The organism is Pseudomonas sp. MF08875, from assembly GCF_059862525.1.
The window spans coordinates 112,696-168,384 of sequence record NZ_JCBCUW010000004.1; the positions used below are offsets into that span (position 1 = coordinate 112,696).

The following is a 55,689-nucleotide window of genomic DNA, read 5'->3' on the forward strand; positions in this document are numbered from 1 at the left end:
CGCAGTTGCAGATCCGATGGTCGAGCGCATCGTCCTGGACATCGACAGCCCAGGCGGCTCAGCCGTTGGCGCCTTTGAACTGGCCGCTGATATCCGCGCCATGGCCCAGCAAAAGCCCATCACCGGCATCGTCAACTTCATGGCCTACAGCGGCGGCTACTTGCTCGGTTCGGCGTGTAGCGAGCTGGTGGTTAGCCAGACCAGCGGGATCGGCTCCATCGGGGTTATCGCCAGCCATATGGATCGCTCCAAGATGGAGGAGGGTATGGGCGTCAAGGTTACCACTGTCTATGCCGGTGCCCACAAAAACGACATGAGCCCTCATGAGCCTTTGAGCGAACAGTCGTTGAAGTACTTGAACGATGTCGTGCAGGAGAGCTACCAGCTCTTTGTCGGTGCTGTTGCCGAGTATCGCGGGTTGTCGGCCCAGCAGGTTATGGCTACCGAGGCAGGCTTGTACCGAGGGCAGCAGGGCATCAGCGCTGGGTTAGCTGATCGCCTGCAAAGCCCGCAACAGGCTGTTGATGACCTGGCCCATTCCGTTGCGATGAGCCGTTCCACCCGCCAGCCGCCCGGCCGCCTAGCGGTTCGCGCAGCGGCACTGAATATGCAAACCCTGATCTGACCGCGTTCGCGGCAGTCAACGAAACCCGCCCTGTGCGGGTTTTTTCATGCCCAGGAGGCACCATGTCCCTTGTACTTCAAATGCGTAGCGAACGCGCCCAACTGGTTGCCCAGGTCCAGGCGCTGGCCAAGATCGAGGCGGGCGGTGAAAGCCTCAGCGCTGAGCAACTGGCCCAGTTCACCCAACTGGAAACCCAGATCAATGACTTGAGTGCCAAACTGGCACGGGCAGAGACGGCCGAGCGGGTGACAGCTGCGGCGGCCGTACCTGTCAGCGAAGGCGGCCAAGGCATCAACAGCCCGCCCACTCACATATCTGGGCCCCATGCGCCTCGGCTTGAACCGGGCGTTCGTATGGCGCAAATGGTTCGGCTGCTGGCGGCGGCCCAGGGGAATCAGCAGCAGGCTGCCCTGATGGCGCAGCAGGGTGGTTACTCCCCAGAGGTGGCGATGGCATTGAGCACGGTCACTGCGGGCGCTGGCGGCGTGCTGGTGCCGACGAACTTTTCGTCCGAAATCATCGAAGCGCTGCGGCCGATGTCGATTGTTCGAAAAATGGGTACCCGCAGCCTGCCATTGAACAATGGCAACCTGACCATGCCTCGCATCACGGGCAGCACCGTGGTCACCTACATCGGCACGGAAACCGATATCCCGATTACCGGTATGACCTTCGCGGACACAAAGCTGTCGGCGAAAAAAGCAGCAGCGATTGTGCCCATCTCCAATGACCTGATCGCCAATGCTGGGGTCAATCCTCGCATTGACAACATCGTGGTGAGTGATCTTGCCGTCTCGATGGGGCTTTCGGAGGATCTGCACTTTATCCGTTCGGACGGTAGCGGCTCGCTGCCCAAGGGTATGCGCTACTGGGCACAACCGTTCAATGTCCTGACGGCTCCGGGGGTTGCGGATCTCACGCTAGAAAAAATCGATCTGTTTTGCGGTGGGATGATGCTTCGCCTCGAAACCGCGAACGTGATGATGAAGGACTGTGGGTGGTTGATGCACCCGCGCACGTTGCGTTGGTTGCAAACACTGCGTGATGGCAACGGTAACAAAGCATACCCAGAAATTGAGCAAGGCAATTTCAAAGGCTATCCGGTTGGGTTGAGCAACCAGATTCCGGTAAACCTCGGTGCTAATGGCGATGAGAGCGAATTCTACTTCGTCAACTTTGCCGACATGATGATCGGCGAAGACATGGACCTGACGATCTCGTTCAGCAACGAAGCCTCCTACAAGGATTCGGACGGCACGATGGTCAGCGCGTTCCAGCGGGACCAGACCCTTGTCAAAGTTATCGCCAAGCATGACTTCGGGCCGCGGCATGTCGAATGCATCGTTGTTGCTGTCGCCGTCAAATGGGGCGCTGGCATGTAATCCCCTAGCCCCACTTCGGTGGGGCTTCGCATATCTGAGGTTCAAACGATGAACGATAAAGTGGTTGTACGGTTTCTAAAGGCCTGGCGCGGTTACTCGGCAGATGAGTTGGCCGGGTTCGACGAAGCTGTCGTCGAGGGGCTCAAGTCAAAGGGGTTCGCTGAAGTCTACGAAGGCGATGGTTCGCCGCCTAAGTCGAAGGCCAAGAAATCACCTGGTAAAAGTGGCAGGCAATCGACCCCGCTGGCGGGAACTGGCGACGGAGAGGGCTCTGGAGATGACGGCGGGGCTGGTGCCGGTACTGGCGACATCGACGAGAAGCCTTAAGTCGTGGCGCGTCGAATCGAGTACTTCGGCGATCCGGCCCTGACCCTGGAACAGGTGGCCCACCAGTGTCGGGTCGAGCCAGAAGACATGCAGCCGCAATTGATTGAGCAGATCATCATTCCCGGGGTTACCGCTCAGTGCGAAACCAAGACCGGTGCTGCGATCCGTGGCGGGCTCTATGAAGAGGATTGGCCTGTGCACTATGCCTCGGGCCATGCCTTGGACGTTGGCCAGGCCAACGAAATCGTTTCTGTACAGGCGCAGCAGCCGGATGGATCTTGGCTACTGGCATCGGATGCGGTGGCGCTCCAGCAAGGTCAGCGGGAAAGCTTTCTGCACTTCCCCGCGGGGCGGCCCTCGGGCGCGCTGCGTATTCGCTACAAGGCCGGGGCCGACCTTGATGCCTATCCTTCTGTGCGCAACTGGCTGCTGATGGCTGCTGCGACGATCTATCGGCATCCGGAGATGTTTGTGGTAGGGCAGGGCCTGGCCGAGTTGCCATCGACCTTTCTCGATCATCTGATCGCGGACATCACCGTTCCGCCGAGGTTCTGATTATGGCCATGCGTGAACCCAGTGCCGGCGAACTCGACCGGCGTATCACGATCAGGTTGAGAACCGATATCCCGGCACGGGATCAAGGCCTGGACTCAATCTTTACCGAGCAGAAACAACGCTGGGCAAGGATCGAACCGGTCGGAACAGCCGTGTATGCGGCAGGTGCTCAGACCGATGTGAAGATCACTCATCGCGCGATCCTTTATTACCTCAAGGGAATGAGCGATGCCCACGAGATCGTTCATGGAACCACGATCTACAGAGTTCTCAGGGTGGCGGATATGAACGGTACTCGTCGTTACACCTTGCTGGAGGTCGAGGAACTGGGCTCAGCGCAGGCCAGGGGGGGAATCTATGGCTAACTCAGCCTCAGTCGAAAGCTATCTGCACTTTGAAGGTTTCGATAACTTCCAGCGCGATGCCTTCGACAAGCGCCAGATCCGGGCCGGCATGCGCAAGGTGGGCATGCTGGTTCGGCAAAAAGCCCAGATGAACCTGGCGCTGGGCAAAGGCCAGGAGGGCTACCCGATCAATCGCACGGGCGCCACGCTTGAGTCCATCAGCTTCAAGGTGTCCCGCGCGGGCTTTCTGGTGCGCATCTCTCCGACCAAGACGGCCACCATGGCCGAGTTCTACCCGGCGTACCTGCACTACGGCGTCAAGCAAGGCCGCAGGCTCGGCAAACTTGCGCCCGGTGCGGGCAAGGGCAAGTCGAACCGTCGCGCCAAAGGGGCCCGTGCGGCGGCGCTGGCCGAGCGGGCGGCGGGGGAATGGCGGATCAAGCCGCGTGGCAACTACATGGCTGACGCCTTGCAGGATTCGTCCTCGCAGGTCGAGTCCATCTTGAAGGCTGCTTTCGCAAATGCGCTGGGGTGACTGAGCAAACCGCTTTGGGATAGGCTCTGTGTCTCGATAACAGGGAGTTACCTATGAAAGCGTTAACTGTACTTGCTTCCACGGCGACGTTGGTTATGGCAATGAATGCCCATGCAACTGAGACTGTCCAAGAAGCGCCGAGTGCTGCAATTGACCGTATTACTCTGCTCTACATGAACCACAAAATTTATCCGAGCGGTGCGGTAGTGTGCGATCCGAAAGTTGTGGGCGCCCGTTCTGTTGTTGGATGCTGGAACTTAACCAGTAGTGGAAAGAGTGCGCCCAATATCTGGCTTTATGAAGCTGGTAACTTTAAGTCGTTGAATGGAAGTGCCCGTCAATTGGCTGAGGGCAAATTCTCTAACGAGTCTGGTGTCTCTGCGATGAAACTTCCCTTGCCGGCTGATATCGATGTCGGCGCTGTAGTAGAAAGTTTTAAATAGAACTAAGTGTCTTTGTCAAAAAACCTCGCGCTGCGGGGTTTTTTTATCTCTGGAGTTCAGCAATGAAACTGAGTCCCATCGTTGCGCAGATGCGTGCGCGATGTCCGACATTTGCTGGCCGGGTGGCGGGTGGCATTGATTGGGAGGCCGTTGAGAAAAGTGCCCACCTGACATTGCCGGCTGCTTACGTCATCGCTTCTGCCGATATCGCCGAGCCCAGCAGGGCGCAAAACGCGGTGCTGCAAGACATCACGGACCAGTTCAGCGTCGTGGTGGTGCTGGTTCCGGAGGATGAGCGAGGCCAGGAGGCCAACGACCTGCTGCACGATGTTCGGGCTGAACTCTGGCGTGCGTTGGTGGGCTGGCGGCCCTCGGTTGAATACACCCGCTTGGAGTACGGCAAGGGCGCGCTGCTGCACATCAGCCGCTCCCGCGTGGTGTACCAGTTCAACTTCATCGCGCAGTTCCAGCTCGGCCGCAACAACGCCAGCGACCCCGCCGAAACCTGGCACGAGTTGGAACTCGACGGCCTTACTCCCTTTACCGGTGCAACCTTCAACATGGATTGCATCGACCCCGCGGACCCCAACCTGCAACGACCCGGCCCGGACGGGCGCATTGAAGCCAAATTTTCAGGAGACGTTCAACCATGACCCAGCGCATCACTGTGGTGCCGGCCTTTGGCCGCGTTGTGCCTGACCCGCAGGCGGGCGACTTGTTGCCGGCCGAGGGCCGGGTGGTTCAAGACAGTGCCTGGTGGCGCCGCCGCCTGGCCGATGGCGATGTCTCGGCCGAGCCGGCGCCGCCCGTTGTGGCCCCGATTGAAGAACCCGCATCCACCAAGGCCGTGAAACCGGCGAAACCCGAGGAGCCTAAATAATGGCCATTGGATTCAGCAACATCCCGGCCGATATCCGTGTGCCGCTGTTTTATGCGGAGATGGATAACTCGGCCGCCAACAGCGCGTCCTCGACGCTGCGGCGTTTGATCGTCGGGCAGGTTAACGATGCCTCGACCAGCCTGGAGGTTGGCTCCCTGGTGCTGGTGTCCAGCCTGGCGGTGGCCAAGGCTATTGGTGGCCAGGGCTCGATGCTGGCCTCGATGTACGACACCTGGCGCAAGACGGATGCCATCGGCGAGATCTGGTGCCTACCGGTACGCAACACCACCGGCACCGTGGCCACGGCAACCGTGACCATCACTGGCACCGCCACCGAGGCCGGGTTGTTAAACCTGTACATCGGCGGTGTGCGGGTGCAGTCCAGCGTGCAGTCCGCCGCCACGCCCACCCAGGTGGCGTCGGCCTTGGCGGTGAAGATCAACGCCACGCCAGACCTGCCGGTCACCGCGGTGGCGGCGGTCGGGGTCGTGACCCTGACCTGCAAGTGGAAGGGCGACAGCGGCAACGACATCAACCTGCAACTCAATCGCCTGGGCAAGAGTAATGGCGAGCTGACCCCGGCGGGCGTGACGGTGGTGCTGACCAAGATGGCCGGCGGCGTCGGCACCCCGGATCAGGTGGCGGCGCTGGCGGCCTTGGGCGATGAGCCGTTCGAGTTCATCTGCGTGCCTTGGTCCGACACCACCACCCTCGATGCCTGGAAGGCGGCAATGGATGACAACGTGGGCCGTTGGAGCTGGGCCAAGCAGTTGTTCGGCCACGTCTACAGCGCCAAGCGCGGCACCGTGGGCACCCTGGTGGCGGCGGGCCAACTGCGCAACGATCAGCACGTTACCGTGCAGGGCGTGGAGTTGGGCGTGCCGCAGCCCGTGTGGGTGCAGGCGGCGGCCCTGGCGGCGCGCACGGCGGTGTTCATCTCGGCCGATGCCAGCCGGCCCACCCAAAGCGGCAGCCTGCCGGGCCTGGATCCGGCGGCCGCCAGCGAGCGGTTCACCCTGACCGAACGCCAGTCGCTGCTGAGCTATGGCATTGCCACGGCGTACTTCGAGGGCGGTTCGGTGCGTATCCAACGCTCGATCACTACCTACCAGAAGAACCCCTACGGCCAGGCGGACAACTCGTACCTGGACAGCGAAACCATGCACCAGTCGGCGTTTATCATTCGTCGCCTGCAAAGCGTCATCACCAGCAAGTACGGCCGCCACAAGCTGGCCAGCGACGGCACCAACTTCGGCGCTGGGCAGCCGATTGTGACGCCCAACGTCATTCGCGGCGAACTGATCGCGCAGTACGCCATGCTGGAGCAACAGGGCCACGTGGAAAACGCCGAGCTGTTCGCTCAGCACCTGGTGGTGGAGCGCGACAGCCAGGATCCGAGCCGGGTCAACGTGCTGTTCCCGCCGGACTACATCAACGGCCTGCGCATCTTCGCGCTGCTCAACCAGTTCCGCTTGCAGTACGACGCTGCGGCGTAACGCTGCCTCGATCATCCAGCCCGCCCTGAGCGGGCTTTTTCATTCTGGAGAGCAACCTCATGGGGCAAAAAGTAGCGGGTACCGCCTACGTCAAAGTGGACGGCGCGCAACTGACCATCACCGGTGGCTGCGAAGCGCCGCTGATGGACGTCAAGCGGGAGACTGTGGTGCCCGGTTTCTACAAGGAAGAACGGCTACCGGCATACCTGAAGGTGACGGCGGTGCACACCCCGGACTTCCCGTTGAAACAGTTAATCAACGGCACCGACATGACTATCACCTGCGAATTCCTGAACGGTAAAACCTACGTTCTCGCGGGTGCCTACCTGGTCGATGAGCCTTCCTCGAAAGGGGACGACGGCACCATCGAACTGCAATTCGACGGCATTAAAGGAACCTGGCAATGACCGATATCGTGAAGCTGCATGCGCCCATCGATGCCCATGGTGAGTCTGTATCTGAACTGACCCTGCGCCGCCCGACCGTACAGGAAGTACGGGCGATCAAGGCGCTGCCGTACAAGATCGACAAAAACGAAGAGATTAGCCTCGATATGGATGTCGCGGCCAAGTACATCGCGGTCTGCGCAGGCATTCCGCCATCGTCGGTCAACCAGTTGGATCTGGCCGACCTCAACTCCCTGAGTTGGGCAGTAGCGGGTTTTTTCATGTCTGCGGCACCGAGTCCGTCGAGCGGCTGATGGAACTTGTCTACGACCTTGCCTGGTTCTGGAAGGTCGATCCCGAACAGATGATGTCCCGGCCCTTGGATGTGCTGTTCGATTCTATGGCGCATGCCCAGCGCATTAACCAGCTCCAGCAGGTGCAGTGATGGCGGACAAGTTCCAGCTCAAGGCGTTAATCACCGGCGTTGACAAGCTGTCGCCGACACTGACGGGGATTCGCAAGAACGTCGCCGGCTTTCGCAAGCAGATGACCAGCTCCGGCTTGGGTAACATCGGGTTTACGGATGTGCTTCAGGGTGGGGCATTTGCCGCCCCATTCGTGGCCGGCGCAAAAGCAGCTATCGAGTTTGAGTCCTCGATGGCTGACGTGAAAAAAGTGGTCACGTTCGATACGCCAGAGCAGTTCAAGCAGATGGGGCGGGACGTTCTCGATCTATCAGAAAAGATGCCCATGGCGGCGAGCGGGATTGCTGCCATCGTGGCCGCCGGCGGGCAGGCTGGTTTTGCGCGGGGTGAGTTGAAACAGTTCGCTGAGGACGCTGTGAAGATGGGAATCGCGTTCGATCAGACCGCCGACCAGTCCGGCGACATGATGGCCAAGTGGCGAACGTCTTTCAAGATGACCCAGCCAGAGGTAGTCGCCCTGGCTGACAAGATCAACTACCTCAGCAACACTGGCCCCTCATCGGCGGCTCAGATCTCCGATATCGTCACTCGCATTGGTCCACTGGGAGCCATTGCGGGTCTTGCGTCCGGCCAGATCGCGGCGATGGGGGCGACACTGGCTGGGGTTGGCGTGCCTAGTGAGGTGGCAGCCACAGGCATGAAGAATTTCATGCTGGCCCTGACCAAGGGCAGTTCCGCCACGAAGCAGCAGACGCTGGCCTTTAAATCGCTGCGCCTGGACACCAAACAGTTGGCTGTGAGCATGCAGAAGGATGCTCAGGGCACGATTGAGGATGTCCTGGGGCGAATTGCCCAGGTAGAACCGGCGAAGCAGGCAGGGCTGCTCACTCAGCTTTTTGGGCAGGAGTCGGTTACAGCTATTGCCCCGCTCCTTACCAACCTCGACCTGCTGAAACAGAGCTTCAATGCCGTGGCGCAAGGTTCCGGTTTCGCGGGATCGATGCAGAAGGAGTACGACGCACGGTCGGCAACAACTGAAAACAACATGCGGTTACTGCAAAACCGGGTTACACGCCTGGGAATTGAAGTCGGCGGCTCTCTCCTTGGTCCGCTGAACGACGTCATGAAAGTCATCGGCCCGATCATCTCGCAGGTTGCTGCGTTGGCGGCTGCCCATCCTGGCGTTATCCGGGGTGTTCTCGGTGCTGGCATTGCGTTTGGTGTTCTTCGTGTTGCGGTTATGGGTGCAGTCGTTGCCACGAAGTTGCTCAGCGCCGTCATGGCGATGTCGCCGGTCGGGCTCATTGTCCGTGCGATTGCGTTGGCGGCGGGCTTGATGATTGCCAACTGGTCAACTGTTGCGCCGTACCTCCAAGGTGTCTGGGCCAAAATTCAGGGCCCGGCCATGGCAGTGTGGGAGTGGTTCAAATCCTTTGTAGCCTGGACGCCGCTGGGGCGGATCATCGAAAACTGGGAACCGCTCAAGGAATTCTTTGGCGCATTGTGGGAGGTGCTGGTGGCCCTGGCGGTGCCGACCCTCGACTTTATGAAGACGATGTTCGACTGGTCGCCGCTGGGCATCATCATCAAGAACTGGGAGCCCATCACCGCATGGTTCAAGGGGTTGTGGGAAAAACTGCGGCCGATCATCGAACCGATCCTGAGTTTCTTCGGTGCCGGCGAGGGCAGCAGTGAAGGGCCAGGGATCATTGAGTCGGCGACCGGCAAGGCCAGGGCGTTTTCCGAGTCACAACGCCAACGCAATGTGGCGGCGGGGCTAGGGCCGGAGGTGATGCCGGGTGACGGAAGCGGGGATCTGCTGCGCGAGAACGCGGCACAGAACGCCCGAAGTGGCCAGTTCTGGCGCAACACCACCCAGGGCGGCGCCTCGGCGGACAGCCTGTTGCGCCCGCCTGCACAGATGCCCGCCCCAGGCAGCCTGCTGATGCAGGCCGCGGCAAACAATAATCCCAAGCTGCAAGGCGAACTCAACATCAACCTGACCGGGGCGCCGCCAGGCACCCGGATCGACCAACCGAAAAGCAACCAGCCGGGCCTCTCCATCAAGCCCAGCGTTGGCTATCGCACCGTAGGCGCGCAAAAGGGATAACCCATGGACAAGAAGACATGGCGCGATGAGCTGTTGCCGGCCTCTTTCCGCGGCATCAGCTTTCTGATCGAGCAGGCTGGTGTGCCGATTGGGCAAAAGGGCCAGCTGCATGAGTTCCCCCAGCGTGACGAACCGTTCTGGGAGCCACTGGGCAAGCAGGCGCAGGTACACACCCTGACGGCGTGGATCATCGGTGACGATTGCTTTGAGCGCCGTGACAAGTTCTTGGAGGCGCTGGAAGCGCAAGGCTCGGGGGAGTTGGTGCACCCCTGGCTGGGGCGGATGCAGGTCAAGGTCGGCGATTGCAAAATGACCCACGGCCGGCGCGAGGGCGGTATGGTCAGCTTCGACCTGACGTTCTACCCGGACAAGCCGCGCAAGTTCCCCACCGGCCGGGTCAACACCCAGCAGCAGGTGGTCAAGGCCAAGGAAGGCCTGTTGGCGTCGGCCCTGAGCCGCTACAAGGCGGCGATGGCCATTGTCGACAAGGCGCGGCTGGGCATCATCGCGCTGCGCAACAGTCTGTCGGGGGTGTACGCCATCATCCAGCAGCAGTTCGCGCCGTTCGTGGCGGTGTTCACCAACCTGAGCGGATTTGTGCAGTCGCTGATAAATGCACCGGATGCCCTCAGTGCGTTGTTCTCCAGCTACTTCAGCGACTTCATCGGCCTGAGCTTTTCCAAGAGCAAGTCCAGTTCCAGCGGGGGCAGCAGCGCCAAGTCGGTGTATCGCTCGGCGGTGGCCACCGCCGCCCAGCAGGTCGAGGCAGTGACCAGCATCAACACCGTCAGCCCCATCGGCGGTGTGGATTCGGTGGCGGCAGCCCAGGCCACTGCCAACCTGGTGCAGGACGCGCTGCTGGTGCAGGTGGCCCAGGTCATCAGCGACATGCCGGTGGCCGTGCACCGGTGTCGGTCGAAGCCACACCCTCGGTGGAGCAGCAGGCCATCCAGCCGGTAGAGCGGCCCGAGGTGCCAGTAGCCGATGACGTGATCGAGCTGCGCGACGACCTCAACGAAGCGATCTGGGAGGCGTCTCTTAAGGCCGACCCGGTGCATTACCTGGCGCTCAACACGCTGCGCCAGGCGCTGTTCAAGCACCTGACCGCCGTGGCCGAGTCCGGCGTGCGCCTGGTGGACATCACTCCGGCGGAAACCCTGCCGGCTCTGGTGCTGGCCTACCGTCGCTTCGGCGACGCCACCCGTAGCGGCGAAGTGGTGCAGCGCAACCGCATCCGCCACCCCGGCTTCGTGCCGCCGCTACCGCTGAAAATCGCCCAGGAGTAACCATGCTCGACACTGCGAATGCCGTCAGCCTGACCGTTGACGGCCTGGATTATGGCGGCTGGAAGTCCGTCGAGATCTCCGCCGGCCTGGAACGTCAGGCCCGCGACTTCAACCTGAGCATCACCTGGCAATGGCCCGGGCAGCCCGTGGCGATCCCGATCCGCCAGGGTGCCAAGTGCCTGGTGCGCATCGGTGATGACCTGGTGCTCACCGGCTGGGTGTTTGCCTCGCCCATCAGCTACGACGACAAACAGATCACCCTGTCGATCACTGGCCGTTCCTTGACGGCCGACCTGGTGGACTGCGCCGCGGTGAACAAACCCGGGCAATGGAATGGCCAGGGCGTGCTGAGCATCGTCAAGGCCCTGGCCGCGCCCTACAACATCACCGTGCGCAGCGAAATCCCGGAAAGCGCCAAGCTGTCGGACCACACCATCAAGCCCGGGGAAACCGCGTTCGAGTCCATCGACCGCTTGCTGACCCTGTTTCGTGTGTTCTCCACCGACGACGCCCAGGGCCGGGTGCTGCTGGCCAAACCCGGCAGCGAAGGGCGGGCGGTGGATGCGTTGGAACTGGGCAAGAACCTCAAGGCCGCAGACGCGGCCCTGGATTTTTCCGGGGTGTTTTCCCAGTACCAGGTGCTTGGGCAAAAAAGCGGCACCGACGACGAGTTCGGTGCCAAGGCCTCCGAGGTGTCGGCCGTCCTCAATGACGATCGCACCACCCGCAAGCGGGTGCTGATTATCCAGGAGTCCGGGCAGATGACCGATGAACTGGCCGGGGCCCGGGCCAACTGGGAGCGCGGCACCCGCATGGGCAAGGCCCTGAGCACCACCTATACGGTGCAGGGCTGGCGGCAGAGCAATGGCGCGCTGTGGCGGCACAACATGCTGGTGCGGGTCATCGACCCGATCATCGGCTTTGACCGCGACATGCTGATCTCGGAGATCACCTACAGCCTGAGCGAGCAGGGCACCGTCACCAAGATGGTGGTCGGCCCGCCGGACGGCTTTGAACCGGAACCCCATGACCCGCACAAAGACCGGAAATTGAAGAAGGGCGGCAAGGCCGACAACTTCGAATACCTCATCCCTGCTGACTACGAGCCGAAAAAATGAGCCTGATGGATTTGTTAGTGCGCGGCGTTGTGGTGATGAGCAACGCCAAACAAAAGCTGCAAGCGCTGCAAGCGCGCCTCACCGCCGGCGAGGTCAAGGATGGCCTGGAACATCTGGAACCCTACGGCTTTACCAGCAACCCGCTGGCCGGCGCCGAGGTGCTGACGGCCTTTATCGGCGGCGACCGTTCCCACGGCGTGGTGATTGTCGCCAGTGACCGGCGCTACCGGATCAAGGAGATGGCGCCGGGGGAGGTGGCCCTCTACACCGATGAGGGTGACCGCATCCACTTCAAGCGCGGGCGCATCATCGATATCGAGACCAGCACCCTCAACATCAAGGCGCTGACCGCGGTGAACTTCGACACGCCGACCATCACCCAGACCGGGCAGATCGTGTCCCAGGGTGACCAGATCGCCAAGGGCATCAGCCAGGTCGGCCACGTGCACATCAACGTGCAGCCTGGCGGCGGCCAGAGCGGCGCGCCGGCCGGGGGCTGACGATGATTATTTCCCCCAGCCTTGAGGCCTCCCTGCTGCGGGCCGTGGTCATCAGCCTGTTTTCCTGGCGCCGCGCGGCCACCGACGACCCGTTTGATGACGCCGAACGCTACGGCTGGTGGGGTGACAGCTACCCCACCGTGGCCGATGACCGCATCGGCTCGCGCCTGTGGCTACTGCGCCGGGTCAAGCTCACCAGCGCCACCCAGCGCGATGCCGAGTTCTACGCCCATGAGGCCTTGCAGTGGCTGCTCGATGACGGCCAGGTTCTGGCAGTGGAGATCGCCACCGAGAAGGCGGACACCGATCGCCTGAACCTGAGCGTCACCCTCACCGTGCCCGGCGGCGCCCGCATGCACATCCACCCAACCCAACTGTGGCAGGTGATCTATGCCGTTTGAAACCCCGACACTGCCGGTGCTGGTGGGCCGCACCCAGAGCGACCTGGCCAGCGATGCGTTGCGCCGCTCCGACGCCCAGGTGCTGGCCCGCGCCTTGAGTGGCGCGGCCTTTGGCTTGTACGGTTACCTCGATTGGATCGCCGAGCAAGTGCTGCCGGACACCGCCGACGAAGACACCCTGGTGCGGGTCGCCGCGCTGCGTCTCAACCAGCCGCGCAAGGCGGCACAGCCAGCGGTGGGCACGGCCAGCTTCACCGCGGCGGCCGGCGCGGTGCTCGACGTCGATACGGTGCTGCAAGCCAGCGATGGCCGCACCTACCGGGTCACCGTGAACCTGACCGCCGCAACCGGTACCAATACTGCCAGCCTGGAAGCGGTCGAGGCGGGCGCCCTGGGCAACGCTGATGCCGGCTTGGCCCTCACTCTGGTGCAACCGGTCGAAGGCGTGGCGGGTACCTTCGTCGTCCTGGCTCCCGGCTTGCTCGGAGGCATTGCCGAAGAAAGCCTGGAATCCCTGCGCGCGCGGGTGATCCGTTCGTACCGGGTCATTCCCCATGGCGGCTCGGCCGACGACTACGAAACTTGGGCCTTGGAGGTGCCGGGTGTGACCCGGGCCTGGTGCCGGGGCAAGTACGTGGGCCCAGGTACAGTGGGGCTGTTCGTGATGCGCGATGGCGATGCCAACCCGGTACCGACGCCGGCGCAGTTGCTGGAGGTCAAGGCCCATATCGACCCGCTGCGGCCGGTCACCGCCGAGCTGTACGTGCTGGCTCCCACCACGGTGCCGGTGGTGTATCGCATCCGCCTGACCCCGGACACCACCGCAGTGCGCAGCGCCGTACAGGCACAGTTGGTTGACCTGCACAACCGCGAGGCGGGGCTGGGCGAAACCCTGCTGATTACCCACATCGCCGAGGCCATCAGCGGCGCCACGGGCGAAACCGACCACCAATTGGTGGCGCCGGTGGCCAATGTCACCGCCGAAACCAACCAGTTGCTGACCTTCGGGGGCATCCAATGGTTGACCTGAGAACCGCGGAGGAATACCGCGACCAACTGCGCGGTCTGCTACCCCCCGGCCCGGCCTGGGATCCGGAGCTGGTCCCGGAAATTGACCTGGTGCTGACCGGTGTAGCGGTGGAGTTCGCCCGCATCGAGGCCCGGGCCGTGGACCTGCTTAACGAGATGGACCCGGCCGGCGTCAGCGAGCTGGTCCCGGACTGGGAAAAGGTCATGGGCTTGCCCGATCCCTGCCTGGGGCTGAACCCGTCCTTCGAGGATCGCCGCCTGGCGGTGCGCCGCCGGCTGGTGGCGATCGGCGGCCAGACCCCGGCCTACTTCATCGAGGTCGCCGTGAGCCAGGGCTACCCCAACCCGACCGTCACCGAACACCGAGCGCCCCGTATGGGGCGTTCTCGTTTTGGCGTGGCGCGCTTCGGCACTTGGAATGCTCAGTTCATGTGGACCCTCAACACCGGTGGCCGCCAGCGGGCCGGGCGACGCTTCGGCGTCAGCTACTGGGGCGAGCGCTTCGGCACCAACCCCGGCAACCCGCTGGAGTGCGTGATACGCCGCGCCGCGCCTGCCCACACCATCGTTCGAATCAATTATGACTAAGGGGTAACACCGTGGATTATCCGAAAAGCGTGCCCAACATCGGCCTGGTGGGCGGGAAGTTTGTCGACGAAAACCAACTGACCGGCACACCGGGCTCGCTGATCCCGTCGGTCTGGGGCAACTCTGTCACGGATGAGGTGCTGAACGTCATCGCCGCCAGTGGCCAGGCGCCCAGCGAGGCTGACTTGACCCAGTTGGTCAAAGCCATCCGCTCCCTGATCCAGGCCAACGCCACCAACTATGCCGCCGATACCGGCACCGCCAACGTCTACGCCGCGGCCTTCACCCCGCCCATCACCGCGCTGACCGATGGCACCGTGGTACGGGTCAAGATCAAGACCGCCAACAGCGGCGCCAGCACCTTCAACCCCAACGGCCTGGGCGCCAAGCCCATCGTCGGGTCGGCACACGCAGCGCTCCAGGGCGGCGAGTTGGTCGCCAATGGCCATGCGTGGTTGCAGTACAACAGCTCGCTGAGCGGCGGGTCGTGGGTGATCCTGGCCAGCAGTGGTGGGGCGCAGCAGGTGCCCAGCGCCTCGAAAAGCGCCCAAGCAGTTAACCTGTCTCAACTAGGAAACTACAACGGCTACCTATCAGCTAGCGCCAACTTGACGCTGACAAGCACGGCTCTGGGTAAGGTTGTATTTGGAGATGCCACGGGTGTCGTCATCACGCTCCCGGCAGCGCAGCTGCTTGAAGGCTCGGCGATCACGATAGTGGCTCTGTCCGATTGCACCGTAGCCGCAGCTGCGGGGGGATCTATTCGGATTGGTTCAACCGTTAACAACTCCATGTCGCTTTTAAGGGGAGAGCAATTAACGCTGTTTACAGTGGGTATCTCTGTTTGGTATGTGGCGGCTTACAGCAGAAGTCCTACACCAATTGGCATTACCGGGCAGGCGCGGAATCTGAAAATGTCGGTCACGGCTGCCTTAGCGACCGCCAGCCTTACAGCTGATGAGATCGTGGTTTCGACAAGCCAAAGCGGCTTGCAGTTTAAGCTTTCGGGTTTCTCTAAAGCCGTCAACTTGGCGACCACGGGAGCCGGAGGGATGGATACCGGTAGTGCGCCGGTTTCGGGGTTTGTTGGCCTGTACGCAATCTACGATCCAGTGGCCGGGGCAACTGCACTGCTCGCCACCAATGCCACCTCGGCAGTCCAGCCCGAGGTCTATGGCGGGGCCAACATGCCAGCGGGCTACACGGCCTCGGCGTTGATATCGGTCTGGCCAACCGACGCCAGCCGCCGGTTTGTGGTGGGCTACCAGGCCGACCGCAAAGTTCACTTTCCGTTTGTGTCGCTGCTCAATACCACCACGCAACAACTCACGCTGACCAGTCTTTCAGTTGCGGCCTTTGTGCCCCTCAATGCCAAAACCATATCGGGGCAAAACGTGGCTGTGCCTAGCGCCGCTGCGCAGGTCGCTATCGACGTTGCGGGCTCAGCCAGCGGCATAGCCGGGCAGTATTTCAACGCTTATGTGGGGGCAGGCGCCACGGGGCAAGCGCCGTTCAATGACGTACCGCTGATATCTCCGCAGGTTTTGTACTACATCGCCACGACCGCAGCGCCCACGGCAACTTTCCAACTTCTGGGCAGTGCCTACACCTTCTAGGGAGCAAGAAATGAGCAGCATCTACGTGCAATTTGCGGACTCAAGCGAGGACTTGGTGGTGGCCATCTTTGGCTGCGTCCAGGATGAGTCAGACTATCCGCATCAGGGCCAGGTGGATGAGGACGACCCGAGGTACCTCGCCTACCAGGCTGCGTGCCCAGGCGGCCCAGCCAGCACAGCCGAGGTGATCGCCGCTAAGCGTTACCAGCATGAGGTGGCTGGTGTCGTCGTCGAAGGCTCTGTCATCGACACCAGTCGAGACGGCCAGGCCCTGGTTGCCGGGGTGGCGGTAGCGGCGCTGATTGATCCTGCCTACACCTGCCATTGGAAGACCGCAGACGGCTTCATTGAGCTGAATGGGCTGAAGCTAATCGCCATGGCTGCCGCCGTGCGGGCGCATGTCCAGGCCTGCTTTGACCGGGAGCGGGAGTTGTTGGTAGCGCTGGCGGAGGACACCTACACCGACGATATGCTTGAAGAGGGTTGGCCTGATTGACCCGCCTGGCACCCCACGCCACCCCGACATGTTCGGGGTTTTCTTTGCCTGGAGAAAACCAATGCCCATCACCGCGCAGCAACTGCTGCTGATCCTCCCCAACGCCGGCGCCAAAGCCGGCGTTTTTGCACCTGTCCTCAACACCGCCATGGGCAAGTTCGGCATTGTCACGCCTGCGCGCGTGGCCGCGTTCATCGCACAGATCGGCCATGAGTCTGGCCAACTGCGCTACGTGCGCGAGATCTGGGGGCCAACCAAGCAGCAGGCCGGGTATGAGGGGCGCAAGGATCTGGGCAACACCGTCGCGGGTGACGGCTCCAAGTTCCGCGGGCGCGGCCTGATCCAAGTAACCGGCCGGGCCAACTACGCGGCGTGCGGTGACGCCCTGGGCCTGGACCTGCTCAAGCACCCCGAGCTGCTTGAGGAACCCCAGCACGCAGCCATGTCGGCGGCGTGGTTCTGGCATCGGGCGGGGCTGAACACCCTGGCGGATGCGGGTGACTTCTTGCTCATCACCAAGCGGATCAACGGCGGCACCAACGGCTTGGCGGATCGCAAGGCGCTGTATGACCGGGCGTTAAAGGTGTTGGCATGACTCCCGCCACCTGGCGCCTTGCTGGCTGGACGGCGCTGATCCTGCTGCTGATGGCTGGCAGCGGGGCGGCGGCCTGGCAGATGCAGGACTGGCGCTACGGAAAGCGGCTATCGGATCAGGCCCTGGCCCACGAAAGCGTCCTGGCCACCCTCAGCAATGCCGCAGCAACCCAAGCCCGCGCCGAGCAGGACAAACGCCTGGCCCTGGAGCAGCGCCTGGCCGACAGCGACCAACTCCACTACCGGGAATTATCCGATGCCCAGAAAAACCAGACTCGCCTGCGTGACCGTCTTGCTACTGCTGATCTGCGGCTGTCAGTCCTACTCGACACCACGGATTCAGCCAGTGGCTGCGCAGTGCCAACCGACCCTAGCGCCGGCGGCGTGGTTCATGGAAGAACGCGCGCCCGACTTGACCCAGCGCATGCTCAACGAATTATCAGCATCACCAATGCCGGCGACCAAGGATTGATCGCATTGCGGGCTTGCCAGGCGTATGTGAGGGAGTTACACAAATAGCTTTGTATACAATCGGCAGGGCGCTGGGCGAGGGGAGTTATGTCGAATCGGCATAGGACATTAATCACCCACCGGGACCATGCCGGGAACCAGCGGGTGAATAACTCTGGGATATTGGTGATTACTCACGCTGACTTCAGCCAGCAAACATTGAGCAGCGATCATCACGAAAACGCGATTTGTACCGCATCGTGATGTTAGCTGTGGAGATCAATTGCTTATCCTGCTGGGGTTTCAGCGATGTATTGAGTAGGAGCCTTCGTCCTTGGCCAACGTGGGGCCCGTTCGTAACGAACCGGCAGCGTCTCAAGCTCTCTGCAGTCGCAGGTAGAGCTGAGCCATTTGGCGTAGGTTGAAAGCAGCATCTCGACGCTGTGGCCAAGTGGGCTGGCAATGAACGCGGGGCTCATTCCGGCCGTCAGGCACATCGTCGTGTAGGTGTGGCGCGTGTCGTATTGGCACCGCTCGCGGAGACCGAGGGCGCTAAGTGCGGACTTAAAGAGCGCGATTGTAACACTGCTCGTCCTGATCCACATACCTCCCTTGCTTGGCGCACAGGCATACGCACCGACCGTAAATGTCATCCTGGTCCTCGCAAGGAGTAAGCGGGAGCGGGTAAGCACCGATAGGCCGCCCCCCCAAAAATGGCGCTGGGCCGGGTTCGGGAGTTTTTTTAGAAAGTGGTCGCGATGGCCTGGGCCAACTGCGCGTCGGACATCAGGGGAGAGCGGTAGGCCGAACGGTAGTACCGGGACGCCTGCTCAAACTCCGCGCCACGGATCTGGCCGTCAGAGCCAATGAACGCCAGTGCATCGCCTTTGGCTGACTTGAAAAGATCAGGAATGCTGGATGTGGCTGCCGTAGCGCCAGAGATGATGACGGCCGGCACGATGGTGGTAAGCATCAGCGCGGCTTGGAACGGGTTGTTGTTTTCGGCTGCCGTGGCCTGTGTGCCGATCGACGCCAGCAGGGCAATCGCCAGGGCTTTGCATAAGTCCATTCTTCGGTACTTCCATTGCAGTGCGCTTTGAGGGCGGCACGATAGCAGAGCAGGGGGGCGACATCATCAGGACACACAATTTCAGCCTTTTCGTCGTTTCCCTAGCCGCGCCTGACGAAATTGTTCTCATCGCTGAAGATGGCGCTCAAGGATTGACTGTCTTCCACAGAAGTCAATCCAGTGTGAGAGCTCTTGGGGATTAAGATACGAAATAATTTGCCACTCGGTTTTTTCTCAGCGCCCAAGTTAAGGGGAAACTAATTGACGCTGCTAAGAGTAATAGAAGCGCCTTTATCGATGATGATGTTTCGGGTGCAAATGCTTTTATCAAGTATGATGCGATAAGTATCAGTGCAAAGTGTGATAGATAGGCGCCAAATGAGTTGGATGAAAAGTACTCTGCAGTTCTTACTTCTTTATTTTTGAATGCCGAGACTATGAATAAAAAAGCCCCTATAGAGGATATGGCGATGGTTGGGGAGGTTGAGTACCATAAAAGCGGGTCGGATAAAGACGGCCAAAGAGCTAGTAGGGTTACAGTTGAGGTGATTCCTGCTAGAAACAAAATAATACCTGTGCGTTTTGCTTGTTTGGGTTCTTTATTTAAAAGATTGTTGTGGAAAATCAGATGTCCTGCTAGTACGTAAAATACATAGGTCCCCGTAAAGTGGCTGCTCATCTCGCTCAGCAAATTTTTCCCTGTAATAGAGAAGATAACGCTGGAGATTGGTCCAAATACAAAGCAGAGCGCGAGGAATATTTTGGCCTCTTTTTCGCTGCAAAGTGAAATCATTTTTATCAAGAAAGGTGTAAGTAAATAAAGTGGAAGAAACATAATTAAATACCACAGGTGTATGGCGTATCCTGCGCTGCCATGTAAGATCACGTTGCTCCATCTGATGGATAATGCAATTGCATTATATAGAGGCTTGCCATCGATAAGCAGATAGATTGCATTGGTTAGTATGGAAAAAGATACTAAAATTACACTTAGCTGAAGGAATCTCTTAAATATTTTTTCAAATGGGATTTCGCCTTTGTAGCTGACAGAAAGTGCGCCCATACACATTAGAAAAATTGGAACGCCAACTCTATCTATTGAGTAGAGCAGAGGTCTGAGTATCCTTGTGTAGTCAGCTATTCCAGAATGTTCGATGACATGTGTTAGTATCACAAGCCAAATCGCTACCATCTTAGCGAAATCTAGCTCCTTTATTCTTGGTTTAATTTTATTGCTCCTTTGAATTTGCTCGGCTTTTGTGGGTAATAACTACATAGAGAGCAGCTTGTTCTTAACTAGTGAAGTTGCTCGCGGTTTCTTGTGTAAAGTCATGCTTGTCCGGCGCGAATGATAGCACTACGTCATGATCCTGCAGAGAGGGATAGATAAAAGGAATGCCTTGTAGGTTTGATGGTGTTCGGGTCTTCGTAGGGCCCTGGCTAAGCGCTAAAGAGTTAGGGCGGGAGCTGTATTCAGGCCGGAGCAGCGCTGTTGGCGGCTGCAAATCAAGCTAAGCGACACTGTCCCGGTGATTTCACATTGCCATTTCCCCGCGCAGTCTTTACAACTGTGCCCTTTGCCGGAGGCGGTGCGCTGTGCGGTGGCTTGTCAGCAGCGTTGAAGCCCGGCCCCGTGATATCTCAAGGACAGCATCCCCTCATGGACAGACACGATCCGCGCATCATCACCAGCAACCGCGACGCTTGGAACGACTCGGCCCGGCACCATAAGGGCACCGAGGGTTGGCAGCGGTTGTTGGCGGACGTCACCGGCCCGCGGTTTTCCTGCCTGGATGAAACGCTGAGCGAGGTGCTGCTGGGTGTTGGGGTGGCGGGTAAGGAGGCGGTGCAACTGGGTTGCAACAATGGCCGCGAGTGCCTGTCGCTGTTCGGCTTGGGCGCGCGCCATGTGGTGGGGGTGGATCAAGCCCATGAGTTCCTGGAGCAGGCCCGTGAGTTAACGGCCCGTTCGCCCCACGCTCTGGAGTTGGTGGAAGCCAACGTCTATGCGCTGCCGGTTGAGCTGCACAATCGCTTCGACCTGGCGCTGGTGACCATCGGCGTGCTGGGCTGGATGCCGGACATCGCCGGGTTTTTTACCCAGGTGGCTGCCACCCTCAAGGTCGGCGGCACGTTGGTGATCTATGAAACCCACCCGTTCCTGGAGATGTTCGAGCCTGAAGCCGCCGAGCCCTTTGCCTTGGCCACCTCGTATTTCCGCCGTGAGCCATTCGTGCAGGAGCAAGCCATCGTCTACGAGGGCAAGGCCGAGGGTAAAAGCCCGGCGTCCTACTGGTTCGTGCACACCCTGGGCGACATCTTCGGCGCCGCCATCGCCGCCGGGTTGCAGATCAGCCATTTCAAGGAGTACCCGCACTCCAACCGGGAGGAACTCTACGACCAGTACGAAGACCAGGTGGCGCAGTTGCCCATGAGCTACACCCTGACGGCGGTCAAGGCGTGAGCGCGGCGGTGTACGAAGGAGGTTGCCTGTGCGGGCGGGTGCGTTTTGCCGCCCGTGGCGAGGCGCTCAACCCCCACAGTTGCTCGTGCCGCAACTGCCAGCGCCATTCCGGGGCCTTGACCCTGTGCTGGGTGGAGTTCCCCAAAGGCGCGGTGCAGTGGACGGGCGAGGGCGGTGAGCCTGCGCGTTACCGGTCCTCGGACTATTCGAGCCGCGCCTTCTGCCCCGTGTGCGGTAGCACCCTGGGCGCACTGGACGACGAGCCTGTGGTGGCGCTGTTACTGGGCAGCTTCGATCAGCCGGTGCAACCGGCCTTGCAGCCGCAATCCCACTCTTTTGCCGACGGTTGCCCGCCCGGTTGGCACCCCTGAGTGGCCGTTGCGCAGGCTAATGCGCGGATGTCTACCCGGCGAAAGTCCCGGACAGTCTTTAACAATTGAGCGTTAACCTGTTGTTACAGATTGTGGCTAAATAACGGCCATTGGCTATTGAATGGTGATATCCGAGCCTCGCTTGTCCTCATTCATTGCCGGAATTTTCGCTTTCGGACGCTGCATTTTTTACAGCAGCCTGTTGTTCTCTGACTTGTGACCTACACCGTGAAACTCATCATCGCCAGCCTTTACCTTGTATCCATCGCTTATGTGCATTTTCGCGGCCGTGTGCGGCATAAGATCGGCCGCCAGTTAAGCGACCATTCCACCTTCCTCGCGCCGATCAACTGCTTTCTTTACCTGTTCTCAAAAAAGCCCAACCGCCCGTACCTGGACCCGGCCGAATTCCCCGAGCTTGAGGCGCTGCAAACCCATTGGGAAGAAATCCGCCGCGAAGGGCAGAACCTGCTCAGGGCCGGTGAGATCAAGCGCTCGCAGCAGTACGACGATGTGGGGTTCAACTCGTTCTTCAAAAGCGGCTGGAAGCGCTTCTACCTCAAGTGGTACGGCGACAGCCACCCCTCGGCCATGAAGCTGTGCCCGCGCACCACGGAGTTAGTGCAAGGCATTGCCAGCATCAAGGCGGCGATGTTCGCCGAGTTGCCGCCGGGGTCGAAACTGGTGCGCCACCGCGACCCTTACGCCGGTTCCTATCGTTATCACCTGGGCCTGGACACCCCCAACGACCCGGGTTGCTACATCGAGGTCGACGGCGAGCGCTACCACTGGCGCGACGGCGAGGCGGTGATGTTCGACGAAACCTTTATCCATTACGCCGAAAACACCACGTCACAGAACCGTATCATCCTGTTCTGCGACGTCGAACGGCCGATGAAGTATCGCTGGGCGGCGGCGTTCAACCGCTGGTTCAGCCGCACCGTGATGGCGGCGGCGGGTGCGCCCAACGATGCCGGGGACAAGACCGGCGGGCTTAACCGCGCCTTTACCCGCCTGTACAAGATCCGCTTGCGGGGCAAAGAGCTGAAAAAACGCAATCGCGCACGCTATTACCTGGAAAAGTGGGCGATCTTCGGCGCACTGCTGGCGATCTTCATCCTCATTTGACTCCCTCCCATCGTGGCCCGGCGGCCGCCATTCAGCCTTAGGCCGCCAGTCGCCACAGTTCTTGTTACATCTGCCCGGCACTGTTCGCTTTAAAATTCGAACCGCGCGCCTAGTCTGTTCTCCAAGCCTGTGTCTTCCCGTGTTTGTGAGGCAGCCATGAACCGCTGTGTACTTGCTTTGAGCCTGTGGGCCATGGCCGCCCTGGCCCAGGCTGAAACGCCCCTGTGGCTGGCGCAAAACCTGCCGGGGGCCAATAGCTCCAACCCCTACAACAGCCCGATTCGCCGGGCCAACCCCAACAGCCTGCAAGGCACGCAACCGAGCGCGCCGCCGCTGCGGGCGCCGAACACGGTGCCGGTGCCCCGCTCGCCGAGCGTGCCCAACGGTGGCGTCGGCAACGGCTACCCGCGTACCCCGGACAACACCGCGCCCGCACCCCGCCTGCAAACGCCGGCTCACCCGGCACGTTAAGCAAATTTTTTAGAAGGAACTGTACATGTTGCGTAAAACCCTTTTGGTCAGCCTCTGTGCTGGCGCGTTGTTGGCAGGTGCTGCACCTGCCCTGGCAGCACCAGAAACCCCATTGCACAGCGAGCTCGGCCCGCTCACCGCGACCCGCGTGGCGGGCGATTTGCAACACCCCTGGGCGCTGGCGTTCCTGCCCGAGGGGCAAGGCATGCTGGTCACCGAGCGTGCGGGCAACCTGCGCCTGGTGAACCCGGCGGGGAAGGTGTCGAAGCCGCTGAGCGGCGTACCCGAGGTCTGGGCCAAGGGCCAGGGCGGTTTGCTGGACGTGGTGCTGTCGCCCACTTTCAAGGACGACCGCATGGTCTACCTGGCCTACGCCGAGGGCGGCGGCGAGGGCGCTAAGGCCGGCACGGCGGTGGGGCGCGGGCGCCTGGCCGCAGATTTGAGCGGCCTCAAGGGCTTCCAGGTGATCTTTCGCCAGGCCCCAAAGCTGTCCACCAGCAACCACTTCGGCTCGCGCCTGGTGTTCGACCGTGATGGCTCCTTGTTCATCACCCTGGGGGAAAACAACGAACGGGCCACCGCCCAGGACCTGGATAAGTTGCAAGGCAAGGTGGTGCGCCTGTACCCCGACGGTAAGGTGCCGGACGACAACCCCTTCGTCGGCCAACCCGGCGTGCGCGAGGAAATCTGGTCCTACGGCCACCGCAACCCCCAGGGCGCGGCCCTCAACCCCTGGACCGGCGCCCTGTGGGTCAACGAACACGGCCCCCGTGGCGGCGATGAGGTGAACATCGTCGAGCGTGGCAGCAACTACGGCTGGCCCCTGGCCACCCATGGCGTCAACTATTCGGGGCTGGCGATTCCCGAAGCCCAGGGAAGCCGCGTCGAAGGCACCCTGGCGCCGCACCATGTGTGGGAAAAATCCCCAGCCATCAGTGGCATGGCGTTCTATGACCACGATCGCTTCAGGGCCTGGCAGCACAACCTGTTCATTGGCGCATTGGGCTCGCAAGAGCTGATCCGCCTGCAACTCGACGGCGACCAGGTAGTGCATGAAGAACGTTTGCTCGGCGAGCTGAAGTCGCGCATCCGCGACGTGCGCCAGGGCCCGGACGGGTACCTCTATGTGCTGACCGACGAAGACCAGGGCGCCCTGTATCGGGTGGGCCTGCAATAGCGGCGGGGGAAATTGGCCATTGACTCGCCATCATGGCGCGGTTTAAGTTCAGCCCATGACTTTCCCCGTACTGCGTAGCCAGCCCAGCATTATTACCGCCATTCCTTATTTGGCGGGTTAGCTGACGGCTGCACCCAACCCGCCCTAGAGGCGGGTTTTCTCTTTCTGTCTCCAGGGCTTTGCACAAGCACCAGGAGCGCCTCATGCCCGACCACACCCCCGGACCCGACCTGCTTGAGTCCTACGTGAAAAAAATCCTCGCCGCACCGGTTTACGATCTGGCCGTGTGTACGCCGTTGCAAGCGGCGCCGGCGTTGTCCCAAGCCTTGGGCAACCAAGTCCTGCTCAAGCGCGAAGATTTGCAACCGACCTTTTCCTTCAAGATCCGCGGGGCGTACAACCGCTTGGTGCAACTGACCCCGGCGCAGCGGCTGCGGGGTGTGGTCACCGCCTCGGCAGGTAACCATGCCCAGGGCGTGGCGCTGGCGGCGCGGGAGCTGGGCATCAAGGCCACTATCGTGATGCCTTGCGCCACGCCCGAGTTGAAGGTACTCGGCGTGCGCAGCCGCGGTGCCAACGCAGTGCTGCACGGCGAGAGCTTCCCCTTTGCCCTGGCCCATGCGCTGCGCCTGGCCGAGGACAGTGGTTGCACCTTTGTCTCGCCCTTCGACGACCCCCACGTGATCGCCGGCCAGGGCACCGTGGCCATGGAGATCCTGCGCCAGCACCCGGGCCCGCTGCACGCGATCTTCGTGCCGGTGGGCGGCGGTGGCTTGATCGCCGGTATCGCCGCCTACGTCAAATACCTGCGGCCCGAGATCCGCATCATCGGCGTCGAATCCGAGCATTCGGCATGCCTGCACGCGGCGCTTGCGGCCGGGGAGCGGGTGGTGCTGCCCAGCGTCGGCACATTCGCCGATGGCGTGGCGGTGGCGCAGATCGGCGCCTATGGCTTTGAGGTGTGCCGCAACCATGTGGACGAAGTGCTGACGGTGAGTAACGACCAACTGTGCGCGGCCATCAAGGACATCTACGACGACACCCGCTCCATCACTGAACCGTCGGGTGCGTTGGCGGTGGCGGGGATCAAGCAGTACGTGGCGCGCACCGGGGCCTGTGGCCAGACCCTGGTGGCGATCGACTCCGGCGCCAACATCAATTTCGACAGCCTGCGCCACGTCGCCGAGCGTGCGGCGGTGTACGACGCGGCTTACTCGGCCACGGCTTTGCCGACGCTGGCCGAAGCCGACCAGACGCGGTAGCGCACTTCGATGTCCTTGGGCGCGTAGATGACGATGGGCAGTTTGCTGTTGTAGCGCAGCAGGTAACCGTCGCCGACCACCGGCACGAAGGCGAACTTGCCCTTGCTGTCGGGGCAGGCCATCTGGGTGCTCATCGGGCCGATCACACTGTCGAGGCGATAGAAGGGGTAACCCCAGCCTTCGAGGTTCTTTTCCTGCAGGTCGCCGCCCAGGCGTTGGCGGTTGCAGTCTACCTCCAGGGTTTTGCCGGCGAGGATCTCGACCTTGTAGTTGTCTTCCTGGCTTTGCTCGGGCAGGCGGATTACCGAGCGGGTGAAACCGCTGTCGGCCTTGGGATAGGGCGCCACGTCTTCGAGCTTGGCGGCCAGGGCCTGGGTGCAGGCCGTTGCCAGCAATAGGGCAGTGGGAAGGGAGCGTATCGATAAGCGCATAAGGCCTCCTGGCGGGTGGGATTGCGCGGTGCATGGGGGTGGGCATTCTTACTGGCCGGCCGAGGCAATGCAAACCACAGCCGTCGCCGTTTGCGACTAAGGTCGGGTGGGGTACCTACAAGCCTTCTGCCATCATTTGCCTTCACCCCTTTGATTTGAACCTTCCTTCACGGCACTGCGCCGCGTTGGACGGACCGTTGTTTGCGCCGGGCCAGGCCTGGTGCAAGGCAATACCGCTGGAGCTTTTTGCATGCGTCCCCCTTTTTGCTTCACCCCCGCGCGCCAGACCCTGGGTTTCGGTGCGCTGCTGCTGTGCGCCGGTTTTACTGCCCAGGTGCGGGCCGCGGGCTTTTTCGATGACGCCAGCGCCAAGCTGGAATCGCGCACCGTCTACTTCAACCGGGACTTTCGCGACGGCCACACCGCCAGCGACCAGGGTGCATCCAAGCGTGAAGAGGCGGCCCAGGGTTTTATCCTCAACCTGCAATCGGGCTACACCCAAGGCACGGTCGGCTTTGGCGTGGATGCGTTGGGCATGCTCGGCCTCAAGCTCGACTCCAGCGCCGACAGCAGCAACAGCGGCCTGCTGCCCTCCAGTGGGCAGAACCCGCGCGGTTCCAAGGACCAATACGCGAAGCTGGGCCTGACCGCCAAGGCCCGGGTCTCCGAGACCGTCGTGAAGTACGGTGCGCTGCTGCCCGACCTGCCACTGCTCAAGTACAACGACGGGCGCCTGCTGCCGACGATGTTCAATGGCGCGATGCTCAGCTCCCGCGAGGTCAAGGACCTGACCGTGATGGCTGCGCGCCTGGATCACTACACCGCCCGGGATTCCACCGACGCCCAGGACATCCGCGTGCACTGCAAGAACAAGCGCTACGCCTGCAACGTTACCGCCGAGCACTTTGACATGTACGGCCTGGACTACCGCTTCAACGAGCGCCTCAGCGGCCAGTACCACTACGCCGAACTGGAAGACATCTACCGCCAGCACTTCATCGGCCTGCTCGCTAACCAACCGTTGGGCGCCGGCAGCCTGAGCGCCGATGTGCGCTTGCTCAAAAGCGCCGACAGCGGCGCTGCCAACGCCGGGCGCATCGATAACCGCGCCCTCAGCACGATGCTGGGCTACGGCCTCAACGGCCATAAAGTCAGCGTCGGCTGGCAGCGCATGAACGGCGACAATTCAATGCCGTACCTCGATGGCAGCAACCCCAACCTGGTCAACTACGTGCAGGTCAACGATTTTGCCGCCGCCCAGGAGCGTTCCTGGCAACTGCGTTACGACTACGACTTCAAGGCCATCGGCCTCAACGGCCTGAGTTTTCTGACCCGCTACGTCAGCGGCGACCACATCAAAGTCCCCGGCAGCGACCAGCCAGGCAAGGAATGGGAACGCGACAGCGAACTCAAGTACATCGTGCAAAGCGGCACGTTCAAGGACGTCAGCCTGCGCTTACGCAACGCCACTTACCGCAGTAACTACGAGAAGTTTGCCCGGGATATGGATGAAACCCGGGTGATCGTCAGCTACAACTTTTCGCTGTTGTAGGAAGGTTGCGGGCAGGCCTGGGGTTTTAATGCCAGGCCTGCCCGTGGCACTCGGCACCGGGCTGATGAACGTTCACGGGGTGATGGCAATCACGCCTTTTCTCACCCCGGTGTTATCCGTGGCCCCGCCCGCCACGTATTGGCCATTGGTGGACATGGCGTAGAGGCGGCATGCGTTACCCGCCAGCAGGTTATCGATGATCTGTGTGCCGGCCGAGGGGCTCCAGATGGCGCAGCGGTAGAACCCTGCGGCGTAGCTGTTGAAGGCGACTTTGATCGTGTCCTGGGCGATATCGGCCAGGTACACGTTGTTGTAGGTGGGCGGCGGGGGGATCACGGTGACAAAACTGCCCACCGGGTCCCAATAGGCGGCGGCCGGGTTGCCCGAGGTGTCCTGGTAGCTGACATAGACCTTGGCGGTCTCGTTGAGGGCGAACGCGGTGGTGCTGGTCACGCCGGGCACCAGGGCAAAGGTGCTGGGGGTGGCGGTGGCGTTGTTCCAAAACGTGGCTTTGGTGACATTGCCCGGGAAGTAGCAGGTGCCGGTGTACTGGAAGTTGTTATTGACCCCTACCGCCACGCAACGGCTGGCGCCGGCGGGCACCGGCAGCAGGGTGTGGGTGTAGCCACCGGCGCCGTTGACGGCCGCGTGGCCGCGCATCGCACCAGAGGCGTTGGGGCAGTTGAGGGCTACCACCGGTTTGCCGTTGCTGTAGACCTCCGAGAGGTCAACGGGCATGCAGCCATCGAAAATATTGGAGATCGCGAACGCGGTGCCACTGCCCGCCGGCCAACCCGCGGCCTTGGTGCCCAGGGCGCCGATGCTCACGCCAGCCACTTCGCCATTGCGGTTGATCGCGGTGGGGTTGCTACGCAAGCCGACCTCTGGCAGCAGCAAAGGCATCAGCCGCGTCGGGTTGGCCGCTGGGTTGCTGGCATTCCAGATCACCCCTTGCTTACCGCCCAGCAAACCGGGGCAAACGCCGACGATGGTGCGGTTGTTGGCTACCCGCAGAAAAGTGGTGTCGCATTGGGTGTTGGCGATCAACGGCTTGAGGAACACGGCCGGGTTGGGCAGCGTCGCCACCCACACCTGGCTGTTGGCGGCGGTGGAGAGCTGTGAGCCGACGATGTCGCCGTTGAAATTGACGCTCAACGCTTCGGTTTGCCCTGGGCCGGTGGGGCCGACGTCTTGCAGGCTGATGGCGTGGGCGGCGGACAGGGGCAAGACAACGCAGAGGCTGAAAAACAACGGGCGTGTTAAGTCGCGAGCCTTCCATTGGCTGTTCATGGTCATTCCTTGGGTTGAGCCCGGAGTGGGTGACCTGAACCTACGCGGTACTGGCACGGGGCCGCAACTGTCAGAGTTGACAGCTTGTGCGCCCCGTTAAAATGAAGTAAAGCGCCCGTGAAAATCGCCTCTGGATCACTGGCCGGCGCGGTTCTTCGCCTCGATCCACTGCGCCATGTACTGGGTACTTTTGTGGTGATGGTGGCGCAGCATGCTGCCGGTGAAGTTATCGCGCCGACGTTGCGCCAGGTCCTGGCGGCAGGCTTGCAAGCGTTCGATCAGGGCCGCGCCATGGGCCTGCTTGCTGTAGCGCGCCGCCAGCAGATCCCGCCCGCGCTGTTGCGCCTCGGTCCACAGGGCGCGGTCCTGGTACAACTGCACGGCGGCGGCGGCCAGGGTGCTGGCGCTGTCGGCAATGGCCCCGGGCCAGGGCAGGTCGCCGGCCATGGCTTCGGCGCCGATGGGGGTGGTGACGTTGGGCGTGCCGCAGAGCATGGCATCGACGATCTTGCCCTTGATCCCGGCGCCAAAACGCAGCGGCGCCAGGCAGATGCGTGCCGCGCTCATGACCTGCAAGGCGTCTTCGGCCCAGTTCATCACGTGAAAGCCCTGGGCCGGGTTGTGCAGGGCGGTGGCCTTGGGCGGGGTGTAGGCGCCGTAGATGTGCAGCTGGGCGCCGGGTAGTTGCTGGCGGATCAATGGCCACAGGCTGGTCTTCATCCACAGCACTGCGTCCCAGTTGGGCGCGTGGCGGAAGTTGCCGATGGTCAAAAAGTGCGCCCGCTCCTCGAACGGCACGAAGTGGTGGGGTGGGCTGTCGGGCATCAGCGGGCAGCAGTGCAGCAAGGTGCGCGGTAACTTGAACTGATTTACCAGCAACTCGATTTCCACCTCGGAAATCATCAGGTTCAGGTCGCAGCGGTACAGCGCGGCGATTTCCCGCTTGGCCAGGTCGGTATCGGCCATCAGGCGGAACTCGTCCTGCGGGGCCTGGGCGAACAACTGGCTGAAATCGTCACCGTCATCGCTGGCCTTGAGGCGCTCCTTGAGGCGCTGGTGGCGGGCGTGGCGCAGGCTTTGCAGGTCAGATGTCTCCAGCACGCGCAAGGCGTCGGGGCACTGCTGCTCGACGCGCCAGCCGAACTGCTCTTCCATCATGAATTGGTCAAACAGCACGATATCGGGGGCTAGTTCGCGGACAAAGTCGTCGAAACTGCTGTTATTGAGCTCGATCGGGCATTCGCGGATGCCCAGGGCGGTTAGGTCGGCCTTATGCTCTCCGGGCCCTGCGGGGCTGGCGAAGGTGACCGCCCAGCCTTGCTGCAAAAAAACTTCGAGGATTTGCATGACATGGCCGCTGGCGGCCGAAGAACGCGGCTCGGGCCACACATAGCCAATGACCAGCACTTGGGTGGTGGCAGACGGGATCATCAGGGAATTCCTAGGAACGGGCAGGGCGCAGGACGCGAAAAGGTCGCAATTAAACCACACGAACTCTTTTTTGTAGCAGGCGCGCTTGCCCGCGCCGGGGTGCATGGCGCCCCTTCAGCGGTACGGCGCCTCGCCGGTTTTTACGGCCGCTGCGCAGCCGAGCGCGGGCGAGCCCGCTTGCTACATAAGCCTTACCGCGCGCACGGCGCCTGGGATCGGAGGGCGAGGATGGCACTGACTTTGTCGCGCAACTGGTCGATGGAGAAGGGTTTGGCAATCAGGTGCATGCCGTCGGGTACGACCAGGTTTTCGGCGTAGCCGCTGGCGAACAACACCTGCAATTGCGGGCGAAACCCTTGGGCCTGGATGGCCAGTTTCTTGCCGTCGATGTCCGGCAGGCCGACGTCGGTCATCAGCAGGTCAATGGTCTGGCCCCGGTCCTGCACCAGCTCGAGCGCCGCTTGGCCGTTTTTCGCTTCCAGCACCTTGAATGCCAGTTCTTCCAAGACATCAACAATCAGCATGCGCACGATTTGATCGTCTTCGACGACGAGGATGGTGGAGGCAGTGGTGGACATGGTCGGGCTCTCGATAAAGGAAAAAGGTGTGCCGGCGCTGCGATGGATCGGCTTCTTGCTTAAGTAAGCCGCCAATTGTCACAAGTTCCTGAAGTTGTACAAAAAAATCCGACCGTACAGGCAGGCTCAGAATAACCGCTGCGCGTGATTTCTGGCAGTGACGCATAGGAAAATGCGCCTAACATTGTCAGAAAAATAGCTGCTTTGCCCGTGCATGGGGCAAACTCCCTGGTTTTTAACCCTTCACCAAGGCCTGCACATGACCCTTTCGCCGTCGGTCGATGAACAGAGTTTTCGCAAACTCCTGAGCCGCAACGTCAGCCTGCCCCTGGGCGTTGGCGTGCTGAGCGCGGTGTTTTTCGTCTCCCTGATTACCTATTTGTTGTCGGTGATCCAGTGGGTGGAGCACACCGACCGGGTCATCAACAACGCCAATGAGACGGTGAAGCTGATGATCGATCAGGAAACCGGCATGCGCGGCTTCCTGATTACCGGCGACGAGCACTTCCTTGACCCCTATGAAGTGGCGCGGCCGCGGATCATGGCCGACCTTAAGGGTTTGCAGGAACTGGTGGCCGACAACCCGCCCCAGGTTGACCGCCTCAAGCGCCTGGCAGCCTTGCAGGCCGAGTGGGACAACTTCGCCCAAGAGATGATTAACCTGCGCCGTGCCAATGGTGATTACCGCGGCGCGGTGCAGGCCGGGCGTGGCAAGCGTCTGACCGATGAGGTGCGCAGTGAGTTCGACACTTTCGTGGCCATGGAGCAGCAGTTGCGCGTCAACCGCAACGAAGACGTGCGCCACACCACGATTCTGACCATCAGCCTGTATTTGCTGTTCGTGTTGGGCATCAGCGGGTTGCTGGCGTTTATCGGCCGCCGCGATTTGGTCAATCTTTCAACCAGTTACAGCGCAAACCTGGCGTCCCAACAAAAGAGTGCGCGACGCCTGGAACAGCAGGCCTGGCTGCGCAATGGCCAGACCGAATTGGCCGAGCAGGTGCTGGGGCAACTGACGCTCAATATTCTGGGGCGCAATATTTTGCAGTTCTGCGCCCAGTACCTGGGCAGCGCCGTGGCGGCCATGTACGTACGCGAAGAGCACGGCGGCCTGCGCCGGGTGGCGTCCTATGGCTTCTCCCGCGAGCAGGAAGCGCACGGTGAGACGGTGTTCGTCGGTGAAGGCGTGCTCGGCCAAGCCGTGGCCCAGGACCGTTTGATCCGCCTCGATGACGTACCCGAGGACTACTTCAAGGTCAGTTCCGGCCTGGGCGAAGGCACCCCGCGCAGTGTGCTGGTGGTGCCCCTGAGCAACGACGAGCAGATCAACGGCGCGCTGGAGCTGGGCTTCTTGCGCCCGCTCACCGACCGCGATGTGGAGCTGCTGGAGCTGATCGCCGACAACATCGGCACCTCCATCGAAGCTGCCCGTTACCGCCAGCGCTTGCAGGAGGTGCTGGCCGAGACCCAGCAGCTCAACGAAGAGCTACAAGTGCAGCAGGAAGAACTCAAGACCGCCAACGAAGAGTTGGAAGAACAATCACGCATCCTCAAGGAATCCCAGGCTCACCTGGAAACCCAGCAAGTGGAGCTGGAGCAAACCAACGAACAATTGGCCGAGCAGGCCCTGGCCCTGGCGGAGCAGCGCGATGCCATGGACGTGAAAAACGGCGAGTTGAGCCTGGTCCAAGTGCAGCTCGAAGAGCGCGCCCTGGAGTTGCAGCGTTCAAGCAAGTACAAGTCCGAGTTCCTGGCCAACATGTCCCACGAACTGCGCACGCCCCTCAACAGTTCGCTGATCCTGGCCAAGCTGCTGGCGGAGAACCCCCAGGAAAACCTCAGCGCCGAGCAGGTCAAGTTTGCCGAGTCGATTTACTCGGCGGGCAACGATTTGCTCAACCTTATCAACGACATCCTCGACATCTCCAAGGTCGAGGCCGGCAAGCTGGACGTGCGCCCGGAAAACACCCACGTGGCGCGCCTGGTGGATGGCCTGCGCGGGATGTTCGAGCCACTGGCCGGTGACAAGGGCTTGGAGTTTGAGATCAATCTGGCCGCCAGTGCCCCGACACTGCTGTTCACTGATCGTCAGCGCCTGGAGCAGATCCTCAAGAACCTGCTGTCCAACGCGGTCAAGTTCACCGAACGCGGCGCGGTCAGCCTCACGGTCACGGCCCAGGACGACGGCGCCATTGCCTTTGCCGTGTGCGATTCGGGCATTGGCATTGCCGCCGACCAGCAAGAAAGCATTTTCGAGGCGTTCCGCCAGGCCGACGGCACCACCAACCGCCGTTACGGCGGCACCGGCCTGGGCTTGTCCATCTCCCGCGACCTGGCGGCCATGCTGGGCGGCTCCATTGCGGTCACCAGCGAGCCGGGCAAGGGCAGCATTTTCACCCTGGTGCTGCCGTTGCAGTACATCGAGCAGGGCGAGCAGCCCAGCGAACCGACGAAAATCAGCAGCGCCGCGGTAATGCCGGCGACGGTGCGGGTCTCGCCGCTGCCGGTGGTACACGATGTGGAAATCGCCCGGTTCGCCGACGATCGCGACAAAGCGCCGTTCGCCACCCGCTGCATCCTGGTGGTGGAGGATGAGCCGAACTTTGCGCGCATCCTCTTCGATCTTGCACATGAGCTGGGTTACCACTGCCTGGTCGCCCACGGCGCGGACGAGGGTTACAACCTGGCCGAGCAGTTCATCCCCGACGCGATCCTGTTGGACATGCGCCTGCCCGATCACTCCGGGTTGACGGTGCTGCAACGCCTCAAGGAGCACGCCCAGACCCGCCACATCCCGGTACACGTGATCTCCGTGGAAGACCGGGTCGAGGCCGCCATGCACATGGGCGCCATCGGCTACGCGGTCAAACCCACCACCCGCGAAGAGCTTAAGGACGTGTTCGCGCGCCTGGAGGCCAAGCTGACGCAGAAGGTCAAGCGCGTGCTGCTGGTGGAGGACGACGACCTGCAACGCGACAGCATTGCCCGCCTGATCGGCGACGATGACATCGAGATCACCGCCGTTGGCCTGGCCCAAGAAGCCCTGGACCTGCTGCGCAGCAACGTCTACGACTGCATGATTATCGACCTCAAGCTGCCGGATATGCTGGGTAATGACCTGCTCAAGCGCATGTCCACCGAGGACATCCGCTCGTTCCCGCCGGTGATCGTCTACACCGGGCGTAACCTGACCCGCGATGAAGAGAGCGAACTGCGCAAGTATTCGCGCTCGATCATCATCAAGGGCGCGCGTTCGCCCGAGCGTTTGCTCGATGAAGTGACGTTATTTCTGCACAAAGTCGAATCGCGGTTGTCCCATGAACGGCAAACGATGCTCAAGACCGCCCGCAGCCGCGACAAGGTCTTCGAGGGGCGCAAAGTGCTGTTGGTGGACGACGATGTACGCAATATCTTCGCCCTCACCAGCGCCCTGGAGCACAAAGGGGCAATTGTCGTGATCGGCCGTAACGGCCGTGAGGCGATTGAGAAACTGGAGGAAGTGGAAGACATCGACCTGGTGTTGATGGACGTGATGATGCCGGAGATGGACGGTTTTGAAGCCACCATCGAGATCCGCAAGGACCCGCGCTGGCGCAAGCTGCCGATCATCGCGGTCACGGCCAAGGCCATGAAGGACGATCAAGAGCGCTGCCTGCAGGCCGGCGCCAACGATTACCTGGCCAAGCCCATCGACCTGGATCGCCTGTTCTCGCTGATTCGCGTGTGGTTACCGAAGATGGAACGTATCTAAGTGGAGCGAAATACCGAAATTGAACTGCGGCTGCTGATTGAAGCGATCTACCTCAAGTACAGCTATGACTTTCGCGATTACTCCGGCGCATCCATCAAGCGCCGGGTCAACCACGCCTTGAAGCAGTTCGAGTGCAAGACCATCTCCGCATTGCAGGAGCGGGTGCTGCACGACCCGGCGATGTTCATGCAGTTGCTGCAACTGCTGACGATCCCGGTCAGCGAGATGTTCCGCGACCCGGCGCACTTTCTGGCGATCCGCCAGGAAGTGGTGCCGCTGCTCAAAACCTACCCCTCGATCAAGATTTGGATCGCCGGGTGCAGCACCGGGGAGGAGGTGTACTCCATGGCCATCCTGCTGCGTGAGGAAGGCTTGCTCGAACGCACCATCATCTATGCCACCGACATCAACCCGCACTCGCTGGAGAAGGCCAAGCAGGGGATCTTTTCTCTGGAGAACGTTCGCGCCTACACCCATAACTACCAGCAGGCGGGTGGGGAACGTTCGTTCGCCGACTACTACACCGCGGCCTATGATTACGCGATTTTCGACAAGAGCCTGATGGAGAACGTGACCTTCGCCGACCACAGCCTGGCGACCGACAGCGTATTCTCAGAAACTCAGTTAATTTCTTGCCGCAATGTGTTGATTTACTTCAATAAAAAACTTCAGGATCGCGCCTTTGGGCTGTTCCACGAATCCCTCTGCCACCGTGGTTTTTTGGTGCTGGGCAGCAAGGAAACCCTGGAATTTTCGGCCTACGGCAAGCGTTTCGAGCCTTTGGTCAAACAACAACGGATCTACCGCAAACTATGAAGGACGACGTCGTCAAGGGCAGTGCCCTGCCTCGGATCGAGGCTATCGTGATCGGTGCTTCGGCCGGTGGGGTCGAGGCCTTATTGAGCGTTTTCAGCGAGTTGCAGGCGGGTTTTAAACTGCCGATCATCATCGTGCTGCATTTGCCCGACCAGGCGCGCAGCCAACTGGTGGACGTCTTCGCCCGGCGCCTGCCGATCCCGGTGCGTGAGGCCGACGACAAGGCGCCCATCGAGGCGGGCACGTTGTACGTGGCCACGCCCGGCTATCACCTGTCGGTGGAGCAGGACCACAGCCTGTCGTTGAGCCTGGAGGCGCGCGAGCATTACGCGCGGCCCAGCATCGACTTCCTCTTTGAGTCCGCCGCCGACGCCTACGGCCCGGGCCTGGCCGCCGTGTTGTTGACCGGCGCCAACCACGACGGCGCCCGGGGCCTGGCGCGAGTCAAGCAATACGGGGGCCTGACCGTGGTGCAAGACCCCCAAGAGGCACAAGTTGCCACCATGCCCGCGGCGGCGCTGGCGCTGCACCAACCGGATTATGTCCTCCCGCTGCGCGGCATCAGCCGTCTGCTGGCCGAACTGGAACACATCGCATGCTGAGCCCGATCCAAGCCAAATTGTTGATCGTCGACGATCTGCCGGAGAACCTGCTGGCCCTCGACGCCCTGATAAAGCGTGAGGACCGCACGGTGTACAAGGCGCTGTCGGCGGACGAGGCCCTGTCGCTGCTGTTGCAGCACGAATTTGCCCTGGCCATCCTCGACGTGCAGATGCCGGGCATGAACGGCTTCGAGCTGGCCGAGCTGATGCGCGGCACGGAAAAAACCAAGAACATCCCCATCGTGTTCGTCAGCGCCGCCGGGCGTGAGCTCAACTACGCCTTCAAGGGCTATGAAAGCGGCGCCGTGGACTTTTTGCACAAGCCCCTGGATATCCACGCGGTGAAGAGCAAGGTCAACGTGTTCGTCGACCTGTACCGCCAGAGCAAGGCCATGAAGCAGCAGGTCGAAGCCCTGGAGCAGAGCCGTCGCGAGCAACAGGCCCTGCTGGAGCGCTTGCAGGCCACCCAGAACGAACTGGAGCAAGCGGTGCGCATGCGCGATGACTTCATGTCCATCGTCGCCCATGAGGTACGCACGCCGTTGAACGGGCTGATCCTGGAAACCCAGTTGCGCAAGATGCACCTGGCCCGGGGCAATGCGGCGGCGTTCAGCCTGGACAAGATGCACGCCATGGTCGACCGCGATGAACGGCAGATCAAAAGCCTGATCCGCCTGATCGAAGACATGCTCGACGTGTCGCGCATCCGCACCGGCAAATTGTCCATCCGCCCCAGCCGCTTCGACCTGGCGCAATTGGTGCGTAACCTGCTGCAAGGCTTTGCCGCGCAGATCGAGGCCGCCGAATGCTCGGTCAGCCTTGACGCGCCGGAGCCGGTGGAGGGCGACTGGGACGAGTTCCGCATCGAGCAAGTGGTGTCCAACTTGCTGACCAATGCCTTGCGCTATGGCGGTAAAAGCCTGATCCAAGTGCGCGTATACTGCGCCGGCCGCGAGGCGCGGGTGGAAGTGCAGGACAACGGCATCGGCATCAGCGAAGAGAACCAGCGGCGCATCTTCGCCCAGTTCGAGCGGGTTTCGGACAAAACGGTGGTGGCGGGCCTGGGGTTGGGGCTGTTCATTTCCGAGCAGATTGTCGCGGCCCATGGCGGCACCATCGACGTGGAGAGCCGGATCCACGAAGGTGCTTTATTTCGCGTGAGCCTGCCGCTGTGAAAAACAGCGCCGGGCGACGCAACCTCTGCGTGACCGGGTGGTCGTATCCGGCAGCAATTGACCGAACAAAGGCGTCCCATGAGTGAAGATGCGCAAGACGTTGTACTGATCGTCGAAGATGACCCCTCGATCCTGATGGTGCTGGCGGCTTACCTGTCCGGGGAAGGCTACCGGGTGCTGCAGGCGGAAAACGGCGAACAGGCGTTCCAGATCCTCGCCACCAAGCCGCACCTGGACATGATGATTACCGACTTCCGCCTGCCGGGTGGTATTTCCGGGGTGCAGATCGCGGAACCGGCGGTCAAGCTGCGCCCGGAACTGAAAGTGATCTTCATCAGCGGCTATCCCCAGGAAATCCGCGAATCCGGCAGCCCCATCGCCCTCAAGGCGCCGATCCTGGCCAAGCCCTTTGACCTCGATGTGCTGCAGGAAATCATGCAGGACATGCTCGCCTGAGTGCACGCCCACCCTGTATGTGGGGGTTTGCCCGCGATAGCGGCAGGATTGCGGGTAGACCGGTGTCGGCTGTGCCAGCCTCATCGTGGGCAAGGCCCGCTCCCACAGTTGAACGGTGGTGTGGGTGGGATTTTGATTTTTCCTCTGTGGGAGCGCGCCTGCTCGCGATGGCGGCCCCTTCTACAACCCCTGCTGCAACGCCGGGTCATCGGGGTTTTGCTGCTCCAGCAAGGCCAGTAGCACCTGAACGTTCTGCAACTGCCCCGATTCTTTCCAGTAATTGATAAGCAGCACCCGCGCCTTGCGGTTGGCGGGTTGGCGCTGGACGATCTCTTGCAACTGCTTTTGCGCCGCTTGCAACTCGCCCTCGTCGTGCAGGGTGGTGGCCAGGTCATAGCGGTAATGGGGGTTGTCCGGTTCCAGCTCCACCGCCCGGGACAGGCCGAGCAAGGCGTATTCGCCCTGGCCGTGTTGCAGCAGCCACATGCCCAGGGCGTGTTGCAGGTAGGCCGAGTCGGAATGGGCTTGCAGTTGCCGCGCCAGTAACTGGCGGGCGGCGTCGCCCTGGCCTTGTTTGTCGAGCACTTCCACTTGCAGCACCACGGCGCGCAAGTTATCCGGCTCCAGGCGCAAGGCCCGTTCCAGGGCCTGTTGCGCGGCCTTGAGGTCGGCGTTGTGCAGGTACAGGCGCGCCAGTAGGTATTGGCTGTCGACGTCGTCGGGCCGGGCCTTGAGTACGGCTTGGTACTGCTCCAGCACCTGCTGCAAGGGGCCGAAGTACAACCCCAGGTCATCCGGCGACAACCCCAGCAAGGCGCTGGCGGCGGCAAACCGCACGCTTTGCTCGGGGTCGTCCAACAGCGGCCCGAGCAACAGGCTGCGTGGCCCCCCGGGCACCAAGGCTACGACGCTCTGGATCGCCGCTTGGCGCACCTTTGGGGAGGGATGGTGCAAGTCTTTGTCCGCCAGTTTCAAGGCCTGGGGGCTGGGGTAGTTGGGCAGTTCGGCATGCAGGCGCACGCGGCGGCTGTCGGGCAGGTCGCTGCGGGCAAATTGCTGGTACAGCACCCGCGCCGCGCCGGGTTGGCCATTGCGCGCCTGCGCCAGGGCCTTGTTGAAACCGTGCTTGACCGCCGGGGCCACGTCGGGGGCGGTATCGCGCAACAGCAGCCAGGCAACGCCCGCGGCCACTACCAGCGATAGGCAGATCAACAGGTGACGGCGGGGCTTGAACATGCAGGTATCCGGGCGCGGGCGGGTTTTGCGCAGGGGGCCAAGCTTCGGCCAGAGCGCGCCGCGAGTCAAACCCCGGTGTTCAAGTGAGGACGAAGTCTTTGGGTTCCAGGGCTGGTGGCAGGTCGGCGTGGCCCAGGGCAGCGAGGATTTCCCGTTCCAGGGTGCGCACGATGGCATCGCACGGCAGGTCGTTTTCGTCGAAGCCGAAGGGGTCTTCGAGGTCGTCGCCGATTTCGTCCAGGCCAAAAAAGGTGTAGCTGACCACGGCGGTGAAGATCGGCGCCATCCAGCCCAGAGGCTCGGCCATGGCAAATGGCAGCAGGATGCAGAACAGGTAGATGGTGCGGTGCAGCAGCAGGGTGTAGGGGAAGGGCAGCGGCGTGCTCTTGATCCGCTCGCAACCGGCCTGCACGCCGCTGAGGCTGACCAGGCGCGATTCGAGCTGGGTGTAGCGCCAGTCGCTGATAAGGCCTTGCTCGGCCAGGCGCGAGCAGCGTGCGCCGATGCGTTGCAGCAGGCTGTCGGTGAGGTTGGGGTGGGCGTTGTCCACCGCCGGTTGCACCCAGGGCGCGATGGCCGCGTGCTCGGCCTCGCCGCGCAGCCGCGCAATCAGGCCATGGGCGAAGCCGCACAGTTCACGCAGCAGCGCTTCGCGCACCTGCGGGTCGGCGATCACCTGGCTTTCGCGGATCAGCGAACGCACTTCGATAATCAACTGCCCCAATTGCTTGCGGCCCTCCCACCAGCGGTCGTAGCAGGCGTTGTTGCGAAAACTCATGAAGATCGACAGCGACAGCCCCAGCAGGGTGAAGGGCGTGGCGCTGACCTTGGCGAAATAGGCCGGGTGCAGGGTTTCGATCAACACGATCACCGACGCCAGCAACGTCACCAGCAGGCTGCGCAAGGCAATACGCCGGGCAATCGAGCCCTTGAGGGAGAACAGGATGCTGACCAGGTTGGGCTTGGGGCGAACGATCATCGGTGCAGGATTTACCCAGTGGGAGGCTTTCGTGGCCCCGCCAGAGTAGGATCGCCCCTAGGGCTTGTCCAATCGCTTTGGCTGACGGCTTGATCGATATGATCTATTAATGGCTTCGCCTTAATCAATGCTGCTGCCGTGGCAACCCGGTGCGGGCAAGCCCGCTTTCTACCTACAGGCAGCGGTCCATGGCGCATTCACAGAAGGATTTCCCATGAGCAACCAAGACCCCAAACCTTCCCTGTCCCTTTCCTCTGACTGCCCCAGCGAGGACGGCGAGCGGCAGATCCAGCGCATCACCGCCCGCACCGCCGAGGTGGGTGGCGGTATCCCGGTCAGTCGCCTGATGCCTTCGCGCCAGCGGCGCAAGATCGGCGCCTGGTGTTTTCTCGACCATGCTGGCCCGGCGCTGTTCGAGCCCCTGGGCGGCTTGCGGGTGGGGCCCCATCCGCACATTGGCTTGCAGACGTTCACCTGGATGATCGAAGGCCAAGTGCTGCACCGCGACAGCCTGGGCAACGAGCAAGTGGTGCGCCCTGGCCAGGTCAACCTGATGACCGCTGGGCGCGGCATCGTCCACACCGAAGAGTCCCTGCCCGAAGAACGGCGCCTGCACGCCGCGCAGTTGTGGATCGCCTTGCCCGCCAGCCACGCCGACTGCGCGCCAGCGTTCGATCATTACCCGGATTTGCCCCAGTGGGATGAAGGTGGCCTGCACATCACCTTGCTGGCCGGGCACTTCGCCGGGCGCCAGGCACCGAGCAAGGTCTATACGCCGCTGGTGGGCCTGGACCTGCTGGCCGAAGGCGCAGCCCAGGCGCGCTTGGCCCTGGACCCTACCTTCGAGTACGGCATCCTGCCCCTGGACGGGGCGCTTCAGGTTAACGGCCAGATGTTCGCCAATAATGAACTGGCCTACCTGGGGCGGGGCCTGGACGAGGTGCAACTGCACACCCGCGACGGCGCCCGCGCCCTGCTGCTGGGCGGCGCGCCGTTCGAGGAGGAGATCTACATGTTCTGGAACTTCGTCAGCCACAGCAAGGTGGACATCGTCCTGGCCCTGGAGGCCTGGAACCAGGGTGACCTGCAACGCTTTGGCGAGGTAGAAGGCTTCGACGGCCCACGGCTGACGGCCCCGGACCTGCCGTGGCAGAAGGTTTGAGCACAGGCCGCGAGCAATCCCCTGCGGGCGCTGGATGGCTCGCGATGGCGGTTTGAGACGCAAAAAAAAGCCCCGCGATCGAATGATTCGCGGGGCAAAGGTTTGGTTGGTTGCGGCCAACCAAAGGAGCAACTCAGGGGTTAATTACGGGCCAGGGTCTCGGGTTGCCAGCCGCCGCCCAGGGCTTTGTAGATGGCGACGATGCCGCGATACAGGTCCACCTCGGCCAGGGCTTGGGCGTCTTCGGCGGCCAGGCGTTCGCGCTGGGCGTCGAGCAGCACGAGGAAGTCCTCGGTGCCTTCGCGGTAGCGGATTTGGGCCAGGTCAGCGGCGGCGCGGCTCGATTCGCTTTGGCGGATCAGCGAGATCAGCCGTTGCTGGCGCTTGCCGTAGTCGCTGAAGGCGTTTTCCGATTCTTCCAGGGCCAGCAACACCTGCTGTTCATAGCTGGCCAGGGCGCCCTCGGCTTCGGCATCGGCGCCGCGCAAACGGGCGCGCACGCTGCCCAGGTCGAACGCCGCCCAGGTGATGCTCGGGCCCAGCGCCCAGGCGTTGGCCGCCGAGGAGCCGATTTGCGAGCCGCGCCCGGCGGTAAAGCCCAGGAAGCCGCTGAGGCTGACCCGTGGGAACAAATCGGCCTTGGCCACGCCTATGCGGGCGGTGGCGGCGGCCAGTTTGCGTTCGGCGCTGGCGATGTCGGGCCGGCGTTGCAGCAGTTCACCCGGGTCGCCAATGGGCAAGGCCTTGGCGATGGCGGGTAGGGTCGCCGGGCTCAGGTCCACGCTCAGTTTGTCCGGGCGTTCGCCCAGCAGGGTGGCGATGCGGTTGCGCTGACGCGCCTGCTCGGCCTGCAATTGCGGCACGCTGGCTTCCACCGAGGCCAGGCGCGCATCGGCACGGACCACGTCAAGCTGATCGCCGACGCCGGCATCGCGCAGGCTTTCGGTGATCTTGCGCGAGTCCTGCTGGTTCTTCAGGTTGGCCAGGGCGATGCCCTCGCGCAGTTGGGCGCCGCGCAGTTGGCCGTAGGCGTCCACCAGTTCGGCAATCAGGGTCACTTGCAACTGGTAAAGGTCGGCTTCGGCCACTTGCTGCTCGGCGTCGCTGGCTTCCAATTGGCGCTGGATGCGGCCGAACAGGTCCAGTTCCCAGGCCATGTCCAGGCCCAGGTCGTAGCGTTCGCTGTTAACGCGGCGCTCGGTTTGCCCCGGCACCTGGCCTTTGCCCAGGTCGCTGCTGGCGCGGCTGGTGATGGTGGGCATGGCGTCATTGCTGACGTCATCGCGGATCGCCCGCGCCGCCCGCAGGCGGGCAAACGCCACGCGCAACTGGCGGTTGCCTTGCAGCGACTGGCTGACCAATTGGTTCAACGTCGGGTCGTCGAACTGCTGCCACCAGATGCCCTCGAACCGCGCACGGTCGAAGTTCTTCTGGCCGGCCGCGCCGTCGGTGGCGGCCGTGATGTGGGCCGCTTCGGTGGCCGGTGTCGAGTAGTCCGGGCCCACGGCGCACGCGCTCAGGGCCAGGGCCAACAGGCTGGGCAGGAAGGCTTTGGGGCTCATGGGCGTGCCTCCAGTATCAGGGCCTTGGCCGCTTTGCGTGCTTCGCTGCGCTCCACGAAATTACGGATCAGTACGTAGAACACCGGGGTCAGCAGCAGGCCGAAGAAGGTCACCCCCAACATCCCGGAGAACACGGCTACACCCATGGCGTGGCGCATTTCCGCCCCCGCGCCGCTGGAGAAGACCAGGGGCACCACGCCCATGATGAAGGCGAACGAGGTCATCAGGATCGGCCGCAGCCGCAGGCGGCAGGCTTCGAGCACCGCGCTCAAGGCGTCCATGCCTTCCTCTTGCTTGTCCTTGGCGAACTCGACGATCAGGATCGCGTTCTTACACGCCAGGCCCACCAGTACGATCAGGCCGATCTGGGTGAAGATGTTGTTGTCACCGCCCCAGGCAATGACCCCGGCGATGGCCGACAACAGGGTCATGGGCACGATCAGGATCACCGCCAGCGGCAGGCTCCAGCTCTCGTACTGGGCCGCGAGCACGAGGAACGCCAGCAGCACGCAGAGCGGGAAGACGAACAGCGCCGTGTTGCCCGAGAGGATCTGCTGGTAAGTCAGCTCGGTCCATTCGTAGGTCATGCCGTTGGGCAGTTCTTCCTTGAGCAGTTTTTCGATGGCCGCCTCGGCCTGGCCGGAGCTGTAGCCGGGGGCTGCCGCGCCGTTGATTTCGGCGGTGACAAAGCCGTTGTAGTGCATCACGCGGTCCGGCCCTGCGGTGTCGCTGACCTTGATGAAGGTCGCCAGCGGGATCATCTCGCCTTTGTTGTTGCGCACTTTCAACTGGCCGATCTGCTCAGGTTCGAGGCGGAACTGCTGCTCGGCCTGGACGTTGACCTGGTAGGTGCGGCCAAAACGGTTGAAGTCGTTGGCGTACAGCGAGCCGAGGTAAACCTGCAGGGTGTCGAAGATGTCGGTGATGGCCACGCCGTGGGTCTTAGCCTTGTCGCGGTCGATGGCGGCATCGACCTGGGGCACGTTGACTTGGTAGCTGGTGAACAACCCGGCCAACTCCGGCACGTTATGGCTCTTGGCGATGACGTTCTGCACTTCTTTGTACAGTTCCTCATAACCCAGGCCCGCGCGGTCTTCGACTTGCAGGCGGAACCCGCCGATGGTGCCCAGGCCCTGTACCGGCGGCGGTGGGAAGATCGCCATGTAGGCTTCCTGGATGTCCGCGTACTGGGCATTCAGGGCGCCGGCAATGGCACCGGCCGACATGCTCGGGTCCTTGCGCTCATCGAATGGCTTCAAGATGACGAAGACGATGCCGTTGTTCGGGCTGTTGGTGAAACCGTTGATCGACAGGCCGGGGAAGGCCACCGAGCTTTCCACGCCAGGCTGCTTGAGGGCCAGCTCGGACATGCGCTTGATGACGTCTTCGGTGCGGTCCAGGCTCGCGGCATCCGGCAGTTGGGCGAAGGCCACCAGGTATTGCTTGTCCTGGGGCGGCACGAAACCGGTGGGGGTGCTGGAGAAACCGAAGAAGGTCAGCACCATCAGCCCGGCGTACAGCAGCAGGGCAATGCCGCTGCTGCGGATGACCCGGGTCACGGTGCCGACATAGCCATGGCTGGCGCGGTCGAAGAAACGGTTGAACGGGCGGAACAACCAGCCGCCGAACAAACGGTCCAGAACCCTGGAGAAACGGTCCTTGGGCGCGTCATGGGGTTTGAGCAGCACCGCCGCCAGGGCCGGGGACAGGGTCAGGGAGTTGAAGGCCGAGATCACCGTCGAAATGGCGATGGTCAAGGCGAACTGTTTATAGAACTGCCCGGTCAGGCCACTGATGAAGGCCGCTGGAATGAACACCGCACACAGCACCAGCGCCGTGGCGATGATCGGCCCGGTCACTTCGCGCATCGCCCGCTTGGTGGCGTCTACCGGGCTGAGCCCCAGGCCGATGTTACGTTCGACGTTCTCCACCACCACGATGGCGTCATCGACCACGATGCCGATGGCCAGCACCAGGCCGAACAGCGACAGGGCGTTGAGGGAGAAGCCGAACATGTGCATCACGGCAAAGGTACCGATCAACGACACTGGCACGGCGGCCAGGGGGATGATCGAGGCGCGCCAGGTTTGCAGGAACAAAATGACGACCAGCACCACCAGAATCAGGGCCTCGAACAGGGTGTGCACCACTGCTTCGATGGAGCCGCGCACGAAGATCGTCGGGTCATAGACGATGCTGAAGTCCATGCCTTCGGGGAAATCTTTTTTGAGTTCGGCCATTTTTGCCCGAACGTCGTTGGAGATCTCGATGGCGTTGGAGCCCGGGCGCTGGAAGATCGGGATCGCCACCGCCGGTTGGTTGTTGAGCAGCGAGCGCAGGGCGTATTGGCTGGAGCCCAGTTCGATGCGGGCGATGTCTTTGAGGCGAGTGATTTCACCGTCGTCGCCGGCGCGAATGATGATGTTCTCGAACTCTTCCTCGGTGACCAGGCGCCCCTGGGTGTTGACCGACAGTTGGAAACTGCTGGCGCTCGGCGCGGGTGGCGCGCCCAGGGCGCCGGCGGCAACCTGGCGGTTCTGCTCGCGGATGGCGTTGACCACGTCGGTGGCGGTGAGGTTGCGCGAGGCGGTTTTGTTCGGATCGAGCCACACCCGCAGGGAGTAGTCGCCCATGCCGAACAACTGCACGTCACCGATACCATCGAGGCGCGCCAACTCGTCCTTGATGTTGAGCAAGGCGTAGTTGGACAGGTAGAGCATGTCGTAGCGCTTATCCGGCGAGGTCAAGTGCACGACCATGGTCAGGTCGGGTGAGGCCTTGTCCACCGTGATCCCGATGCGCGTCACCTCTTCGGGCAGCTTGGGCTGGGTGCGGGTCACGCGGTTTTGCACCTGCACCTGGGCGTTGTCCAGGTCGGTGCCCAGGGCGAAGGTGATGGTCAGGGTGATCTTGCCGTCAGCGGTGGACTGGGAGGACATGTACAGCATGTTCTCCACCCCGGTGATCGCCTGTTCCAGAGGCGCGGCCACGGTTTCGCCGATGACCTTGGGGTTGGCGCCGGGGAAGTTGGCGCGCACTACCACGGTGGGCGGCACGACTTCCGGGTATTCGCTGATGGGCAGTTGGAACAGCGAGATTGCACCGGCGATCAGGATCAGCAGCGATAGCACTGCGGCAAAGATCGGCCGGGAAATAAAGAACTGGGAAAAATTCATCGCAAGTGTCGTCCCTTAACCGCGTGGCGTGGCAGCGGCCAGTTTTACCGCCGAGCCTGGCGCAGCCTTGGCAGGGGTGACCTGCGGCAGGTTGCTGGCTTCAAGCGCTTGTCGTTGTTGTGCCAGAGCGGCGAGGGTGGCCTGGTCGGCCATGGGAATGACCTCGGGCGCCACCGGCGCACCGGGGCGTACCCGTTGCAGGCCCTTGACGATGATGGTGTCGTCCTTGCTCAGGCCGCTGCGCACGATGCGCAGGCCTTCGATCTTGGGCCCCAGTTCCACGGCGCGGTAAGTGGACTTGTCGCCGTCCATCACCAGCACGAACTTCTTGCCCAGGTCAGTACCCACGGCTTCGTCGCTGATGAGCACCGCCGAATAGGTGCCGCTGCCCACCAGTTTCAGGCGCGCATACAGGCCTGGGGTGTAGCTGCTGTCACGGTTGTCGAACACCGCGCGGCCACGGATGGTGCCGGTTTTGGGGTTGACCTGGTTGTCGACGAAGTTCATCTGGCCCAGGTGCGGGTGGCCGTCTTCGTTGGACAGGCCCAGGTACACCGGGGTGGTCTGGCCGCGTTGGCCCTGGCGCGCCAGCTCGGTGTACTTGAGGTACACGCGCTCGTCGGCGTCGAAGTAGGCGTAGACCTTGTCGGTGGACACCACGCTGGTCAGGGCCGTGGTGTCGGCGCTGACCAGGTTGCCGGCGGTAATCTGGGCACGGCTGACGCGGCCACTGATGGGCGAGGTGACGCGGGTGAAACTCAGGTTGAGCTTGGCCAGGTCCAGTTCGGCCTGGATGGCTGCCACACCGGCCCGGGCTTCCTGGGCGGCGCTGGTGCGCGAGTCGGCCAGTTCAGCGGAAATCGCGTTGTTGGTGCGCAGGCGCTCGCCGCGCTGGGCTTCGTTTTCGCTGCGGTTGGCGCTGGCGCGGGCCTGTTGCAGCTGGGCTTCGAGGCGCCGCACCTGGGCCTGGAATGGCCGGGGGTCGATCTGGAACAACACGTCGCCCTTTTTCACCAGGGCGCCTTCGGTGAACGCCACCTGGTCGATCTGGCCCGACACGCGCGGGCGGATCTCTACGGTTTCTGGGGCTTCGAGGCGGCCGGTGAACTCGTCCCACTCGTTGACCGGTTGTTCCAGCACCTTGGCCACGCTGACTTTGGTGGCAGGCATATTGGCGGCCGTCTCCGGGGCCTTGCCGCATGCGCTCATCACCAGCACCGCCAACGCGGCGAGGGGATAGCGCAAATGTTTGAGTGACTGTTCCATGGATGCATCCGCCAATGTAGTGAGATGGGCGGATGATGCGTGGCGCGGGTGCAAGTCACGAATCGAATGAGGCGAAGGTAACTATCATCCGCAATGATATAAGCCGCGCCATAGCCCTCTGGGACGGGGGTTTCGTTAGGCGGCTATCAATATCGTTGATGGTTGGGGGCCTGCCTCTGTGGCAGCAACAGTCTTACCCCGACTATTCGTCACCGCCACTGCGTGCCGCCATCGCGAGCAGGCTCGCACACAGAGGAAAAACGAACATCCCATCCGCACCACCGTTCAACTGTGCGAGCCGGCTCGCGATAGTTTTCTCAGTCAGCCCAAGCGGTAAAAACGCCGCGCATTGTCCCACAGCGCCATGCGGGCGCCGTCTTCGCCCAGGGCGTCGGCCAGCAGGGCAATGTCCCCGGCTTCAAAAGCGCGTGGCGCGCGGGTGGAGGGCAGGTCGCTGCCGAACATCAAGGCATGGGGGTTGGCGCGGTGGATGTGTTGCAGCACCGGTGCCACGGCGAAATCCACCCGGCCAAAGCCGCAGGCCTTGATGCGCACACCTTGCTCGGCCAGGCGCAGCACACTGGGCAAGCCCGCGTGGCTCAGGCCCAGGTGGTCGATACTCACGGCCGGTAGGCGCAGCAGGCGCGTTTCCAGGTCGGGCAGCTCCCGCGCATCGACATACAGCTCCACATGCCAGCCCAGGTTGGCATGCACCCGCAAGGCCATGGCCTCCAATTGCTCCAGTGGCGCCGAACCGCCGCGTTTGAGGTTAAAGCGCAAGGCGCGCACGCCGGCGGCATCGAGCGCCAGCAGTTGCGCATCGCTGACGTCCTCGGGCAACTGGGTGACGCCGACAAACCCGGGCCCCAGGCGTTGCAGGGCGGCGAGCAGGTAGCGTTGGTCGAAGCCCTGGAAGGAGCCGGACACCACGGCGCCGCCCACCATCCCGAGAGGCCCGGCCTGTGCTCGGTAGTCGTCCACCGTGAAGGCGTCAGGCAAAAAGCCCTGGTTGGCGATCAGTGGGTAGTTGGGGTCGATAATGTGGCAATGAGCATCGAAAATCGGCGAAGCCATGGCAATCTCCGCATTCGGGTTTACGCCAGTTGGCTAATGTAGGTCCCTGTGCCCTGGAGGATGTTTTGCAAAGTCAGTTCCACTTCTGCCAAGTCGCCGGCGGCGGTGCTGTGGTGAATTTCCAGATGATCGTCGCCATTGAGGGCGTCGTTGTCGCCTGCGGCGATTTCGATCAGCAGGTGAGTGGGGCTGAGGGTGACCTTGACGCCTTCAAGGGTTGAAGGTTCGCCGTCTAGGGTGATTTCCAGTTCGTCTTCGTCGGGGTAGCGGGTCATCAGGAACATGTCGCCCTGGTTGCTGTGGCAGCACAGCATGGCCATGTTGTCTTCTTCGTCGTCGCACGGGTTGGCGATCAGGTGGGCGGTGGTCATTTGCATAGAGAGATTCCTGGCTCCAAGAGCGGTGTGTGAGCGGGCAGGGTGCGATTCTGCCAGCCTCGGGGGATTTCTGCTGGCTTGTGTTGGCGGGACGCTTTATGGACGGCAGGCTGGGTGCCGGTCATTTCATGCGTTTGCTGTGTGCGATTCATTCGTTAAAAACAGTGTTTTCCTACGTGACTGCTAGGGTTGTTCCAGGGTCTGCCCAGTGAGCAGCGTGCCTGTGACCGAATATGTCGCAGCACCGCAAGCAGGCGCGTTGCCGCACTCGTTAAGCTGCGCAACGGATGGACACCTGTAAAGGCATTGGCGGCACGCCGCCAGTCGCTTTTGCAGATGCCCATCTGCCGTGAAGGGGGATGTGACCTGGCGGTCATGTCCGGCTTCATCCTCCTGCCGTCCTGCAACGCTCTACCCGAGCATCAGGACCAGGATGGCGACTCACCCCGCAAGGGGTTGCACGCGACGCTTCCATCAATAACAAGCCCAAGCGGAGTACCACAGATGGCGTTTTTCACCGCAGCCAGCAAAGCCGACTTCCAGCACCAACTGCAAGCAGCACTGGCCCAGCACATCAGTGAACAGGCACTGCCACAAGTGGCGCTGTTCGCCGAGCAATTTTTCGGCATCATTTCCCTGGATGAACTGACCCAGCGTCGGATGTCCGACCTGGCCGGTTGCACCCTGTCTGCCTGGCGCCTGCTGGAGCGTTTTGACCACGCCCAGCCCCAGGTGCGCGTGTACAACCCCGATTACGAGCGCCATGGCTGGCAATCGACCCACACCGCGGTCGAGGTGCTGCACCACGACCTGCCGTTCCTGGTGGACTCGGTGCGTACCGAGCTCAACCGCCGGGGCTACAGCATCCACACCCTGCAAACCACCGTGTTGAGCGTGCGCCGCGGCGCCAAGGGCGAGTTGCTGGAAATCCTGCCCAAGGGCACCCAGGGCGACGACGTGCTGCAAGAGTCGCTGATGTACCTGGAAATCGACCGCTGCGCCAACGCCGCCGAGCTCAATGTGTTGAGCAAGGAGCTGGAGCAGGTGTTGGGCGAAGTGCGGGTCGCGGTGGCCGATTTCGAGCCGATGAAAGCCAAGGTCCAGGAACTGCTGACCGGTCTGGACCACAGCCGTTTTGCCATCGACGGCGATGAAAAAGCCGAGATCAAGAGCTTCCTGGAATGGTTGGTGGGCAACCACTTCACCTTCCTGGGCTATGAAGAGTTCGTGGTGCGCGATGAGGCCGATGGCGGCCACATCGAATACGACCCGTCGTCGTTCCTGGGCCTGACCAAACTGTTGCGCGCCGGCCTCACCGCCGATGACCTGCGCATCGAAGACTACGCCGTCAACTACCTGCGCGAACCGACTCCGCTGTCGTTTGCCAAGGCTGCGCACCCAAGCCGCGTACACCGCCCGGCCTACCCCGACTACGTGTCGATCCGCGAGATCGACGCCGATGGCAAGGTCATCAAGGAATGCCGCTTCATGGGCCTGTACACCTCCTCGGTGTACGGCGAGAGCGTGCGGGTCATTCCCTACATCCGCCGCAAGGTCGAGGAAATCGAGCGCCGCTCGGGCTTCCAGGCCAAGGCGCACCTGGGCAAGGAACTGGCCCAGGTGGTCGAAGTGCTGCCCCGCGATGACCTGTTCCAGACCCCGGTGGATGAACTGTTCAGCACCGTGATGTCCATCGTGCAAATCCAGGAACGCAACAAGATCCGCGTGTTCCTGCGCAAAGACCCCTACGGCCGTTTCTGCTATTGCCTGGCCTACGTGCCGCGCGACATCTACTCCACCGAAGTGCGGCAGAAAATCCAGCAAGTGCTGATGGACCGCCTCAAGGCCAGCGATTGCGAGTTCTGGACCTTCTTCTCCGAGTCGGTGTTGGCGCGTGTGCAGTTGATCCTGCGGGTAGACCCGAAGAATCGCCTGGATATCGACCCCGTGCTGCTGGAAAAAGAAGTGGTGCAGGCCTGCCGCAGTTGGCAGGACGACTATGCCAGCCTGGTGGTCGAGAGCTTCGGCGAGGCCCACGGCACCAACGTGCTGGCGGACTTCCCCAAGGGCTTCCCGGCCGGCTACCGCGAGCGTTTTGCCGCGCACTCGGCCGTGGTCGATATGCAGCACTTGCTGAACCTGACCCAGGAAAACCCGCTGGTGATGAGCTTCTACCAGCCCCTGGGCCATGTCACCGGCCAGCAGGAGCTGCACTGCAAGCTGTATCACGCGGACACGCCACTGGCGCTGTCGGACGTGCTGCCGATCCTGGAAAACCTCGGCCTGCGTGTGCTGGGTGAGTTCCCGTATCGCCTGCGCCACAGCAACGGCCGCGAGTTCTGGATCCATGACTTCGCGTTCACTGCTGCTGAAGGCCTGAACCTGGATATCCAGCAGCTCAATGACACCCTGCAAGACGCCTTCGTGCACATCGTGCGCGGCGACGCGGAGAACGACGCCTTCAACCGCCTTGTGCTCACGGCCGGCCTGCCATGGCGCGATGTGGCGCTGCTGCGCGCCTACGCTCGCTACCTCAAGCAGATCCGCCTGGGCTTCGACCTGGGTTACATCGCCAGCACGCTGAACAACCACACCGACATCGCCCGCGAGTTGACCCGGTTGTTCAAGACCCGTTTCTACCTGGCGCGCAAGCTCAGTGGCGATGACCTGGATGACAAGCAGCAGCGTCTGGAGCAAGCGATCCTTACCGCCCTGGACGATGTCCAGGTACTCAACGAAGACCGTATCCTGCGCCGCTACCTGGACCTGATTAAGGCCACGCTGCGTACCAACTTCTACCAGACCGACGCCAAGGGCCAGAACAAGTCTTACTTCAGCTTCAAGTTCAACCCCCATGCCATTCCAGAGCTGCCCAAGCCTGTGCCGAAGTTCGAGATCTTCGTCTACTCGCCACGGGTCGAAGGCGTGCACTTGCGCTTTGGTAACGTTGCCCGTGGCGGCCTGCGCTGGTCCGACCGCGAAGAAGACTTCCGTACCGAAGTCCTGGGCCTGGTTAAAGCTCAGCAAGTGAAGAACTCGGTTATCGTGCCGGTGGGCGCCAAGGGCGGTTTCCTGCCCCGTCGCCTGCCCTTGGGCGGTAGCCGGGACGAGATTGCGGCCGAAGGCATCGCCTGCTACCGCATCTTCATCTCGGGCCTGTTGGACATCACCGATAACCTCAAGGACGGCACCTTGGTGCCACCGGTCAACGTCGTGCGCCATGACGACGACGACCCGTACCTGGTGGTGGCGGCCGACAAGGGCACCGCGACCTTCTCCGATATCGCCAATGGCATCGCCATCGATTACGGCTTCTGGCTCGGCGATGCGTTTGCCTCGGGCGGCTCGGCAGGTTACGACCACAAGAAAATGGGCATCACCGCCAAGGGCGCATGGGTGGGCGTGCAGCGCCACTTCCGCGAGCGCGGCATCAATGTCCAGGAAGACAGCATTACTGTGGTCGGCGTGGGCGACATGGCTGGCGATGTGTTCGGCAACGGTTTGCTGATGTCTGACAAGCTGCAACTGGTGGCCGCTTTCAACCACTTGCATATCTTCGTCGACCCCAACCCTGAACCCGCCAACAGCTTCGTTGAGCGCAAGCGCCTGTTCGAGCTGCCGCGTTCGGCCTGGAGCGACTACGACACCAGCATCATGTCCGAGGGCGGCGGTATCTTTTCGCGCAGCGCGAAAAGCATCGCCATCTCGCCACAGATGAAAGAACGCTTCGCCATCCAGGCCGACAAGCTGACCCCAACCGAACTGCTCAACGCCTTGCTCAAGGCCCCGGTGGACCTGTTGTGGAATGGCGGCATCGGTACTTACGTCAAGGCCAGCACTGAAAGCCACGCTGATGTCGGCGACAAGGCCAACGACGCCCTGCGGGTCAATGGCAACGAACTGCGCTGCAAAGTGGTGGGCGAGGGTGGCAACCTGGGCATGACCCAGTTGGGCCGCGTCGAGTTCGGCCTTAATGGCGGTGGTTCCAACACCGACTTCATCGACAACGCCGGCGGCGTGGACTGTTCCGACCATGAAGTGAACATCAAGATCCTGCTCAACGAAGTGGTGCAGGCCGGCGACATGACGGACAAGCAACGCAACCAGTTGCTGGCCAGCATGACCGACGAAGTCGGTGGCTTGGTGTTGGGCAACAACTACAAGCAGACTCAGGCCTTGTCCCTGGCGGCCCGCCGTGCCTACGAGCGAATCGCTGAGTACAAGCGCTTGATGAACGACCTCGAAGGTCGCGGCAAGCTGGACCGTGCCATCGAGTTCCTGCCGTCCGAAGAGCAACTGGTCGAGCGCGTCGCGGCGGGCCAGGGCCTGACCCGTGCCGAGCTGTCGGTGCTGATCTCCTACAGCAAGATCGACCTCAAGGAAGCCCTGCTCGGTTCCCAGGTGCCGGACGACGACTACCTGACCCGCGACATGGAAACCGCGTTCCCGCCGATGCTGGTGAGCAAGTTCGCCGAAGCGATGCGCCGTCACCGCCTCAAGCGCGAAATCGTCAGCACCCAGATCGCCAACGACCTGGTCAACCACATGGGCATCACCTTCGTCCAGCGCCTCAAGGAGTCCACCGGGATGAGCCCGGCGAACGTGGCCGGCGCCTATGTGATCGTGCGTGACATTTTCCATCTCCCGCACTGGTTCCGTCAGATCGAAGCCCTGGACCACCAGGTCTCGGCCGACGTGCAACTGGAGCTGATGGACGAACTGATGCGCCTGGGCCGCCGCGCCACGCGCTGGTTCCTGCGCAGCCGGCGCAACGAGCAGAACGCTGCCCGTGACGTCGCGCACTTCGGCCCGCACCTGGCCGCTCTGGGCCTGAAACTCGACGAACTGCTCGAAGGGCCGACCCGCGAAGGCTGGCAGACCCGCTACCAGGCTTACGTCGAAGCTGGCGTGCCCGAGTTGCTGGCGCGGATGGTGGCCGGGACCACGCACCTGTACACCTTGCTGCCGATCATCGAAGCGGCGGACGTCACTGGCCAGAATGCGGCCGATGTGGCCAAGGCCTACTTTGCCGTGGGCAGCGAGCTGGACCTGACCTGGTACCTGCAACAGATCAGCGCACTGGCGGTGGAAAACAACTGGCAAGCCCTGGCCCGTGAAGCGTTCCGTGATGACATCGACTGGCAGCAACGGGCGATCACCATCTCGGTCCTGCAAATGGGCAACGGTGAGTTGGACGTGGAAGCACGCCTGGCGCTGTGGATCGAGCAGCACCACGGCATGGTCGAGCGCTGGCGCGCCATGCTGGTGGAGTTGCGTGCCGCCAGCGGCACCGACTACGCCATGTACGCGGTGGCCAACCGCGAGTTGCTGGACCTGGCGTTGAGCGGTCAATCGGTGGTGTGAACCGCTGATTAACCGGTAATGAAAAGCCCCGTATCGTGAGATACGGGGCTTTTTTGTGTGCGCTGGGCGGGGGCGGGATCGCTTGGCCTAGGCTTCAGATGCCGATATTGCCCAGGGTCTGCACTATGTTGCGTAAGGTGCTGGCCAGGGCGGGGTGGTCAAGTTCAAAGCGTTCCACGGCCAAGTTCACATTGTCGGCCAGGCTGGTGTTTTGGGTCTGGGTTTCGAGTTCGATCTGCGCCTCGATCTGAGCCATCAGCTCGTGCAAATGGCCGCGCTCTTCTTGTGAAAGGGGCGGGTTTTGCTCCAGTTGCTCGCGCAGTGTATTGAGCTGTTCTTGCAGGTCGCGGGCAGGCATGGCGTTCTCCTTATAGATAGTCACTGGCATGGACCGCACCGGGGGGCGAAAGGTCCATGCCCACGCCTTGCAGAGTAATGCACCGGCAGGCCGCGTGCATGATCTCAATCAACATTGATCGGTCAGGGCTTTTCGCCTTTGAGGCGGCGCAGGCTGATGTCCGCCAGGCAGGTGGGCAGGTCGCCCAGGTGATCGATCACCGAATGCACTCCCAGGTTGAACAGTTGCAGGGTGGCCTTGCCGCGTTTTTGCTCCCGTTCCTGCTGACTGAGGGCCTGCCATTGGCTGGGCGCCAGACCACACAGCGAACCACAGGACGCCAGGCCGATGGTCCACAGCCCGGCATTAAGGCCCGATTGCAGCAGGCGTGGTTCGCCGCTGACCAGCACGCAGCCGTCCAGGCGTTCGACGTTCAAGGCCATCAGCGCCGCCCAGCAGGCGTGGGGCGTCGGCCACGGGTGTTGGTTGGGGGCGGCGACGATGCCTTCGGGCAGTGATTGGGCCAGGTGCGTGCAGGTATCGGCCGCTAGCTCATCGAGCCAGGCGCAGGGAATGCCTTGGCTGCGTAACGCATTCAGGATGTCCAGCGCGCCGGGCGTGGTGTGGATGGTTTCGCCGCCAGCGTCCTGGTGGCGGGTACGGGCACCGAAATCCACCAGGCAGCCACTGAGGCCAAACAGCACGGCGGTGAGGGTGGGAACGGGGCCGGGCAGGGGGGCAGCGTGGAGCATGGGCAGTGCCTCTGAAATGGTTTCATAGGCTAAGGCCGATCGATGACAGTCCGGTGACGCCCAGGTGACGGTGGCACGGCCGTTTACAAGTGCTGCCTAATCGGCCGATCCGCCTTATACTAGCGAGCTTATTGCCTGGGCCCAGCGCCCGAGACAGTCATTACCAAGGAGTTTCTTATATGCGCTGGAGCCATCGTCTAGCTCAGCTATGTGTTTGTTCCAGTGTGCTACTGGCGCCGTTTGCGGTTCAGGCCGCCACGCAGGAAGACCCTTGGGAAAGCATCAACCGCCCGATCTACAAGTTCAACGATGTGCTCGACACCTACGGCCTCAAGCCTCTGGCCAAGGGTTATCAAGCGATCACCCCGCAGTTTCTCGAAGACGGCATCCACAACATGTTCCGCAACGTCGGTGACGTCGGCAACCTGGCCAACGATGTTTTTCAGCTCAAGCCCCAAGCGGCGGGAGTGGATACGGCGCGGTTGATCTTCAACACCACCTTCGGCCTGTTGGGCTTCTTCGACGTGGGCACCCAAATGGGCCTGCAACGCAACGACGAAGACTTTGGCCAGACCCTCGGCTATTGGGGCGTGCCCAGTGGCCCGTACCTGATGCTGCCGTTCTTCGGCCCCAGCACCTTGCGCGACGCGCCGGCCAAGTACGTCGACAGCTACGGCGAACCCTACCGTTACATGGACCACGTACCGAGCCGCAACATGGCCATCGGCATGGACGTTATCGACACTCGTGCCAGCCTGTTGTCGGCCGAGAAGCTGATTAACGGCGACAAGTAC

The 55,689-nt window shown here is 62.2% G+C and carries 53 protein-coding genes and 1 pseudogene (2 of these 54 cut by a window edge); 39 read left to right on the forward strand and 15 right to left on the reverse strand.

Annotated elements, in window-relative coordinates; genetic code table 11:
- From AC19YT_RS03675 to AC19YT_RS03790, 24 genes and pseudogenes are all read left to right on the forward strand, one after another.
- Positions 1-625, forward strand: the 3' portion of a protein-coding gene (locus tag AC19YT_RS03675) for a S49 family peptidase (protein WP_500609760.1). Its footprint begins 323 nt before the window's first position; only the last 625 of its 948 coding nucleotides appear in the window; the start codon falls outside the window, past its left edge; the stop codon is at positions 623-625.
- Positions 626-687: 62 nt separating this feature from the next.
- On the forward strand, positions 688-2,007 hold the full coding sequence (locus AC19YT_RS03680; protein ID WP_500609761.1) for a phage major capsid protein: 1,320 nt from the start codon (positions 688-690) through the stop codon (positions 2,005-2,007).
- Positions 2,008-2,055: 48 nt separating this feature from the next.
- Positions 2,056-2,334, forward strand: a complete 279-nt coding sequence (locus AC19YT_RS03685) for a hypothetical protein (protein ID WP_500609762.1) — start codon at positions 2,056-2,058, stop codon at positions 2,332-2,334.
- A gap of 3 nt (positions 2,335-2,337) precedes the next feature.
- Positions 2,338-2,889, forward strand: a complete 552-nt coding sequence (locus tag AC19YT_RS03690) for a hypothetical protein (protein WP_500609763.1) — start codon at positions 2,338-2,340, stop codon at positions 2,887-2,889.
- Between the two features lie 2 nt (positions 2,890-2,891).
- A complete protein-coding gene (locus AC19YT_RS03695; RefSeq protein WP_500609764.1) occupies positions 2,892-3,254 on the forward strand; it encodes a phage head closure protein in 363 nt (120 codons plus the stop codon).
- On the forward strand, positions 3,247-3,768 hold the full coding sequence (locus tag AC19YT_RS03700; protein ID WP_500609765.1) for a hypothetical protein: 522 nt from the start codon (positions 3,247-3,249) through the stop codon (positions 3,766-3,768). The genes AC19YT_RS03695 and AC19YT_RS03700 overlap by 8 nt, the downstream gene beginning before the upstream one ends.
- Positions 3,769-3,821: 53 nt before the next feature.
- Positions 3,822-4,211: a hypothetical protein gene (locus AC19YT_RS03705; protein WP_500609766.1), complete on the forward strand. Its 390-nt coding sequence runs from the start codon at positions 3,822-3,824 to the stop codon at positions 4,209-4,211.
- 62 nt (positions 4,212-4,273) lie between these two features.
- Positions 4,274-4,864, forward strand: coding sequence for a phage tail terminator protein (locus tag AC19YT_RS03710; RefSeq protein WP_500609767.1), 591 nt, complete (start codon positions 4,274-4,276; stop codon positions 4,862-4,864).
- Positions 4,861-5,091, forward strand: a complete 231-nt coding sequence (locus AC19YT_RS03715; protein ID WP_500609768.1) for a DUF2635 domain-containing protein — start codon at positions 4,861-4,863, stop codon at positions 5,089-5,091. The genes AC19YT_RS03710 and AC19YT_RS03715 overlap by 4 nt, the downstream gene beginning before the upstream one ends.
- Positions 5,091-6,587 carry a phage tail sheath subtilisin-like domain-containing protein gene (locus tag AC19YT_RS03720; RefSeq protein WP_500609769.1) on the forward strand — a complete coding sequence of 499 codons (1,497 nt, stop codon included), beginning with the start codon at positions 5,091-5,093 and terminating at the stop codon, positions 6,585-6,587. The genes AC19YT_RS03715 and AC19YT_RS03720 overlap by 1 nt, the downstream gene beginning before the upstream one ends.
- 59 nt (positions 6,588-6,646) lie before the next feature.
- On the forward strand, positions 6,647-6,994 hold the full coding sequence (locus tag AC19YT_RS03725; RefSeq protein ID WP_500609770.1) for a phage tail tube protein: 348 nt from the start codon (positions 6,647-6,649) through the stop codon (positions 6,992-6,994).
- Entirely contained in the window at positions 6,991-7,287 is a 297-nt protein-coding gene (locus AC19YT_RS03730; protein ID WP_500609771.1) for a phage tail assembly protein, read from the forward strand. Before AC19YT_RS03725 ends, AC19YT_RS03730 begins: the two co-directional genes overlap by 4 nt.
- A complete protein-coding gene (locus tag AC19YT_RS03735) occupies positions 7,287-7,418 on the forward strand; it encodes a hypothetical protein (protein WP_500609772.1) in 132 nt (43 codons plus the stop codon). The genes AC19YT_RS03730 and AC19YT_RS03735 overlap by 1 nt, the downstream gene beginning before the upstream one ends.
- A complete protein-coding gene (locus AC19YT_RS03740) occupies positions 7,418-9,508 on the forward strand; it encodes a phage tail tape measure protein (RefSeq protein WP_500609773.1) in 2,091 nt (696 codons plus the stop codon). Before AC19YT_RS03735 ends, AC19YT_RS03740 begins: the two co-directional genes overlap by 1 nt.
- A gap of 3 nt (positions 9,509-9,511) precedes the next feature.
- Positions 9,512-10,794: pseudogene (locus AC19YT_RS03745) on the forward strand (DNA circularization protein).
- Positions 10,795-10,796: 2 nt separating this feature from the next.
- A complete protein-coding gene (locus AC19YT_RS03750) occupies positions 10,797-11,912 on the forward strand; it encodes a phage baseplate assembly protein (protein ID WP_500609774.1) in 1,116 nt (371 codons plus the stop codon).
- Positions 11,909-12,412: a phage baseplate assembly protein V gene (locus AC19YT_RS03755; RefSeq protein ID WP_500609775.1), complete on the forward strand. Its 504-nt coding sequence runs from the start codon at positions 11,909-11,911 to the stop codon at positions 12,410-12,412. Before AC19YT_RS03750 ends, AC19YT_RS03755 begins: the two co-directional genes overlap by 4 nt.
- A gap of 2 nt (positions 12,413-12,414) precedes the next feature.
- Positions 12,415-12,813 carry a phage GP46 family protein gene (locus tag AC19YT_RS03760; RefSeq protein WP_500609776.1) on the forward strand — a complete coding sequence of 133 codons (399 nt, stop codon included), beginning with the start codon at positions 12,415-12,417 and terminating at the stop codon, positions 12,811-12,813.
- Positions 12,803-13,843 carry a baseplate J/gp47 family protein gene (locus AC19YT_RS03765; protein WP_500609777.1) on the forward strand — a complete coding sequence of 347 codons (1,041 nt, stop codon included), beginning with the start codon at positions 12,803-12,805 and terminating at the stop codon, positions 13,841-13,843. The genes AC19YT_RS03760 and AC19YT_RS03765 overlap by 11 nt, the downstream gene beginning before the upstream one ends.
- The gene (locus tag AC19YT_RS03770) at positions 13,831-14,430 is read left to right on the forward strand and encodes a YmfQ family protein (protein WP_500609778.1); all 600 of its coding nucleotides are present in this window, start codon (positions 13,831-13,833) and stop codon (positions 14,428-14,430) included. Before AC19YT_RS03765 ends, AC19YT_RS03770 begins: the two co-directional genes overlap by 13 nt.
- A gap of 11 nt (positions 14,431-14,441) precedes the next feature.
- Positions 14,442-16,046 carry a hypothetical protein gene (locus tag AC19YT_RS03775; RefSeq protein WP_500609779.1) on the forward strand — a complete coding sequence of 535 codons (1,605 nt, stop codon included), beginning with the start codon at positions 14,442-14,444 and terminating at the stop codon, positions 16,044-16,046.
- A 10-nt stretch (positions 16,047-16,056) separates the two neighbouring features.
- On the forward strand, positions 16,057-16,542 hold the full coding sequence (locus AC19YT_RS03780; RefSeq protein WP_500609780.1) for a DUF4376 domain-containing protein: 486 nt from the start codon (positions 16,057-16,059) through the stop codon (positions 16,540-16,542).
- A gap of 61 nt (positions 16,543-16,603) precedes the next feature.
- Positions 16,604-17,137, forward strand: coding sequence for a glycoside hydrolase family 19 protein (locus tag AC19YT_RS03785; protein ID WP_500609781.1), 534 nt, complete (start codon positions 16,604-16,606; stop codon positions 17,135-17,137).
- On the forward strand, positions 17,134-17,655 hold the full coding sequence (locus tag AC19YT_RS03790; protein WP_500609782.1) for a lysis system spanin subunit: 522 nt from the start codon (positions 17,134-17,136) through the stop codon (positions 17,653-17,655). The genes AC19YT_RS03785 and AC19YT_RS03790 overlap by 4 nt, the downstream gene beginning before the upstream one ends.
- A gap of 673 nt (positions 17,656-18,328) precedes the next feature.
- On the opposite strand, the gene AC19YT_RS03795 is transcribed toward AC19YT_RS03790, so the two are convergent.
- A complete protein-coding gene (locus AC19YT_RS03795) occupies positions 18,329-18,655 on the reverse strand; it encodes a DUF2388 domain-containing protein (protein WP_095108528.1) in 327 nt (108 codons plus the stop codon).
- Positions 18,656-18,854: 199 nt separating this feature from the next.
- Positions 18,855-19,901: an acyltransferase gene (locus tag AC19YT_RS03800; protein WP_500609804.1), complete on the reverse strand. Its 1,047-nt coding sequence runs from the start codon at positions 19,899-19,901 to the stop codon at positions 18,855-18,857.
- A gap of 414 nt (positions 19,902-20,315) precedes the next feature.
- On the opposite strand from AC19YT_RS03800, the gene AC19YT_RS03805 reads away from it, so the two are divergent.
- From AC19YT_RS03805 to ilvA, 6 genes are all read left to right on the forward strand, one after another.
- Positions 20,316-21,119, forward strand: coding sequence for a class I SAM-dependent methyltransferase (locus AC19YT_RS03805; protein ID WP_500609783.1), 804 nt, complete (start codon positions 20,316-20,318; stop codon positions 21,117-21,119).
- Positions 21,116-21,490 carry a GFA family protein gene (locus tag AC19YT_RS03810; protein ID WP_500609784.1) on the forward strand — a complete coding sequence of 125 codons (375 nt, stop codon included), beginning with the start codon at positions 21,116-21,118 and terminating at the stop codon, positions 21,488-21,490. Before AC19YT_RS03805 ends, AC19YT_RS03810 begins: the two co-directional genes overlap by 4 nt.
- A gap of 228 nt (positions 21,491-21,718) precedes the next feature.
- Positions 21,719-22,618 (forward strand): lipid A hydroxylase LpxO, encoded by a 900-nt coding sequence (gene lpxO / locus AC19YT_RS03815; protein ID WP_500609785.1) that lies wholly within the window; start codon positions 21,719-21,721, stop codon positions 22,616-22,618.
- Positions 22,619-22,774: 156 nt separating this feature from the next.
- A complete protein-coding gene (locus AC19YT_RS03820) occupies positions 22,775-23,089 on the forward strand; it encodes a hypothetical protein (RefSeq protein WP_500597117.1) in 315 nt (104 codons plus the stop codon).
- Between the two features lie 25 nt (positions 23,090-23,114).
- Positions 23,115-24,266: a PQQ-dependent sugar dehydrogenase gene (locus AC19YT_RS03825; RefSeq protein WP_500609786.1), complete on the forward strand. Its 1,152-nt coding sequence runs from the start codon at positions 23,115-23,117 to the stop codon at positions 24,264-24,266.
- A 203-nt stretch (positions 24,267-24,469) separates the two neighbouring features.
- On the forward strand, positions 24,470-25,528 hold the full coding sequence (gene ilvA, locus AC19YT_RS03830) for a threonine ammonia-lyase, biosynthetic (RefSeq protein WP_095108523.1): 1,059 nt from the start codon (positions 24,470-24,472) through the stop codon (positions 25,526-25,528).
- On the opposite strand, the gene eco is transcribed toward ilvA, so the two are convergent.
- Positions 25,477-25,959, reverse strand: coding sequence for a serine protease inhibitor ecotin (gene eco, locus AC19YT_RS03835; RefSeq protein ID WP_095108522.1), 483 nt, complete (start codon positions 25,957-25,959; stop codon positions 25,477-25,479). The two genes, ilvA and eco, sit on opposite strands and share 52 nt — an antisense overlap.
- Positions 25,960-26,209: 250 nt before the next feature.
- Between eco and AC19YT_RS03840 the strand changes: the two genes are divergently transcribed.
- Positions 26,210-27,511 (forward strand): OprD family porin, encoded by a 1,302-nt coding sequence (locus tag AC19YT_RS03840; protein WP_500597124.1) that lies wholly within the window; start codon positions 26,210-26,212, stop codon positions 27,509-27,511.
- A gap of 72 nt (positions 27,512-27,583) precedes the next feature.
- Here AC19YT_RS03840 and AC19YT_RS03845 read toward each other — a convergent pair whose 3' ends face one another.
- The 3 genes from AC19YT_RS03845 to AC19YT_RS03855 all read right to left on the reverse strand — a co-directional run bounded on the left by AC19YT_RS03845 (position 27,584) and on the right by AC19YT_RS03855 (position 30,810).
- A complete protein-coding gene (locus AC19YT_RS03845; protein ID WP_500609787.1) occupies positions 27,584-28,801 on the reverse strand; it encodes a hypothetical protein in 1,218 nt (405 codons plus the stop codon).
- Between the two features lie 135 nt (positions 28,802-28,936).
- Positions 28,937-30,232 carry a glycosyltransferase gene (locus AC19YT_RS03850; RefSeq protein WP_500609788.1) on the reverse strand — a complete coding sequence of 432 codons (1,296 nt, stop codon included), beginning with the start codon at positions 30,230-30,232 and terminating at the stop codon, positions 28,937-28,939.
- Positions 30,233-30,423: 191 nt separating this feature from the next.
- Positions 30,424-30,810 carry a response regulator gene (locus AC19YT_RS03855; protein ID WP_500597128.1) on the reverse strand — a complete coding sequence of 129 codons (387 nt, stop codon included), beginning with the start codon at positions 30,808-30,810 and terminating at the stop codon, positions 30,424-30,426.
- 259 nt (positions 30,811-31,069) lie between these two features.
- On the opposite strand from AC19YT_RS03855, the gene AC19YT_RS03860 reads away from it, so the two are divergent.
- The 5 genes from AC19YT_RS03860 (at position 31,070) to AC19YT_RS03880 (ending at position 37,610) form a co-directional block, all read left to right on the forward strand.
- Positions 31,070-34,561, forward strand: a complete 3,492-nt coding sequence (locus AC19YT_RS03860; protein ID WP_500609789.1) for a response regulator — start codon at positions 31,070-31,072, stop codon at positions 34,559-34,561.
- A complete protein-coding gene (locus tag AC19YT_RS03865; RefSeq protein ID WP_095108517.1) occupies positions 34,562-35,377 on the forward strand; it encodes a CheR family methyltransferase in 816 nt (271 codons plus the stop codon).
- Positions 35,374-35,979: a chemotaxis protein CheB gene (locus AC19YT_RS03870; RefSeq protein ID WP_500597131.1), complete on the forward strand. Its 606-nt coding sequence runs from the start codon at positions 35,374-35,376 to the stop codon at positions 35,977-35,979. Before AC19YT_RS03865 ends, AC19YT_RS03870 begins: the two co-directional genes overlap by 4 nt.
- Entirely contained in the window at positions 35,973-37,154 is a 1,182-nt protein-coding gene (locus tag AC19YT_RS03875; protein ID WP_095108515.1) for a hybrid sensor histidine kinase/response regulator, read from the forward strand. The genes AC19YT_RS03870 and AC19YT_RS03875 overlap by 7 nt, the downstream gene beginning before the upstream one ends.
- A 78-nt stretch (positions 37,155-37,232) precedes the next feature.
- A complete protein-coding gene (locus AC19YT_RS03880; protein WP_500597135.1) occupies positions 37,233-37,610 on the forward strand; it encodes a response regulator in 378 nt (125 codons plus the stop codon).
- Between the two features lie 180 nt (positions 37,611-37,790).
- On the opposite strand, the gene AC19YT_RS03885 is transcribed toward AC19YT_RS03880, so the two are convergent.
- Both AC19YT_RS03885 and AC19YT_RS03890 read right to left on the reverse strand, forming a co-directional pair.
- Positions 37,791-38,846 (reverse strand): tetratricopeptide repeat protein, encoded by a 1,056-nt coding sequence (locus tag AC19YT_RS03885; RefSeq protein WP_095108609.1) that lies wholly within the window; start codon positions 38,844-38,846, stop codon positions 37,791-37,793.
- 79 nt (positions 38,847-38,925) lie between these two features.
- Entirely contained in the window at positions 38,926-39,825 is a 900-nt protein-coding gene (locus tag AC19YT_RS03890) for a bestrophin family protein (RefSeq protein ID WP_500609790.1), read from the reverse strand.
- Between the two features lie 214 nt (positions 39,826-40,039).
- On the opposite strand from AC19YT_RS03890, the gene AC19YT_RS03895 reads away from it, so the two are divergent.
- Positions 40,040-40,987 (forward strand): pirin family protein, encoded by a 948-nt coding sequence (locus tag AC19YT_RS03895; protein ID WP_095108512.1) that lies wholly within the window; start codon positions 40,040-40,042, stop codon positions 40,985-40,987.
- 140 nt (positions 40,988-41,127) lie between these two features.
- Here the strand turns inward: AC19YT_RS03895 and AC19YT_RS03900 are convergent, their stop codons facing one another.
- From AC19YT_RS03900 to AC19YT_RS03920, 5 genes are all read right to left on the reverse strand, one after another.
- Positions 41,128-42,549: an efflux transporter outer membrane subunit gene (locus AC19YT_RS03900; RefSeq protein ID WP_095108511.1), complete on the reverse strand. Its 1,422-nt coding sequence runs from the start codon at positions 42,547-42,549 to the stop codon at positions 41,128-41,130.
- Positions 42,546-45,725 carry an efflux RND transporter permease subunit gene (locus AC19YT_RS03905; protein WP_500609791.1) on the reverse strand — a complete coding sequence of 1,060 codons (3,180 nt, stop codon included), beginning with the start codon at positions 45,723-45,725 and terminating at the stop codon, positions 42,546-42,548. The genes AC19YT_RS03900 and AC19YT_RS03905 overlap by 4 nt, the downstream gene beginning before the upstream one ends.
- Before the next feature lie 15 nt (positions 45,726-45,740).
- Entirely contained in the window at positions 45,741-46,991 is a 1,251-nt protein-coding gene (mexE, locus tag AC19YT_RS03910; protein ID WP_095108509.1) for a multidrug efflux RND transporter periplasmic adaptor subunit MexE, read from the reverse strand.
- A 321-nt stretch (positions 46,992-47,312) separates the two neighbouring features.
- The gene (locus tag AC19YT_RS03915) at positions 47,313-48,065 is read right to left on the reverse strand and encodes an amidohydrolase family protein (protein WP_095108508.1); all 753 of its coding nucleotides are present in this window, start codon (positions 48,063-48,065) and stop codon (positions 47,313-47,315) included.
- A 20-nt stretch (positions 48,066-48,085) separates the two neighbouring features.
- Entirely contained in the window at positions 48,086-48,442 is a 357-nt protein-coding gene (locus AC19YT_RS03920; protein ID WP_500609792.1) for a hypothetical protein, read from the reverse strand.
- Positions 48,443-48,946: 504 nt separating this feature from the next.
- Here AC19YT_RS03920 and AC19YT_RS03925 point away from each other — a divergent pair.
- Positions 48,947-53,806, forward strand: a complete 4,860-nt coding sequence (locus AC19YT_RS03925; protein ID WP_500609793.1) for an NAD-glutamate dehydrogenase — start codon at positions 48,947-48,949, stop codon at positions 53,804-53,806.
- A gap of 94 nt (positions 53,807-53,900) precedes the next feature.
- Here AC19YT_RS03925 and AC19YT_RS03930 read toward each other — a convergent pair whose 3' ends face one another.
- Entirely contained in the window at positions 53,901-54,164 is a 264-nt protein-coding gene (locus AC19YT_RS03930; RefSeq protein WP_500597140.1) for a DUF4404 family protein, read from the reverse strand.
- A gap of 122 nt (positions 54,165-54,286) precedes the next feature.
- The gene (gene pcrP, locus AC19YT_RS03935) at positions 54,287-54,895 is read right to left on the reverse strand and encodes an HAD superfamily inactivated hydrolase PcrP (RefSeq protein WP_095108504.1); all 609 of its coding nucleotides are present in this window, start codon (positions 54,893-54,895) and stop codon (positions 54,287-54,289) included.
- A 179-nt stretch (positions 54,896-55,074) separates the two neighbouring features.
- Here pcrP and AC19YT_RS03940 point away from each other — a divergent pair, with 179 nt between their 5' ends.
- Positions 55,075-55,689 carry the 5' portion of an MlaA family lipoprotein gene (locus AC19YT_RS03940; protein ID WP_095108503.1) on the forward strand. Its footprint extends 75 nt past the window's final position, so the window shows 615 of its 690 coding nt (coding positions 1-615); the start codon lies at positions 55,075-55,077; its stop codon lies beyond the right edge, outside the window.

Excerpts from the sequence above, each read along its gene's own strand:
- mexE (WP_095108509.1), bottom strand. The coding sequence starts at position 46,991 with ATGGAACAGTCACTCAAACATTTGCGCTATCCCCTCGCCGCGTTGGCG.
- AC19YT_RS03735 (WP_500609772.1), top strand. The coding sequence starts at position 7,287 with ATGGAACTTGTCTACGACCTTGCCTGGTTCTGGAAGGTCGATCCCGAA.
- AC19YT_RS03820 (WP_500597117.1), top strand. The coding sequence starts at position 22,775 with ATGAACCGCTGTGTACTTGCTTTGAGCCTGTGGGCCATGGCCGCCCTG.
- AC19YT_RS03725 (WP_500609770.1), top strand. The coding sequence starts at position 6,647 with ATGGGGCAAAAAGTAGCGGGTACCGCCTACGTCAAAGTGGACGGCGCG.
- AC19YT_RS03905 (WP_500609791.1), bottom strand. The coding sequence starts at position 45,725 with ATGAATTTTTCCCAGTTCTTTATTTCCCGGCCGATCTTTGCCGCAGTG.
- AC19YT_RS03895 (WP_095108512.1), top strand. The coding sequence starts at position 40,040 with ATGAGCAACCAAGACCCCAAACCTTCCCTGTCCCTTTCCTCTGACTGC.
- AC19YT_RS03710 (WP_500609767.1), top strand. The coding sequence starts at position 4,274 with ATGAAACTGAGTCCCATCGTTGCGCAGATGCGTGCGCGATGTCCGACA.
- AC19YT_RS03930 (WP_500597140.1), bottom strand. The coding sequence starts at position 54,164 with ATGCCTGCCCGCGACCTGCAAGAACAGCTCAATACACTGCGCGAGCAA.
- AC19YT_RS03685 (WP_500609762.1), top strand. The coding sequence starts at position 2,056 with ATGAACGATAAAGTGGTTGTACGGTTTCTAAAGGCCTGGCGCGGTTAC.
- AC19YT_RS03860 (WP_500609789.1), top strand. The coding sequence starts at position 31,070 with ATGACCCTTTCGCCGTCGGTCGATGAACAGAGTTTTCGCAAACTCCTG.
- eco (WP_095108522.1), bottom strand. The coding sequence starts at position 25,959 with ATGCGCTTATCGATACGCTCCCTTCCCACTGCCCTATTGCTGGCAACG.
- AC19YT_RS03850 (WP_500609788.1), bottom strand. The coding sequence starts at position 30,232 with ATGATCCCGTCTGCCACCACCCAAGTGCTGGTCATTGGCTATGTGTGG.
- AC19YT_RS03880 (WP_500597135.1), top strand. The coding sequence starts at position 37,233 with ATGAGTGAAGATGCGCAAGACGTTGTACTGATCGTCGAAGATGACCCC.
- AC19YT_RS03795 (WP_095108528.1), bottom strand. The coding sequence starts at position 18,655 with ATGGACTTATGCAAAGCCCTGGCGATTGCCCTGCTGGCGTCGATCGGC.
- AC19YT_RS03855 (WP_500597128.1), bottom strand. The coding sequence starts at position 30,810 with ATGTCCACCACTGCCTCCACCATCCTCGTCGTCGAAGACGATCAAATC.
- AC19YT_RS03705 (WP_500609766.1), top strand. The coding sequence starts at position 3,822 with ATGAAAGCGTTAACTGTACTTGCTTCCACGGCGACGTTGGTTATGGCA.
- AC19YT_RS03785 (WP_500609781.1), top strand. The coding sequence starts at position 16,604 with ATGCCCATCACCGCGCAGCAACTGCTGCTGATCCTCCCCAACGCCGGC.
- AC19YT_RS03840 (WP_500597124.1), top strand. The coding sequence starts at position 26,210 with ATGCGTCCCCCTTTTTGCTTCACCCCCGCGCGCCAGACCCTGGGTTTC.
- AC19YT_RS03790 (WP_500609782.1), top strand. The coding sequence starts at position 17,134 with ATGACTCCCGCCACCTGGCGCCTTGCTGGCTGGACGGCGCTGATCCTG.
- AC19YT_RS03680 (WP_500609761.1), top strand. The coding sequence starts at position 688 with ATGTCCCTTGTACTTCAAATGCGTAGCGAACGCGCCCAACTGGTTGCC.
- AC19YT_RS03730 (WP_500609771.1), top strand. The coding sequence starts at position 6,991 with ATGACCGATATCGTGAAGCTGCATGCGCCCATCGATGCCCATGGTGAG.
- AC19YT_RS03715 (WP_500609768.1), top strand. The coding sequence starts at position 4,861 with ATGACCCAGCGCATCACTGTGGTGCCGGCCTTTGGCCGCGTTGTGCCT.
- AC19YT_RS03720 (WP_500609769.1), top strand. The coding sequence starts at position 5,091 with ATGGCCATTGGATTCAGCAACATCCCGGCCGATATCCGTGTGCCGCTG.
- AC19YT_RS03770 (WP_500609778.1), top strand. The coding sequence starts at position 13,831 with ATGGTTGACCTGAGAACCGCGGAGGAATACCGCGACCAACTGCGCGGT.
- AC19YT_RS03695 (WP_500609764.1), top strand. The coding sequence starts at position 2,892 with ATGGCCATGCGTGAACCCAGTGCCGGCGAACTCGACCGGCGTATCACG.
- AC19YT_RS03780 (WP_500609780.1), top strand. The coding sequence starts at position 16,057 with ATGAGCAGCATCTACGTGCAATTTGCGGACTCAAGCGAGGACTTGGTG.
- AC19YT_RS03750 (WP_500609774.1), top strand. The coding sequence starts at position 10,797 with ATGCTCGACACTGCGAATGCCGTCAGCCTGACCGTTGACGGCCTGGAT.
- AC19YT_RS03900 (WP_095108511.1), bottom strand. The coding sequence starts at position 42,549 with ATGAGCCCCAAAGCCTTCCTGCCCAGCCTGTTGGCCCTGGCCCTGAGC.
- AC19YT_RS03760 (WP_500609776.1), top strand. The coding sequence starts at position 12,415 with ATGATTATTTCCCCCAGCCTTGAGGCCTCCCTGCTGCGGGCCGTGGTC.
- AC19YT_RS03765 (WP_500609777.1), top strand. The coding sequence starts at position 12,803 with ATGCCGTTTGAAACCCCGACACTGCCGGTGCTGGTGGGCCGCACCCAG.
- AC19YT_RS03845 (WP_500609787.1), bottom strand. The coding sequence starts at position 28,801 with ATGAACAGCCAATGGAAGGCTCGCGACTTAACACGCCCGTTGTTTTTC.
- AC19YT_RS03755 (WP_500609775.1), top strand. The coding sequence starts at position 11,909 with ATGAGCCTGATGGATTTGTTAGTGCGCGGCGTTGTGGTGATGAGCAAC.
- AC19YT_RS03700 (WP_500609765.1), top strand. The coding sequence starts at position 3,247 with ATGGCTAACTCAGCCTCAGTCGAAAGCTATCTGCACTTTGAAGGTTTC.
- AC19YT_RS03825 (WP_500609786.1), top strand. The coding sequence starts at position 23,115 with ATGTTGCGTAAAACCCTTTTGGTCAGCCTCTGTGCTGGCGCGTTGTTG.
- AC19YT_RS03925 (WP_500609793.1), top strand. The coding sequence starts at position 48,947 with ATGGCGTTTTTCACCGCAGCCAGCAAAGCCGACTTCCAGCACCAACTG.
- AC19YT_RS03740 (WP_500609773.1), top strand. The coding sequence starts at position 7,418 with ATGGCGGACAAGTTCCAGCTCAAGGCGTTAATCACCGGCGTTGACAAG.
- ilvA (WP_095108523.1), top strand. The coding sequence starts at position 24,470 with ATGCCCGACCACACCCCCGGACCCGACCTGCTTGAGTCCTACGTGAAA.
- AC19YT_RS03885 (WP_095108609.1), bottom strand. The coding sequence starts at position 38,846 with ATGTTCAAGCCCCGCCGTCACCTGTTGATCTGCCTATCGCTGGTAGTG.
- AC19YT_RS03920 (WP_500609792.1), bottom strand. The coding sequence starts at position 48,442 with ATGCAAATGACCACCGCCCACCTGATCGCCAACCCGTGCGACGACGAA.
- AC19YT_RS03890 (WP_500609790.1), bottom strand. The coding sequence starts at position 39,825 with ATGATCGTTCGCCCCAAGCCCAACCTGGTCAGCATCCTGTTCTCCCTC.
- pcrP (WP_095108504.1), bottom strand. The coding sequence starts at position 54,895 with ATGCTCCACGCTGCCCCCCTGCCCGGCCCCGTTCCCACCCTCACCGCC.
- AC19YT_RS03915 (WP_095108508.1), bottom strand. The coding sequence starts at position 48,065 with ATGGCTTCGCCGATTTTCGATGCTCATTGCCACATTATCGACCCCAAC.
- AC19YT_RS03875 (WP_095108515.1), top strand. The coding sequence starts at position 35,973 with ATGCTGAGCCCGATCCAAGCCAAATTGTTGATCGTCGACGATCTGCCG.
- AC19YT_RS03870 (WP_500597131.1), top strand. The coding sequence starts at position 35,374 with ATGAAGGACGACGTCGTCAAGGGCAGTGCCCTGCCTCGGATCGAGGCT.
- AC19YT_RS03805 (WP_500609783.1), top strand. The coding sequence starts at position 20,316 with ATGGACAGACACGATCCGCGCATCATCACCAGCAACCGCGACGCTTGG.